At 70.6% G+C, this 44,659-nt stretch carries 47 protein-coding genes and 2 pseudogenes; 22 read left to right on the forward strand and 27 right to left on the reverse strand.

The genetic code is table 11. The annotated features are described in order from the left end of the window. Positions 1–276: 276 nt before the first annotated feature. From ACLML9_RS07780 to ACLML9_RS07805, 6 genes are all read left to right on the forward strand, one after another. Positions 277–1,272, forward strand: a complete 996-nt coding sequence (locus ACLML9_RS07780) for a helix-turn-helix transcriptional regulator (protein ID WP_411944854.1) — start codon at positions 277–279, stop codon at positions 1,270–1,272. Beyond that, positions 1,269–2,252, forward strand: a complete 984-nt coding sequence (locus ACLML9_RS07785; RefSeq protein ID WP_411944855.1) for a helix-turn-helix transcriptional regulator — start codon at positions 1,269–1,271, stop codon at positions 2,250–2,252. Before ACLML9_RS07780 ends, ACLML9_RS07785 begins: the two co-directional genes overlap by 4 nt. A 157-nt stretch (positions 2,253–2,409) precedes the next feature. After that, complete coding sequence (tatA, locus tag ACLML9_RS07790) at positions 2,410–2,664, forward strand: Sec-independent protein translocase subunit TatA (RefSeq protein ID WP_411944856.1); 255 nt, start codon at positions 2,410–2,412, stop codon at positions 2,662–2,664. 166 nt (positions 2,665–2,830) lie between these two features. After that, positions 2,831–3,799 carry a twin-arginine translocase subunit TatC gene (gene tatC, locus ACLML9_RS07795; RefSeq protein WP_411944857.1) on the forward strand — a complete coding sequence of 323 codons (969 nt, stop codon included), beginning with the start codon at positions 2,831–2,833 and terminating at the stop codon, positions 3,797–3,799. Between the two features lie 69 nt (positions 3,800–3,868). After that, positions 3,869–6,568, forward strand: coding sequence for a DEAD/DEAH box helicase (locus ACLML9_RS07800; protein ID WP_411944858.1), 2,700 nt, complete (start codon positions 3,869–3,871; stop codon positions 6,566–6,568). 77 nt (positions 6,569–6,645) lie between these two features. Continuing rightward, the gene (locus tag ACLML9_RS07805; protein WP_411944859.1) at positions 6,646–7,407 is read left to right on the forward strand and encodes a DUF4333 domain-containing protein; all 762 of its coding nucleotides are present in this window, start codon (positions 6,646–6,648) and stop codon (positions 7,405–7,407) included. Between the two features lie 63 nt (positions 7,408–7,470). On the opposite strand, the gene ACLML9_RS07810 is transcribed toward ACLML9_RS07805, so the two are convergent. After that, positions 7,471–8,439, reverse strand: coding sequence for a 5'-3' exonuclease H3TH domain-containing protein (locus ACLML9_RS07810; protein ID WP_411944860.1), 969 nt, complete (start codon positions 8,437–8,439; stop codon positions 7,471–7,473). A 71-nt stretch (positions 8,440–8,510) separates the two neighbouring features. On the opposite strand from ACLML9_RS07810, the gene ACLML9_RS07815 reads away from it, so the two are divergent. Beyond that, the gene (locus tag ACLML9_RS07815) at positions 8,511–9,650 is read left to right on the forward strand and encodes a M24 family metallopeptidase (protein ID WP_411944861.1); all 1,140 of its coding nucleotides are present in this window, start codon (positions 8,511–8,513) and stop codon (positions 9,648–9,650) included. Positions 9,651–9,662: 12 nt separating this feature from the next. Here the strand turns inward: ACLML9_RS07815 and ACLML9_RS07820 are convergent, their stop codons facing one another. After that, positions 9,663–10,067 carry a pyridoxamine 5'-phosphate oxidase family protein gene (locus ACLML9_RS07820; protein ID WP_411944862.1) on the reverse strand — a complete coding sequence of 135 codons (405 nt, stop codon included), beginning with the start codon at positions 10,065–10,067 and terminating at the stop codon, positions 9,663–9,665. A gap of 84 nt (positions 10,068–10,151) precedes the next feature. Here ACLML9_RS07820 and ACLML9_RS07825 point away from each other — a divergent pair, with 84 nt between their 5' ends. The 4 genes from ACLML9_RS07825 (at position 10,152) to ACLML9_RS07840 (ending at position 13,667) form a co-directional block, all read left to right on the forward strand. After that, positions 10,152–10,916 (forward strand): SDR family NAD(P)-dependent oxidoreductase, encoded by a 765-nt coding sequence (locus tag ACLML9_RS07825; protein ID WP_411944863.1) that lies wholly within the window; start codon positions 10,152–10,154, stop codon positions 10,914–10,916. Then, positions 10,913–12,181 carry a precorrin-6y C5,15-methyltransferase (decarboxylating) subunit CbiE gene (gene cbiE / locus ACLML9_RS07830; RefSeq protein ID WP_411944864.1) on the forward strand — a complete coding sequence of 423 codons (1,269 nt, stop codon included), beginning with the start codon at positions 10,913–10,915 and terminating at the stop codon, positions 12,179–12,181. The genes ACLML9_RS07825 and cbiE overlap by 4 nt, the downstream gene beginning before the upstream one ends. A gap of 92 nt (positions 12,182–12,273) precedes the next feature. Further along, positions 12,274–12,897 (forward strand): DUF6861 domain-containing protein, encoded by a 624-nt coding sequence (locus ACLML9_RS07835; RefSeq protein ID WP_411944865.1) that lies wholly within the window; start codon positions 12,274–12,276, stop codon positions 12,895–12,897. Further along, the gene (locus ACLML9_RS07840) at positions 12,894–13,667 is read left to right on the forward strand and encodes a cobalt-precorrin-6A reductase (RefSeq protein WP_411944893.1); all 774 of its coding nucleotides are present in this window, start codon (positions 12,894–12,896) and stop codon (positions 13,665–13,667) included. The genes ACLML9_RS07835 and ACLML9_RS07840 overlap by 4 nt, the downstream gene beginning before the upstream one ends. Before the next feature lie 188 nt (positions 13,668–13,855). On the opposite strand, the gene ACLML9_RS07845 is transcribed toward ACLML9_RS07840, so the two are convergent. From ACLML9_RS07845 to ACLML9_RS07880, 8 genes are all read right to left on the reverse strand, one after another. Continuing rightward, positions 13,856–14,383: a PadR family transcriptional regulator gene (locus ACLML9_RS07845; RefSeq protein WP_356954522.1), complete on the reverse strand. Its 528-nt coding sequence runs from the start codon at positions 14,381–14,383 to the stop codon at positions 13,856–13,858. Positions 14,384–14,439: 56 nt separating this feature from the next. Further along, positions 14,440–16,014: a precorrin-2 C(20)-methyltransferase gene (locus tag ACLML9_RS07850; protein WP_411944866.1), complete on the reverse strand. Its 1,575-nt coding sequence runs from the start codon at positions 16,012–16,014 to the stop codon at positions 14,440–14,442. Continuing rightward, on the reverse strand, positions 16,011–16,646 hold the full coding sequence (locus ACLML9_RS07855) for a precorrin-8X methylmutase (RefSeq protein ID WP_356990867.1): 636 nt from the start codon (positions 16,644–16,646) through the stop codon (positions 16,011–16,013). Before ACLML9_RS07855 ends, ACLML9_RS07850 begins: the two co-directional genes overlap by 4 nt. Before the next feature lie 70 nt (positions 16,647–16,716). Further along, a complete protein-coding gene (locus tag ACLML9_RS07860; protein WP_411944867.1) occupies positions 16,717–16,857 on the reverse strand; it encodes a hypothetical protein in 141 nt (46 codons plus the stop codon). Positions 16,858–17,132: 275 nt separating this feature from the next. After that, a complete protein-coding gene (locus tag ACLML9_RS07865) occupies positions 17,133–18,242 on the reverse strand; it encodes a 4Fe-4S binding protein (protein ID WP_411944868.1) in 1,110 nt (369 codons plus the stop codon). 66 nt (positions 18,243–18,308) lie between these two features. Further along, positions 18,309–19,322, reverse strand: a complete 1,014-nt coding sequence (locus ACLML9_RS07870; RefSeq protein WP_411944869.1) for an SDR family NAD(P)-dependent oxidoreductase — start codon at positions 19,320–19,322, stop codon at positions 18,309–18,311. Positions 19,323–19,710: 388 nt separating this feature from the next. Next, positions 19,711–20,553, reverse strand: coding sequence for a MerR family transcriptional regulator (locus ACLML9_RS07875; protein ID WP_411944870.1), 843 nt, complete (start codon positions 20,551–20,553; stop codon positions 19,711–19,713). A gap of 81 nt (positions 20,554–20,634) precedes the next feature. Next, on the reverse strand, positions 20,635–20,997 hold the full coding sequence (locus tag ACLML9_RS07880) for a hypothetical protein (RefSeq protein ID WP_411944871.1): 363 nt from the start codon (positions 20,995–20,997) through the stop codon (positions 20,635–20,637). Positions 20,998–21,084: 87 nt separating this feature from the next. On the opposite strand from ACLML9_RS07880, the gene ACLML9_RS07885 reads away from it, so the two are divergent. Continuing rightward, entirely contained in the window at positions 21,085–21,699 is a 615-nt protein-coding gene (locus ACLML9_RS07885; RefSeq protein WP_411944872.1) for a lipocalin family protein, read from the forward strand. A gap of 59 nt (positions 21,700–21,758) precedes the next feature. Here ACLML9_RS07885 and ACLML9_RS07890 read toward each other — a convergent pair whose 3' ends face one another. Next, positions 21,759–21,893, reverse strand: a complete 135-nt coding sequence (locus tag ACLML9_RS07890) for a hypothetical protein (protein WP_411944873.1) — start codon at positions 21,891–21,893, stop codon at positions 21,759–21,761. A gap of 362 nt (positions 21,894–22,255) precedes the next feature. Here ACLML9_RS07890 and ACLML9_RS07895 point away from each other — a divergent pair, with 362 nt between their 5' ends. Then, complete coding sequence (locus tag ACLML9_RS07895) at positions 22,256–22,684, forward strand: nitroreductase family deazaflavin-dependent oxidoreductase (protein ID WP_411944874.1); 429 nt, start codon at positions 22,256–22,258, stop codon at positions 22,682–22,684. Between the two features lie 12 nt (positions 22,685–22,696). Here ACLML9_RS07895 and ACLML9_RS07900 read toward each other — a convergent pair. Beyond that, positions 22,697–23,764, reverse strand: a pseudogene (locus ACLML9_RS07900) (dihydrodipicolinate reductase). Between the two features lie 58 nt (positions 23,765–23,822). Further along, positions 23,823–23,957, reverse strand: a pseudogene (locus ACLML9_RS07905) (alcohol dehydrogenase); the annotation flags it as partial. A gap of 268 nt (positions 23,958–24,225) precedes the next feature. On the opposite strand from ACLML9_RS07905, the gene ACLML9_RS07910 reads away from it, so the two are divergent. Beyond that, positions 24,226–24,537, forward strand: a complete 312-nt coding sequence (locus ACLML9_RS07910) for an oxygenase MpaB family protein (RefSeq protein WP_411944875.1) — start codon at positions 24,226–24,228, stop codon at positions 24,535–24,537. Between the two features lie 352 nt (positions 24,538–24,889). Continuing rightward, positions 24,890–25,057 carry a hypothetical protein gene (locus tag ACLML9_RS07915; protein WP_411944876.1) on the forward strand — a complete coding sequence of 56 codons (168 nt, stop codon included), beginning with the start codon at positions 24,890–24,892 and terminating at the stop codon, positions 25,055–25,057. A gap of 34 nt (positions 25,058–25,091) precedes the next feature. Here the strand turns inward: ACLML9_RS07915 and cobG are convergent, their stop codons facing one another. Beyond that, the gene (gene cobG / locus ACLML9_RS07920) at positions 25,092–26,276 is read right to left on the reverse strand and encodes a precorrin-3B synthase (protein WP_411944877.1); all 1,185 of its coding nucleotides are present in this window, start codon (positions 26,274–26,276) and stop codon (positions 25,092–25,094) included. Positions 26,277–26,302: 26 nt separating this feature from the next. Next, entirely contained in the window at positions 26,303–26,704 is a 402-nt protein-coding gene (locus ACLML9_RS07925) for a PaaI family thioesterase (RefSeq protein WP_411944878.1), read from the reverse strand. A 226-nt stretch (positions 26,705–26,930) separates the two neighbouring features. Between ACLML9_RS07925 and cobN the strand changes: the two genes are divergently transcribed. After that, the gene (cobN, locus tag ACLML9_RS07930) at positions 26,931–30,563 is read left to right on the forward strand and encodes a cobaltochelatase subunit CobN (RefSeq protein ID WP_411944879.1); all 3,633 of its coding nucleotides are present in this window, start codon (positions 26,931–26,933) and stop codon (positions 30,561–30,563) included. A gap of 4 nt (positions 30,564–30,567) precedes the next feature. On the opposite strand, the gene ACLML9_RS07935 is transcribed toward cobN, so the two are convergent. The 3 genes from ACLML9_RS07935 to ACLML9_RS07945 form a co-directional block, all read right to left on the reverse strand. Next, entirely contained in the window at positions 30,568–31,059 is a 492-nt protein-coding gene (locus tag ACLML9_RS07935; protein ID WP_411944880.1) for a hypothetical protein, read from the reverse strand. A 366-nt stretch (positions 31,060–31,425) separates the two neighbouring features. Continuing rightward, a complete protein-coding gene (locus ACLML9_RS07940) occupies positions 31,426–32,193 on the reverse strand; it encodes an SDR family oxidoreductase (RefSeq protein ID WP_411944881.1) in 768 nt (255 codons plus the stop codon). A 182-nt stretch (positions 32,194–32,375) separates the two neighbouring features. Further along, positions 32,376–32,540 carry a hypothetical protein gene (locus ACLML9_RS07945; protein WP_411944882.1) on the reverse strand — a complete coding sequence of 55 codons (165 nt, stop codon included), beginning with the start codon at positions 32,538–32,540 and terminating at the stop codon, positions 32,376–32,378. 22 nt (positions 32,541–32,562) lie between these two features. Between ACLML9_RS07945 and ACLML9_RS07950 the strand changes: the two genes are divergently transcribed. Then, positions 32,563–33,312 carry an MFS transporter gene (locus ACLML9_RS07950; RefSeq protein WP_411944883.1) on the forward strand — a complete coding sequence of 250 codons (750 nt, stop codon included), beginning with the start codon at positions 32,563–32,565 and terminating at the stop codon, positions 33,310–33,312. Positions 33,313–33,389: 77 nt separating this feature from the next. Here the strand turns inward: ACLML9_RS07950 and ACLML9_RS07955 are convergent, their stop codons facing one another. Then, positions 33,390–34,628: a cytochrome P450 gene (locus ACLML9_RS07955; RefSeq protein WP_411944884.1), complete on the reverse strand. Its 1,239-nt coding sequence runs from the start codon at positions 34,626–34,628 to the stop codon at positions 33,390–33,392. A 236-nt stretch (positions 34,629–34,864) separates the two neighbouring features. On the opposite strand from ACLML9_RS07955, the gene ACLML9_RS07960 reads away from it, so the two are divergent. The 3 genes from ACLML9_RS07960 (at position 34,865) to ACLML9_RS07970 (ending at position 37,122) form a co-directional block, all read left to right on the forward strand. Continuing rightward, positions 34,865–35,692, forward strand: a complete 828-nt coding sequence (locus ACLML9_RS07960; protein ID WP_265804894.1) for a mycofactocin-coupled SDR family oxidoreductase — start codon at positions 34,865–34,867, stop codon at positions 35,690–35,692. A gap of 193 nt (positions 35,693–35,885) precedes the next feature. Beyond that, a complete protein-coding gene (locus tag ACLML9_RS07965) occupies positions 35,886–36,833 on the forward strand; it encodes an endonuclease/exonuclease/phosphatase family protein (protein ID WP_411944885.1) in 948 nt (315 codons plus the stop codon). 46 nt (positions 36,834–36,879) lie between these two features. Next, positions 36,880–37,122 (forward strand): hypothetical protein, encoded by a 243-nt coding sequence (locus tag ACLML9_RS07970; protein WP_051714527.1) that lies wholly within the window; start codon positions 36,880–36,882, stop codon positions 37,120–37,122. A 63-nt stretch (positions 37,123–37,185) separates the two neighbouring features. Here ACLML9_RS07970 and ACLML9_RS07975 read toward each other — a convergent pair whose 3' ends face one another. Continuing rightward, positions 37,186–37,878 (reverse strand): serine hydrolase, encoded by a 693-nt coding sequence (locus ACLML9_RS07975; protein WP_411944894.1) that lies wholly within the window; start codon positions 37,876–37,878, stop codon positions 37,186–37,188. A 244-nt stretch (positions 37,879–38,122) separates the two neighbouring features. Here ACLML9_RS07975 and ACLML9_RS07980 point away from each other — a divergent pair, with 244 nt between their 5' ends. Both ACLML9_RS07980 and ACLML9_RS07985 read left to right on the forward strand, forming a co-directional pair. Further along, positions 38,123–38,698, forward strand: coding sequence for a hypothetical protein (locus tag ACLML9_RS07980; protein ID WP_411944886.1), 576 nt, complete (start codon positions 38,123–38,125; stop codon positions 38,696–38,698). Then, positions 38,698–39,066 carry an Imm8 family immunity protein gene (locus ACLML9_RS07985; RefSeq protein WP_411944887.1) on the forward strand — a complete coding sequence of 123 codons (369 nt, stop codon included), beginning with the start codon at positions 38,698–38,700 and terminating at the stop codon, positions 39,064–39,066. The genes ACLML9_RS07980 and ACLML9_RS07985 overlap by 1 nt, the downstream gene beginning before the upstream one ends. A 77-nt stretch (positions 39,067–39,143) precedes the next feature. On the opposite strand, the gene ACLML9_RS07990 is transcribed toward ACLML9_RS07985, so the two are convergent. The 7 genes from ACLML9_RS07990 to ACLML9_RS08020 all read right to left on the reverse strand — a co-directional run. Next, positions 39,144–39,353 carry a helix-turn-helix domain-containing protein gene (locus tag ACLML9_RS07990; RefSeq protein ID WP_411944895.1) on the reverse strand — a complete coding sequence of 70 codons (210 nt, stop codon included), beginning with the start codon at positions 39,351–39,353 and terminating at the stop codon, positions 39,144–39,146. 23 nt (positions 39,354–39,376) lie between these two features. Beyond that, a complete protein-coding gene (locus ACLML9_RS07995; RefSeq protein WP_411944888.1) occupies positions 39,377–40,681 on the reverse strand; it encodes a UDP-glucose dehydrogenase family protein in 1,305 nt (434 codons plus the stop codon). Next, positions 40,674–41,624 (reverse strand): glycosyltransferase family 9 protein, encoded by a 951-nt coding sequence (locus ACLML9_RS08000; RefSeq protein ID WP_411944889.1) that lies wholly within the window; start codon positions 41,622–41,624, stop codon positions 40,674–40,676. Before ACLML9_RS08000 ends, ACLML9_RS07995 begins: the two co-directional genes overlap by 8 nt. Next, positions 41,615–42,304 carry an SDR family oxidoreductase gene (locus ACLML9_RS08005; RefSeq protein WP_411944890.1) on the reverse strand — a complete coding sequence of 230 codons (690 nt, stop codon included), beginning with the start codon at positions 42,302–42,304 and terminating at the stop codon, positions 41,615–41,617. Before ACLML9_RS08005 ends, ACLML9_RS08000 begins: the two co-directional genes overlap by 10 nt. Positions 42,305–42,324: 20 nt before the next feature. After that, positions 42,325–43,698, reverse strand: coding sequence for a D-glycero-beta-D-manno-heptose 1-phosphate adenylyltransferase (gene rfaE2 / locus ACLML9_RS08010; protein WP_411944891.1), 1,374 nt, complete (start codon positions 43,696–43,698; stop codon positions 42,325–42,327). Further along, positions 43,695–44,258: an SIS domain-containing protein gene (locus ACLML9_RS08015; RefSeq protein WP_357057069.1), complete on the reverse strand. Its 564-nt coding sequence runs from the start codon at positions 44,256–44,258 to the stop codon at positions 43,695–43,697. The genes rfaE2 and ACLML9_RS08015 overlap by 4 nt, the downstream gene beginning before the upstream one ends. After that, on the reverse strand, positions 44,255–44,659 hold a 405-nt coding region (locus ACLML9_RS08020), incomplete at its 5' end, for a glycosyltransferase family 9 protein (protein WP_411944892.1). The genes ACLML9_RS08020 and ACLML9_RS08015, both read right to left, overlap by 4 nt.

The following is a 44,659-nucleotide window of genomic DNA, read 5'->3' on the forward strand; positions in this document are numbered from 1 at the left end:
CTCGAAGCGCATGCGCCGCAGGCGCGAGTCTCGAGGCCGAAACGGCGAGACACAAGGGGGCCTCAACCCCGCGACGCCGGAGGCGGCGCCAAAAACACAGCACCTTGGCGAGCAAGTCCACTTCTCACCTTGGCGAGCAAGTCCGTGCCTTCGCTGTTGCGAACCGTGCCTCGTCCACCCCGGGCACGCTGGGGATGGCCCGGCACTCGTGGCGTACGAGAGCCCCCTGACGGCGCCGTAGGCACCGCGACCCGAACCTGCACTATCCTGCTTCGCGTGGCGATATCCAAGGTCGAGCGCCTGATGAATCTGGTCATCGCGCTGCTGTCGACTCGGCAGTTCCTGACTGCGGAGCGTATCCGGGAGAGCGTCGCGGGCTATGAGGACTGTGCCAGCGACGAGGCGTTCAGCCGGATGTTCGAGCGGGACAAGAACGAGCTCCGGGATCTGGGCATACCTCTCGAGGTGGGCCCGTCCGGTCGTTTTTCGACGGTGGAGGGTTACCGGATCAACCGGGACGCCTACGAGCTGCCGGATATCGATCTGACCAGCGAGGAGTCGGCGGCGGTGGCGGTGGCTCTGCAGATGTGGGAGTCGCCGGAGCTGGCGGCGGCCGCGGCGGGGGCGCTGCTGAAATTGCGGGCGGGGGGTGTGCACGTGGAGACCGATACCGCGTTTGCGGCCATTCCGGCGGTGCCGGCGCGGACCCGTGGCTCCGAGCCGGTGCTGGGGAAGTTGCTTGCGGCGATCGATGCCGGGCAAGCGGTGCGGTTCGAGCATCGTGGTGCCAGTAACGCGCCGTTTCTGATGCGGGATGTCGAGCCGTGGGGGGTGGTGACGTGGCGGGGGCGCTGGTATCTGGTGGGGCACGACCGTGACCGGGATGCGGTGCGGACTTTCCGCTTGTCCCGGATCGGGGAGGAGATCACCGCGTACGGGCCGCGTAATGCCGTACATCCGCCGGCGGGGACGGATCTGCGGGAGATCGTGACCCGGGTGACCGGTAGTGCGCCGGTCACCGGGTCGGCGACCATCTGGGTGGCGCAGGGCCGGGGCCGGGATCTGCGCCGGATCGGCGATGTGGTGGGTAGCCGGACCATCGGTGACCGGCCGGGCAGTGTGCTCGAGGTGCCGATCCGATCGCAGCATTGGCTGACCCGGTTGATCACCGGGCTGGGCGCCGATGCGCTGGTGCTCGAACCGGCGGAGTTGCGGGCCGATGTGGTGGCGCGGTTGCGTTCGGTGATCGACCGGACGGAGGTGGCGTTGTGAGCACGCGGTTGTCGGCGCGACTGTCGCGGCTGCTGAACATGGTCCCGTATTTCGTGGCCAATCCGGGGATCAGTGCGGCGGAGGCCGCGGCCGATCTGGGGGTCACCACCAAGCAGTTGATGGCCGATCTGAATCAGCTCTGGATGTGCGGGCTGCCCGGCTACGGTCCCGGTGACCTGATCGATCTGTCCTTTTCGGAGGAGAGTGTGCAGGTCACGTTTACCGCGGGGATCGAGCGGCCGTTGCGGCTGACCTCGATCGAGGCGACGGCGGTGCTGGTGGCGCTGCGGTCGATCGTCGATCTGCCGGGCATGGTGGATCCGACCGCCGCGCATTCGGCCATCGCCAAGCTCGAGGCGGCGATCTCCGGCGCGGCGCCGGCCGCGGACGCGGGGGCCGTTCCAGTCGGTGAACTGCCCGCCGAGGCGCCGGCGGTGACCACGGTGCGGTCCGCGGTGGCGGCGCGCCGGGCGCTGCGACTGGAGTACTACTCGGCGAGCCGCGATGTGGTGTCGGACCGGGTGGTCGATCCCATCCGTATCGTCGCCGTCGACGACAACAGCTATCTGCAGGCGTGGTGCCGGGAGGCCGAGGGCGTGCGACTGTTCCGGTTCGACCGCATCGAATCGGCGGCCGAACTCGACGAACCGGCCCGCCCGCCGCGGGAGGCGCGCGATACGGAGGCGGGGCTGGATCTGTTCCAGGACGATCCCGCGGTCCCGTTGGCGCGGCTGTTGATCGCCGCCGACCACGGCTGGGTGCTGGACCAGTATCCGATGCACCGGGTGGCGGTGCGCGCCGCCGGGAGTATCGAGGCGACCATGCGTTTCGCCACACTGGACTGGATGGCGCGGTTGGCGCTCGGGTTCGGATCCGGGGTGACCGTGCTGGGTCCGCCCGATCTGGTGGCGGCGGTCCGGGAGCGCTCCGATGCAGCCCTGGCGGCGTATGCGGCCGCGGGGCTCGACGAGCCCGCCTGACAACCGGCAGACCCGCCGCGCGCCCGCGACCACCGGATGCGGCGGTGAACGGCGGTCTACCGGCGGGTGACGTGCGGGCATCTGCCCCAGCTTGCGTTCGATGCGCCTGTCTGGGCAGGTAGCATCGGAAAGACCACAGTCTTGGGAGGTAACCACAATGGGCAGTCTGAGCATCTGGCACTGGCTGATCGTCGCGGCGCTGTTCGTGGTGTTCTTCGGCGCGAAGCGGATGCCCGACGCGGCCCGCAGTCTCGGCCGGTCGCTGCGCATCTTCAAGAGCGAAGTGAGCGAGATGCACAACGACGGCAAACCCGCCGGCACCTCGACCACGCAGCCCGCGCCGGAACTGCCGGCCGGCCGGGAGGCGGCGCCGCAGGCGACGGAGACGCGGAGCGAGTCGAAAACGCTCTGAGCCCGTATCCGCGGGTCCGGGCACACCCGGACCCCGATACGACGCTGTCGACCCGGCGCTGCCGACCGGGCCCTGACCGAATACCGGGCGGAGTATCGCCGGGGCACCGGGCAGTGCCGCAGGCCGAGCGGAGCGAGGCACGCTGATACGAGGGCATCCACACACCATGCGAATTCCGTTCGACCCCCGGCACAGCAAGCGCCGGACCAATCCCGATGGCACCATGTCTCTGGTCGACCATCTGCGGGAGTTGCGCACCCGGCTGTTGATCTCGCTGGCGGCCGTGCTGGTCACCACGATCGTGGGTTTCCTGTGGTATGCGCATTCGTTCTTCGGGCTGGAGAGCCTCGGCGAGATTCTGCGCGGTCCCTACTGTTCGCTACCCGATTCGGCGCGTGCCTCGCTGACTCCCGGCGGTGAGTGCCGCCTGCTGGCCACCGCACCGTTCGAGCAGTTCATGCTCCGGTTGAAGGTCGGCCTGACCGCCGGTGTGGTGCTGGCCTGCCCGATCTGGCTGTATCAGGCATGGGCGTTCATCACGCCGGGTCTGTATCCGAAGGAACGCAGGTACGCGGTCGGTTTCGTGGTGACCGGCTCGTTCCTGTTCGCCGGTGGCGCGGTGTTGGCCTACTGGGTCATCTCGCACGCGCTGAGTTTCCTGCTCAGTATCGGCGACAATGTGCAGATCACCGCGCTCAGCGGTTCCCAGTACTTCAGCTTCATCATTCAGCTGCTGATCATCTTCGGCGTCAGTTTCGAGACCCCGCTGCTGATCGTCGGTCTCAACCTGATCGGGGTGCTGCCGTACGAGAAGCTGAAGGCCTGGCGGCGCGGCATCATCTTCGGCCTGTTCGTGTTCGCGGCGATCGTCACCCCGCAGGACCCGTTCTCCATGCTGGCGCTGGCACTCGCGCTGACCGTGCTGTTCGAGTTCGCGGTGCAGTTCGCCCGGTTCAACGACCGGCGCCGGACCCGGATCGAGGCGCAGCAACTGGGCGCCCTCGGCGATGAGGATGCCTCGCGTATCGAGGCGCCGACCTCGGTCGATCCGGCCACACCCATTCCGTCGGCCGATACGGTGCCCGCCCCGGAGCGGACCGGTCGCCCGACCACGGACTATTCGGACACACTCTGACCGCTGCGGGTCCGTCCCCGGAAATTATCGGCGCGACCGGTGTCGGATTCCTCGATTAGTCTCGGAGCCGTGACACCGAACGCGTCGCTGACCGCCGAACTGTCCCGGTTCGCCGCCCAGCTGACATTCGAGCTGGACCCCTTCCAGCGCCAGGCCTGTACCGCCCTCGAGGAGGGGCACGGGGTACTCGTCTGTGCGCCCACCGGCGCCGGAAAGACCGTCGTCGGCGAATTTGCGGTGCATCTGGCGTTGGCGTCGGGCGGGAAATGTTTCTACACCACGCCCATCAAGGCGCTGTCGAACCAGAAGTTCGCCGATCTCACCGAGCGGTACGGCCGGGACGGGGTGGGTCTGCTCACCGGCGATCAGTCGATCAATGCCGATGCCCCGGTGGTGGTGATGACCACCGAGGTGCTGCGGAACATGATCTACGCCTCGTCCGACGCCTTGCGCTCCCTGTCCCATGTGGTGATGGACGAGGTGCACTACCTGGCCGACCGGTTCCGCGGCGCGGTCTGGGAGGAGGTGATCCTGCACCTGCCGCCGGAAGTGCGGCTGGTGAGCCTGTCGGCCACGGTGTCCAATGCCGAGGAGTTCGGCGCCTGGATGGAAACCGTGCGCGGTAACACCGCGGTGGTGGTGGACGAGACCCGGCCGGTGCCGCTGTGGCAGCACGTGATGGTCGGGCGCCGCATGTTCGACCTGTTCGACAGCGAATCGTCCGACCAGCGGGTGCTGGTCGATTCGGATCTGGTCCGCTACATCAAGCAGCGGGAGAGCGCCGATCGGATGGAAGGCTGGGGTGGTCCGCGCGGGCGGGGCGGGCCACGGCGGTTCTTCCGGCCGCTGCCCCGGCCCGAGGTCCTGGCCCGGCTCGACGAAGAGGGCCTGCTCCCCGCGATCACCTTCATTTTCAGCCGGGCCGGCTGTGACGGCGCGCTGGCCCAGTGCCTGCGCTCCGGGCTGGATCTGGGCGGCGCGGCCGATCCGGAGGTCGTCGACGCGATCATCGACAAACACACCGGTGAATTGCCGCGCGCCGATCTCGAGGTGCTCGGCTACTGGGAGTGGCGGGAGGCGCTGCACCGCGGCCTGGCCGCGCATCACGCCGGAATGCTGCCCGCGTTCCGGCACACCGTCGAGGAATTGTTCGTCAAAGGCCTGGTCCGGGCGGTGTTCGCCACCGAGACGCTGGCGCTCGGGATCAATATGCCCGCGCGCACGGTGGTGCTCGAGCGTCTGGTCAAGTTCAACGGCGAGACCCACGCCGAACTGACCCCGGGGGAGTACACCCAGCTCACCGGCCGGGCGGGCCGGCGCGGTATCGACGTGGAGGGCCACGCGGTCGTGCTGTGGCAGCCCGAGGTCGATACCAGCGCGGTCGCCGGTCTGGCCTCCACCCGCACTTATCCGCTGCGTAGTTCCTTCAAACCCGGCTACAACATGTCGATCAACCTGATCGACCGGCTCGGCGCCGAGGAAGCGCGGCTGCTGCTCGAGCGTTCCTTCGCCCAGTTCCAGGCCGACCGGTCGGTGGTCGGTCTGGTCCGCGGTATCGAACGCAACGAGAGCCAGTTGCGTAAACTCGCCGCCCAGCTCGGCGGCGAGGACGGGGACTTCCTGGAGTACTTCGGCCTGCGGGAACGGATCAAACAGCGCGAACGACAGCTCAACCACCAGACCCGTACCGACCGGCGCACTGCCGGTGTCGCCGCCCTGACCGAACTACGCCGCGGCGATGTGGTCGCCATCGGCGCCGGGCGCCGGGCGGGCCTGGCCGTGATCCTGGAACCCGACGCCACCCCCGGTGATCCGCGCCCGCTGGTGCTCACCGAGGACAAATGGGCGGGCCGGGTCTCGGTCGCCGACTTCCCGGCGCCGCCCCAGCCGCTGGGCCGGATGCGGCTGCCGCGCCGGGTGGACCATCGCACCGCGCGGACCCGCCGCGATCTCGCCTCGGCGCTGCGCAGCACCGGGATCATCGCGCCGCACCGCCCCCGCCGGGACAAACGGGCCGCGGGTGCCGACGATCCCGAACTGGGCGCCCTGCGCCGGGCGCTGCGGGCCCATCCCGCCCACACCCGGCCTGATCGGGAGCAGCTGGCCCGGTTCGGGGAGCGCTACAACCGGGTGGCGCGAGAGACCGAGTCGATGCGGCAGAAGGTCGCGACGACCACCAATTCACTGGCCCGCACCTTCGACCGGATCGTCGGGCTGCTCGAGGAACGCGGTTTCGTGCACCAGGGGGAGGTCACCGCGGACGGGCGGCGGCTGGCCCGCATCTACGCGGAAAGCGATCTGCTCGTGGCCGAATGTCTGCGGCAGGGGCTGTGGCGCGGACTGGGCCCGGCCGAACTGGCGGCCGTGGTGTCGATTCTGGTGTACGAATCGCGTTCGGAGGGTGGGTATCTCGGCGCTACCGGACCGACCGCGCCGATCCGCCGCGCGGTCGCCGACACCATCGCCGAGTGGTCACGGTTGCGCAACGACGAGTCCGAGCACCGGCTGGCCCCCAGCCGCGAACCGGATCTCGGGTTCGTGGGTGGTATCTACAAATGGGCCCGCGGAGACGCATTGGCGGATTCGCTGCTGGCCAGCGGCGATCAGGGCACACCGCTGTCGGCGGGGGATTTCGTGCGCTGGTGCCGGCAGGTGATCGATCTGCTCGACCAGATCCACACCACCGCAGACGATACCGAGGTCGCGGCCACCGCGGCCAAGGCCGTCCGGGCGATCCGGCGTGGTGTCGTCGCGGTGGACGCAGCGTGAGACCATCGATTGTGATTTGATTTCAACCGCACGCGGGGGGCTACCGTGTGTTGGACAATGCGAGTGGAGGCAACCAGATGAGCGGGCCGTACGGACCGAACGACGCCCCGGGCACCGGGGAGGGACGTAACGATCCCACCCAGGTCTGGGGTGGGCAGCAGCCGCCCGGCGCGGCGCCGCAGTGGGGGAACCAGCCGCCCGCGCAGCCCCCGGTGCCCGACCCGCAGCAGGCGCAGCCCACCCAGCAGTGGGGCAGCGATCAGGGGGGTCAGCAGTGGCAGCCCGCCCCGCCGCCGCAGCAGCAGTGGAGCCAGCCGCAGCCCCAACCGCAGCAGCCCCAGCCGCAGCAGTGGAACGACCCCAATCAGCAGCAGTGGGGGCAGCAACCCCAGCAGCCCTGGGGCGATCCGAATCAGCAGCCGCAGTGGAGTGACCCGAATCAGCAGCAGTGGGGGCAGCAGCCGCAGCAGCAGTGGGGTCAGCCGAATCAGCAGCAGTGGGCCGGTCGGCCGCAGCCGTCGGGCGGTGGTAAGAAAACCGGCGTCATCATCGGCGTGGCCGTGCTGGTGGTGGTACTCGTGGTCGGCGCGGTCGTGGGCATTCTGACCCTCACGGCCAAGGACCAGCTGGACCAGGCCGCCGTGCAGACGGGCGTGGCGCAGGTCCTCGCGGATTCCTACGGTATCGACGACGTCAAGGATGTTCAGTGCCCCGCGGGCCAGGAGGTCGCGGTGGATGCCACATTCACCTGTGATCTGAAGGTCGGTGGCGAGGCCAAGAAGGTCAACATCAAGATCACCAAGGACGACGGCACCTACGAAGTCGGCCGCCCGAGCTGATCTTCTCGCCGGACGAACCCGCCGGACGCTGCCCTCCGGCGGGTTTTCGCTGTCCCGGGCCGGTCAGGAGCAGTTCGCCAGCGCGGTGATCAGCCGCTCGACCGGGCTCTCCGCGTTGTAGGCGCGGGCGAGCTCCCGCAGCGCGTCGGTATCGGCCGGGATCGGGTGCAGAGTGTCGGGCCGGGACAGGATCACATCGGCGTCGCGCACCACCCGCACCACCGGCGCCGCCGCGTCGAGATAGTCGGCGGCCGTGCGCAATTTCGTCCGGATGCCCTGGGCCAGGTCGGCCGCGGGATCGTCGACCGCCGCCCGCAGCGCCTCGAGCGAACCGAACCTGCTGATCAGGGTGGCTGCGGTCTTCTCGCCGATCCCCGCGGCGCCCGGGAGCCCGTCCGACGAATCCCCGCGCAGCGTCGCCATATCCGCGTAGGCCGGGCCCGCGTTCTGCTCCGGAACGCCGTATTTCGCCGCGACCTCCACCGGCCCGAACAACTCGGCCTTGGCCAGCCCGCGGCCCGCGTACAGCACCCGCACCGGCGGTTCGGGGGTATCGCGGACCAGCTGCAGCAGATCCCGGTCGCCGCTGACGACGATCACCGGGTCGGTGAGTTCGGTGGAGGCCAGGGTGCCCAGTACATCGTCGGCTTCCAGGCCCTCCGCGCCGGCCGTGGCGATACCGGCGGCGGCCAGCACCTCGAGGATCATGTCGACCTGCGGAGTCAGCCGGTCCGGTACTTCCTCGGCGCCCGGTGCGGCCGTGGCGGAGGTGTCGAGACGATGGGCCTTGTAGGTGGGCACCAGATCCACTCTGAACTTCGGCCGCCAGTCCAGGTCCAGGCACACCACGAGCCGGGCGGGGCGATGCCTGGTGACGAGGGAGGCGACCATATCGGTGAACCCGCGCAGGGCGTTCACCGACCGGCCGTCGGACGCGGTGAGCTTGTCCGGGATCGCGTAGAAGGCCCGGAACCACAGACTCGCGCCGTCCAGCAGCAGCAGGGGACGCGGCGTGGATTCGGTCGTAGTCACCCGGTGAATCTACAAGGACCCACCGACGTATCCGATGTGCCGCCCCCCGGGTGCGAGGTAGGTTCGAGGTCATGAGCGCGCACACGGAGTCACGGTTCGCGGCGGAGGTCTACGGGCAGCGATTGGAGCGGGCGGTCCAGTTGATCCGCGACGCCCATCTCGACGCCCTGCTCATCACCCCCGGCCCGGACCTGCGGTACCTCATCGGATCGGCGGCCCAGTCATTCGAACGGCTGACCTGTCTGGTGATCACCTCCGACAAGGCCACCCCCTCGGTGGTGATCCCGAAACTGGAGGTGTCGGCACTGCAGGAGTCCGCGGTCGACGAACTCGGCCTGCGGGTCCTGGACTGGGTGGACGGGGTGGATCCGTATCAGCTGGTCCGGTCGGCGCTGCACATCGGCTCCCGCGTCGCGGTGGCCGATTCCATGCCCGCGCTGCATCTACTGCCGCTGGCGCACAGTTTCAGCGGGCTCCCGGTCTCGGCGACCCCGGTACTGCGCGAATTGCGCATGATCAAGGACGACGCCGAGATCGCGGCGCTGCGCCGGGCGGGCGCGGCCATCGACCGGGTGCACGCCCGGATGGGGGAGTTCCTGCGGGTCGGGCGGACCGAAGCCGAGGTCGGTAGGGACATCACCGACGCCATCGTGGCCGAAGGCCATACCGAGGCCGCGTTCGTGATCGTGGGCAGTGGGCCCAACGGCGCCAACCCGCACCATGAGGTATCGGAGCGCCGAATCGAGGCCGGTGACGTGGTGGTGATCGATATCGGCGGCCCGGTGGAGCCCGGTTACTACTCCGATTCCACCCGGACCTATGTGCTGGGCGACGCCGATCCGGAGATCGCCGCGCGCTGCGCCGAACTGGAACGCGCCCAGGCCGCCGCCGTGGCCGCCGTGCGGCCCGGTGTCCGCGCCGAAACCGTGGACGCGGCCGCCCGCGAACCGCTGGAAGCCGCCGGATTCGGACCCGCGTTCGTCCACCGGACCGGGCACGGGATCGGCCTGTCGGTGCACGAGGAGCCCTATATCGTCGCGGGCAACGACCTGGAACTGCGGCCGGGTATGGCGTTCAGTATCGAACCCGGGATCTACTTCCCGGGCGAATGGGGCGCCCGGATCGAGGACATCGTGGTCGTCACCGAGGACGGCTGTGTGGCGATGAACGAGCGCCCGCACGGGCTGACCGTCCTGCCGGCCGGCGGCTAGCCGGCCCGGCGTTCAGGCCTCGCGCAACCGGACCCCGCACAGCACCCGCCGGACCTCGATGGCCAGCACCACCCGGGTCGGGTTCTCCCGTGGCACCCGGTAGCGCTCGGCATAGCGCCGTTCGGCTTCCCGGACGGCGGCCGGATCGTCGAGGACGACCGCCGGACCCTCCAGGGTCAGCCAGCGCGCACCGTCCACCTGGCCGACGGCGGCGTAACCCGAACGCCGCACATTACGGGCCTTCACCGAAGCACCGTCGGTGATGACCCGGGCCAGCCCGGCGTCGGGGTCCCAGGTGAACCCCACCGGCACCATGTGCGGGGTGCCGTCGGCCCGCAGAGTCGTGAGCGTCGCCAGATGCCGTTCGGTGAGGAACTCGACGGCCGCCGGGGACAATTCGGCAGTACGCAGCGTCATGGATCGACCGTAGCGGGTCGCCGCGCGCGCCCGGCACGTCTCCCGGTTCCGCACCTCGCCGTGTGCGGATGACAGACTGAGCGCATGGTTGTGCGTCGAACACGAGGGATCGACCCGGGCACGGTGCTGGTGCTGGGTGGACGCAGTGAGATCGGTCTGCAGGTGGCGCTGCGGCTCGCGCCCGGGCGGGCGGTGGTGCTGGCCGCGCGGCGCTGCGAGGATCTGGACGCCGAGACCGCGGCGCTCACCGCCGCCGGCGCGACCGCGGTGCATCCGGTGGAGTTCGACGCCGACGACACCGCGGGCCATCCCGCCCTGCTCGGCAAGATCGCCGCCGACTACGGGCCGATCGGGGTCGCGGTGCTGGCCTTCGGGGTGCTGGGCGACCAGTCCCGCGCCGAGGCCGACCCCGCCCACGCGCTGGCGGTGGTACACACCGACTACACCGCCCAGATCAGCGTGCTGACCGTCCTGGCCAACGAGATGCGGTCCCGGGGCAGCGGTCAGCTGGTCGTGTTCAGTTCGGTGGCCGGGGTTCGAGTGCGGCGCGCGAACTACGTCTACGGCTCCGCCAAGGCCGGATTGGACGGGTTCGCCTCCGGGCTGGCCGATGCGCTGCACGGGAGCGGGGTCCAGCTGCTGCTGGCGCGGCCGGGCTTCGTGGTGGGCAAGATGACCGAGGGGATGACCCCGGCGCCGTTCTCCAGCACGCCGGACCAGGTGGCCGCCGCGGTGGTGACCGCGCTGGGCCGCCGCTCGGCACGGGTGTGGATCCCGGGGATTTTGCGGCCGGTGTTCTTCGGCATGCGCCTGCTGCCGCAGGCCGTCTGGCGGCGGCTGCCCCGGTGACCGCCGACCCCGCGCTCTCCTGGGCGGGGCACCCGATTCCGGTGGTGGGTATCGGCGCCGACGGCTGGGCGGGGCTACCCGACCGGTCCCGGCAGGTCCTGCGCGACTGCGCGGTGCTGTTCGGTTCGACGCGCCAGCTGGCGTTGCTCCCCGGCGAGGTGACCGCGCGGCGGGAACCGTGGCCGTCACCGCTGGTTCCCGCGCTGCCCGGGCTGCTGGCCGAGTATCGGGAAACCCGCCTCGGGGTAGTCGCCAGCGGCGATCCCATGTTCTACGGGATCGGTGTCACCCTCGCCCGGCTGCTCGGGCCCGGCGCGCTGCGGGTGTTCCCGCAACCGTCGGCGGCCTCGCTGGCGTGTGCCCGGCTGGGCTGGCCGGTGGCCGAGGTGGGGATCGTCAGCGTGGTCGGCCGGCCGCTGGAGCGGTTGCTGCCCGAACTGGCCGACGGGCGGCGGCTCCTCGTGCTCAGTGCCGACGCGAGTACGCCGGGACGAATCGCGGAGTTGCTGCGCCGCAACGCGTTCGGTCCCTCCGCGCTGACCGTGCTGGAACAACTGGGCGGACCCACCGAACGCATGGTCTCCGGAACCGCCGCCACCTGGCGGGAGCCCGCGGGCGACCCCCTCAATATCGTGGCCGTCACCGCGGCGGGCGAACCCGGGCGCACCCGCCTCACCCGGTTGCCCGGCCTGCCGGACGACGCCTACGGCGGGGACGGGCAGCTCACCAAGACCGAGATCCGGGCGCTCACCCTGGCGGCCCTCGCTCCCGGGCCCGGGGAAACACTGTGGGATATCGGTGGCGGTTCGGGCAGTATCGCCATCGAATGGTGCCGCACCGATCCCGCCTGCCGGGCGGTCACGTTCGAGATCCTGGCGCGGCGCCGGGCGCAGATCGCCGCCAATGCCGTCGCGCTCGGCGTACCCGGTATCGAGGTGCGCGGCGAGGCGGTGGCCGAACTCGCCGGGGACGCGGTGGCCGGCGATCCCGACGCGATCTTCCTCGGTGGCGGACTCACCACACCCGCGCTGTTCGAGCACTGCTGGTCCCGATTGCCCGCCGGCGGCCGGCTGGTGGCGAACGCGGTCACCGCGGAATCGGAGGCGCTGCTGCTGGACTGGTCCGCGGCGCACGGCGGCGGTCTGCGCCGCTTCCAGGTGTACCGCGGGGAACCGCTGGGGCGCTTCACCACATGGCGGCCCCAGCTACCGGTGGCCCAATGGTCGGTGGTGAAGGGCCGGGCCGGCGGGACTTCCCGTATGTGACAACACGAATGGACGAATCGGGCATTGGGAGTAAGGTCACGGGGGTCCTAGCGCGGGTCACGCGGATTCGCGCGCGACGGGGAGATGTGATAGTGAAATACAAGAAGTTCGCCGCGACCGCGATCATGGCGGCGGCGGCCACCGGTATCGCCGCGGGCACGGGCTACGCGGCGCCCGCTCCGACGGCGCCCGCTGTCGAGCAGCAGCAGAACGCGGTTCCGGAGGTCACCGGGCACGATCGGGGCGTGGACTACACCCTGGCACTGGCCGAGGCCGGAAAGTCGCTGGTCACCACGGTTTCCGGCGGTGCGTTCAGCCTCGACGCCGCCAACGACGCGGTGGTGCTGAGCAATGCCGCCGGGGAGCGGCTGACCAGTATCCCGCTCACCCAGGCCACCAATGGCCAGGTGGTCGCGGTCGCCGCCACCATCGACGAGGGCAACAGCCGGCTGACGCTGACCCCGCGGGCCACTCCGGTCGCGGGCGCGCCGTCGCAGGCGCAGTTCATCGGGGCCCAGCAGTGGTTCATGAGCGAACTGCAGGCGGCCTCGCTGGGTGCGGCCGTGGGTGCCGCCATCGGTGCGGCGATCGGATTCCTGTTCCTGGGTGTCGGTGTGATCCCGGGCGCCATCATCGGCGCGGGTATCGGCCTCGCGGTCGCGGGCGGGCCGCCGCTGCTGGATTCGGCCATCGCCTACTTCAGCGGCCAGCCCTGAGAATTCTGCTGCTGGGCGGCACCGGGGAAGCCCGGGAACTGGCCCGGCTGCTCACCGGCGAGCGAGAACACGAGATCGTGTCCTCGCTCGCCGGTCGGGTTTCCGAGCCGATCCGGCCCGCGGGCGAGGTACGGATCGGCGGATTCGGCGGTGCCGAGGGGCTGCGCGAATGGCTGGCGGACAACCGGACGGAACTCGTCGTCGACGCCACCCATCCCTTCGCCGAGAAGATCACCGCCAATGCCGCGCAGGCCACCGCGCGACTCGGACTGCCCATGATCCGGTTGAGCCGTCCGGGCTGGACCGCCGGCCCCGGCGACCGCTGGTACCGGGTCCCCGATCTGGCCGCCGCCGCGGACACCGCCGCCGGACTGGGGGACCGGATACTGCTCACCATCGGCCGTCAGGGGGTGGCGGCCTTCGCCGGCCATGCCCGGCCCTGGTTTCTGATCCGTGCCATCGACCCGCCCGCGGACGAACTTCCCCCGAGGCACGAAATCATCTTGGCCCGAGGGCCTTTCACGGTCGCCGAAGAATCCGAACTGCTGACCCGGCACCGGATCGATGTCCTGGTCACCAAAGACAGCGGGGGTACGGCGACCGCCGCGAAGCTCACCGCCGCGCGCACCGCGGGCATTCCGGTGGTGGTCGTGGACCGTCCACCCGTGCCGTCCGGTGTCAGGGTGGTGGCCACGGTCGGGGAAGCGCGAGAAATACTGTCCGGGTGGGCCGCCGGGGGCCGTGGTGGGCGGCCGGGCGGAACGCGCTGATCGATCTCGGGCCCGCTTCCGGACGGTACCCGGTCCGGCCGGATTGCTCGGCGCGGTCGGCCGTTCCACCCCGCGGTCGGCGGAATCCGCCGGTCGGCGCCGTTCAGCGGGTCCGCGCCGTCACCGTTCGGGTTCGGCTTCCGATCACGGGTCGCTGCGAAGGCCGGCGCGAGAGCGGTAGCGCGCCTTCAGGAGCCGAGCAGTTCGGGTAGCCGGTCGAACCAGTCCAGGACCGCGCGCTCGTATCCGATACCGAATTCCAGCGTCGCCCGGGTGTGCGGGGACAGATCCGGGCCCGCTTCCTCGGCGCGGTAGCGGTCCAGCCGTTCCTGGTGCACCTTGCGGGCGTTGTCGATGATCGAGGCCAGATGCGCCGGTTCGAGGTGACCGCCGAAATGCAGGGTGAGCAGCAGCGGGAACCGGATGGTCTCCGGGCTCGGGTCGCGTGCGATCCACTCGGCGAATGCGGCGCGGCCTGCCTCGGTGATGCGGTACGGAGTGCGTTCGCGGGCACCGGTTTCGCCCTTGACGACCAGGCCCGCCGAATCCATGGCGGCGAGTTCCCGGTAGACCTGGCTTTGTGTGATGGTCCAGAAATCGCCGATGCGGTCCTGGGCCAGTGTCACCAGGTCCCAGCCCGACATCGGCCCCTCATGCAGAAAACCCAGAAGTGAGGCGGCCGTGGAGTTCAGCGGCCGCTTCTGTTTGCCGTTCACCACGTGTCCTTCCACCGTCGCTATTCCATAGTGGAATGCTATCGGATGGGTTCGGCTCAGGCGTGGTAGCGCCGTGCGGTGTAGACCCGCGGTGCGCCGGCGCCGGCGACGACCGCGGTGGTGGAGGCGCCGATTATCAGCAGGGTCCGCATATCGACCTCGGCGGGTTCCAGTTCGCCCAGCGTCACCACCCGCACCGATTCGCCCGGGCCTCCCACATCGCGGCCGAGGACCACCGGGGTGTCCGGTGCGCGGTGGGCCAGCAGGATGTCCTTCATCGCGCCCACCTGCCAGGTGCGTTTACTCGAGGCCGGGTTGTAGACGGCGATGGCCATATCGGCCGCGGCCACCGCCGCCAGGCGCCGGGCCACCACGTCCCACGGTTTGAGGCGGTCGGACAGGGAGATCGTGGCGTAGTCGTGTCCGAGCGGGGCGCCGACGCGGCTGGCCACCGCGTTCGCCGCCGTCATCCCGGGTAGTACCCGCACCGGCACCCCCGCCCACTGCGGGTCCGCGGATTCCTCCAGGACGGCCGCGGCCATCGCGAACACCCCCGGATCGCCCGAGGAGACCACGGCGACCCGCCCGCCGCGGCGGGCGAGGTCCAGCGCCATGGCGGCGCGTTCGGATTCGACCCGGTTGTCGCTGCTGTGCCGCCGCTGACCGGGGCGGGCCGGGACGCGGTCGATATAGGTGGTGTAGCCGACGAGGTCGGTGGCGGCGGCGAGCGCGGCGGAGACCTCCGGGGTGGTCCAGCGCGTATCGCCCGGGCCCAGGCCGACGACCACCACCTCTCCGGCGCCCGTGGCGCCGCTCGGCGCGGCGCTCTCGGCCGCCGGGGTGCTCGCCGCGCGGGTCACCGGTTCGGTGGCTGCCGGGCCCCGGCGGGCGGGGACCGGGGTGGTCGGTTCGGGGCCCGGGACGAGGGCGATCGCGAAATACGGGACCTGGGCGTCGTCCACTTCGCCGGCGGGGAGCACCCGCTCGCGCCCGGTGCTGGCCCGTTCGACGTAGTAGGCGCGGTCGAGGCGGCCGGAGTCGGCGAGCGCTGTGCGGACGGCCGGGTAGGTGCGGCCGAGTTTCATGATCGCGGCGGCCTCGCTGTCGGCGAGGCGGCGGGTGAGTTCGTCGGCGGGCAGGGTCGCGGGTAATACCGTCAGTACCTGCTCACCCTCCACCAGCGGAGTGGCCAGGGCCGCCGACGCGGCGCTCACCGAGGTGATCCCGGGGACGATCTCCGCCTCGAACCGGTCGGCCAGCCGCCGGTGCATATGCATATAGGAGCTGTAGAAAAGCGGGTCCCCGGCGGCCAGCAGCGCCACCGACCGTCCCGCCGCCAGATGCGCGGCCAGCCGTTCGGCCGCCGCGGCGTAGAACTCGTCGATCGCGCCCTGGTAACCGCCGGGATGATCGGTGGTCTCGGTGGTGACCGGGTAGATCAGGTGTTCCTCGAGCTGGCCCGGCCGCAGGTACGGTTCGGCGATACCGCGCGAGATACTGCGGCCGTGCCGGGCACTGTGGAACGCGATCACATCGGCCGCGGCGATCACCCGGGCCGCCTTCACCGTCACCAGTTCCGGATCGCCCGGGCCCAGCCCGACCCCCCAGAGCTTTCCCGTAGCCACCGTCATTCCACTTCGCTCGCAATCGCATTCAGGGCGGACGCGGTGATGGCGCTGCCGCCGCGCCGGCCGCGCACCGTCAGATACTCCACGCCCGTGCTCGCGGCGAGCGCGTCCTTCGATTCGGCCGCGCCGACGAAGCCCACCGGGATACCGAGCACGGCGGCCGGTTTCGGGGCGCCTGCGGCGATCATGTCCAGCAGGTGGAACAGCGCGGTCGGCGCATTGCCGATGGCCACCACCGCGCCGTCGAGCCGCTCCCGCCACAACTCCAGTGCCGCCGCCGACCGGGTGGTCCCGAGTTCGGCCGCCAGCTCCGGCACCCGGGGGTCCCGCAGCAGGCACAGCACCTCGTTGTCCGCGGGCAGCCGGGTCCGGGTGACTCCCGACGCGACCATGTTCGCATCGCACAGAATCGGCGCGCCGGCGCGCAGTGCGGCCCGCGCCGCGGCCACCACGCCCGGGGTGAACAGCACGTCCCCGGCCAGGTCGACCTGGCCGCAGCCGTGGATCATCCGCACGACGACCTGCGCGATATCGGCCGGGAACCGGTCCAGCTCGGCCTCGGCTCGGATGATCGCGAACGACCGGCGGTAGATCTCGGCCGCGTCGGTGACGTAGCTGGTGCGCGTGTCGGGCATGCGGACACCCTATGCCGGGCCGAGCGCACCGGGCCGGTGCGGGTGGGCCTCGGTCACCGGGGTACCCGGGTCACAGCGGGGCCGCCGCCCACCAGTGATCGACGATCTCCTGCCCGGTGTGGTGCGGCCACGAGATATCGAGGACGACCCGGGCCGGGTCGTCGAAGGACACCGTGAGCAGACCGGTACCGAGGTAGTCGCTCCAGCGCATTCCGCCCGGCCCCGGAGGGACGTGTGTCCACGCGTGTTCCCGGGTGGTGTCGTTGTCGATATCGGTGGCGAAGGTGGCGTCGCGGCGCGGATCGCCGCGCCGGAAGGACCGGACGTAGTAGGTGAGGCCGTCGTCCTGGGTGCATTCCAGGGCGGGCGCGCCGCTGTTGTTCAGGACATCGAGATCGACGCAGCGTACGCCCCGGTAGCCGGTATCGGCCGGGGTGGCCCAATGCTACCGGAGCGGCACCCGTCTCCCCGGCGGAGCGACCGGGATTACGCGGTCCCGCCGGCACCGCCCCGCGGGCGCGGACCGATCTGGTCGAGCAGATCGTTGACCTCGTCCGGGAAACCATTGGTGACCTGCCGCGGTGTCTTGTTCGGGAAGCGGCGCGCGACATGCTCTTCGGCCGCCGAACCGGGTAGCACGTACACCGGCTCGGTCTTGCTCTGCAGTGGCCGGACCACCTCGTCGAGGTGGGCTCGGCGATCGTCGAGGTAGGCGCCGATCACGTCCTCGCCGGCCGGGCACACGGCCATGCAGTAGCCGGCCTTGTAGTTCGGTTTGAACGACAGGCTCTGCCACATCGAGAACGATTCCCCGGTCGTGACCCGCTGCCGGTATTCGTCGCGGTCGGCGCTGTCGGCGACGGTCTCCGCCCAATCGGTGAAGCCGCCCATGAATTCCCGGTAGTTGTGCGTGTAGCACGCCTGGAAATCGAAACCTCCGTCCGGGGTGATCGCTCCCACCGGGCAGGCGGAGACACACAGTTTGCATTCGAGGCAGGGATTGAAATCCAGCGGTGCGCTCGGGGTGTCGATCACCGCGTCGGTGACCACGGTGCCGAGCAGGACGAAATTGCCGAACCGGGGGTGGATCACATTGCGATGGATGCCCATGACGCCCAGCCCGGCGGCCTCGGCCACCACCTTGTGCGCGATCACCCAGATACGCCCGGGAAACTGCTGCACTTCCATCGGATACCCCGGCGCGGGATAGACCGCGCGATAGCCGGCGTCCTGGAGCGCGCGGGTGATCCGGCGGGACACCGCGTTGGTCTCGTCGTCGGCGTGATTGAACTCGGTATTGGCGAGACTGCGCTGCGGACTGCGCAGATTGTCCCGGTTCATCCGCACACAGAACGAGACGAATGTGCGTGCGGCGGGCAGGATCGCCCGTGCGTGCTCGAGTTCGTCGGCCACCCGCGGATCCTCGACGGCGACGAACCCCACATCATCGGCGCCGGCCGCGAGGCAGATCTCGCGGAGCCGATCGGCGGCGAGGACGGGGTCGGGTTTTTCGCGCTCACGGCCGGCCATCCGCTGGACGGTCGGATGCTGCGCCCGCCGCCGCGGGGCGGCGGGGTCGTGATCGGTATCCGGCATCGGGGCTCCTTCTCGCAACGAGATCCACGCGGGCTCACTGTGAACGACGGCGTGGGCGTGCGGAATTCATCGGTTGCCGGATCCGCCGGGCCCGGGGCGGCCGCAACGCGGGCGTCGGTGCGGATGCAACGGCACATCCGCCGCGTCGAGGCAGTACTCCCACAGCGACAGCAGGTTGCCCTCCGTATAGCGGGTGTTTCGCAGATAGTGCTCGTCACGGATACGCCGGTCGTGCCAGAAATGACCGGACAGCGGCGCCGGGGTGGTGGTGGCCAGCCAGACCGCGGTATCGGCGCCCTCGGCGGCGGTGCGCATCGCCGGGCGCAGCGCCGAGCCGAAACGGGGGAGTGCGGCGGTGATCCCGGGTGTGGCAACCCAGCCCGGAGGCATACTGTGCACGCTGACCCCGTGGTCGGCCAGGCGTCCGTCCAGCAGCGGTCCGAACGCCACCTGTATCCGCTTGGTGCGGGCGTAGGCGGTGGCGCCCCGGTATTCGCCGCGGCGATACTGCGGATCCCGGAACGGCAGCGGTTGCGTGTACATCCCGCCGGAGGCCACGAAGATGATGCGGGCGTCGCCGGAGGCGGCGAGCAGCGGGGCGAGCCGGTCGGTGAGGCGTAGCGGGCCGAGGACATGGGTGGCCAGGCTCAATTCGTGTCCGGCGGAGTTCTCGGTGCGGTCGCCGGGAAGTATTCCCGCATTGTGGACGAGTACGTCCAGCGCGTCATGGCGTTCGTGCAGGGCCCGGGCGCATGCGTCGACACTGCCGGGTTCAGCGGGATCGCATATCGCGAGTTCCACCTGGGCCTCGGGGACCGCGCCGAGGATCTGCCGGCGTGCGCGCTCGCCGCGGGCCGGGTCCCGGACCGCGAGCACAGTGCGGGCGCCCAAGGCCGCGAAGCCGGTGGCCATCGATGTGCCGATTCCCGAGGTCGCGCCGGTGACCAGGGCGGTTTTACCGAGCAAAGCGTCGGTGGGCGGATCGTCACGGGTCCAGGAGACCTTGCGCAAGTGGTAGCCGAGGCGGGTGTAGCCGGGCACTATGGCCCGGTCGAGTAGGGCGTCGACTGTACGGATCATCGGATCACACCTCGCCTCGTCTCGTCGGCACGAACTGACCGACCTCCGGAAAGCCGCTGCGGCGGCCCGTGCCGGCACACGCCGGAGGCAACCACCACATGCGCTGGACGCGGGGTCGAAACCGAGCGCGCTCGTCTCGTCGATATACCCATCGGATCGCGCGTGCCACAGGCATGACCCAGGGCCGGGACCGGTCCGGTTCGCACTTCTCGGTCATGACGCTCCTCTGCTGGGCGACCACCGGCTGCGTATGCATCGAGTATGCATCGTTTTGTGGTGGATGGCCAACCGGGTGCCACTCCGCGGTCGATCGGTCGCGCAGTCGCGAAGCGGTTCGCCGTATCCGGGATGCCGGAGGAGCGGGGTGAACGAGCGGGTGGGACCGGACTCAGCCGAGTCGCCGGACCGCCTCGGAAAGGCTCGCCAGGCGTTCGACCGCCGCCGGGAGGATGACCGCGTCCCAGCCCGGGCCGCCCACGAAGACCTGCGCGCCGGCGTCGGTCCCGGCCCGCACGCTGGAGGTCAATGCCGTCGACTCGTGCTGCGACCACAGCACCAGTTCGGCCGGCCGGTCCAGTCGCGCCAGAGTGTCGGCGAGGGCGGTGGTGGGCACATCCGCCCCGAGCATCTGCGCCCCGATTTCGAGCTCCGCCAGGGCGGCCCGCAGCACCTCGAGGGGGAGCGCGTGGGATTCGCCGCCGGTGCAGGCGAGCACGATCGGCCGCGGGCGCAGCCGGTCCGGCGGGTTGTTTCGGTGCAGCGCCGAGGTGATGCACCACGAGAGCAGATGCTCCACATCGATGCAGCCCTCGCCGCCCAGCTGGCGGGCGACGATCTCGGCGAAAGCCGGGCGGCACAGTCGTTCCCAGGTATCGATTACGCCGTAGGTCCGCAGCGCGCCGGCCAATTGCGCTGTCACCGACCGGTAGTCGAGGGCGAAGGCGGCGGTCAGCAGCGAGGACAGGTCGCCAGGGGCGACGGCCGGGGTGCGCACCGCGGCCGCGGCACCGGCGGGGGTGGCGCCGCCGCGGATGAGTCCGAGCATCCGATCGAGCTGGGTGATATCGGCTTCGGTGTACAGCCGGTGCGTGCCCGGCCGGTGGCCGGTGGGGCCGATCTCGTAGCGACGGTTCCAGCTGCGCAGGGTGGCGGTCGGGATACCGAGCCGCTCGGCGACCGCGCGGACGGTGTAGCCGGCCGCGTCGGAGGCGGAGGTGGAACCGTCGGGCATCGTCTTATTCTGCCTGTCCCGATTCGCCGGCCGGGGCGGACCCGGGACTTCGGCGTGGGCGCCGACGGCGTACGGCCGTGTTCACCGTGTCCACGTCGCGGTCAGGCCCGCCGCGCCGCACAGCAGGTCCCGGCCGGCGGCCACCGCGACGGCCTCGGTGCGCTGTGGCCGGTCGCGCGGCGTGGTGGCGCGGACCCCGGCGTCGGACAGGTCGGAGAGCACGCGGCAGCCCGTGGCCACCGGTAGGGCGACCGGGGTCGGGGCGAAGGCCGTCCCGAGCCCCGAGGCCATATCCCGGCAGGCGGTCTGCGTCGGCGCGCGGCGGGCGGAATCGTCGTCGTCCCGGCCGCACGGCCGCAGGAGCGCCGCCGGGCGGATCGCCACGGTCGGTCCGCAACACGCCGTGGCCGCTCCCATGAATCGGGCGGAACCCATGGCTACCATCGATCCTCCTGCACCGAATGGGTATGCATCGATTATGCATCTATATGGGTTAAGGTGGTCACACACCGCCGAACGCGAGGAGTTTTGGTGACAGCACATCGCGCAGTTCGCCGCACCACCGGCCTCGTGGCCGCCCTGTTGACCTTCGGTGCCCTGGCCGCCGGTGGCGCGGTCGCCCAGCCGCCGCTGCCGCCCGGCCCCGCCCCGGTCCCCGCGCTGGACCTGAACCGGTACCTCGGTGACTGGAACCAGCTCGCCGCGGTACCCCAGCCGTTCAACCTCGACTGTGCGCGCGACACCCGCGCGCAGTACACGCTCGATCCGCAGGGCACTGTCGCCGTACACAATTCCTGTACCACCTGGGCGGGCGGCCGGAACGAGATCCGCGGCACCGCGAAGGTGAACGACCCGGTGACCGGCGCGCAGTTGCACGTCAGCTTCTCCGGGGTGCCGAATCAGGACTCGCTCGACGGCCCGACGAACTACATCGTCACCGCGCTGGCCCCCGATTACTCCTGGGCGCTGGTGACCGACCCGAGCCGCCTGTCGGGTTTCGTACTGGCCCGCTCGGCCGCGCTCGACGCGCCGACCTGGGACCGGGTGAAGTCCGCCATCACCGCGGCGGGACAGACGCCCTGCATGTACCTGAGCTCGCCCACCACCGGTGGCCGCTCCGATATCACGCCGTTGTGCCTGCGCTGACCGTCGCGCCGCGGTGATCGCCGCAGGCACCCGGCTTCCGAGGGCCCGTGCGCCGCTGTTCAGCGCCGGAGTAGGGGCAGATCGCCCGCCACCTCGATTTCCAGGCCGACAGCGCGTCCGCCGTGGCGACGGAAACGGCCGAGCAGCGTGACACGCGCGAAGATCCGGAACGCCACACCGTAATTGGCGTTCATGGCACGTTTCGCGACGCGTGATCGGTGGGCGGGTAGGACATGCGGTGCCGGGCTGCCGGCCGCCGGTCGGGGTGCCGTCGAAGGTGGACCGCGCTACCTCGATCCGGGGATCGCGCTCGATCCGGCGGTCCTTCCAGGAACGGGCGGGAGTGTATCCGTACCAGCGGCCGTCGGCGGGAGCCGGCCAGCTCGCGGTGGTGACCGGTGCACCGTCGGTGCGGAAGTGCGCAGCGCGAAGAACCGGTCGCCGTCGGGGTCGTCGGTGAACGCCATGGCCCGTAGTGTGACAGCCGGTCCGGTGATGACCCGCCGCGCGGCCGGGACTACGGGACCAGCCGCTGGTCCGCTGGATAATGCCGGGTATGGCAGACGACTGGAACGACCGGATCATCACGGAATTCCGGGCCAACGAGGGCCGGGTCGGCGGGTTTTTCAAGGATGCACCGTTGGCATTGGTGCACCATCGCGGCCGGCGCACCGGCCGCGAATCGGTGACTCCGATGATGTACCTGGCCGATGAACAGGATCCCGACGACCTGGTCTACGTATTCGCCAGTAAAGCGGGTGCGCCGACGAATCCCGACTGGTACCGCAACCTGACCGCGGCCGGGGAGGCCACGGTGGAGCGGGGGACCGAGACCTACCCCGTCACGGTCACGGAGGTGACCGGCGCGGAGCGCGACCGCATCTACGGCGAACAGTCGCGCCGCTATCCCGGCTTCGCCGAGTACGAGCAGAAAGCGGCCGGCTTCCGCACCATCCCGGTCCTGGCGTTGCGGCGCACCCGGTAGTCCGCTGCTCGCCTACCGCGACCCGGTCGTGAACCGCGGATGGGCCCGGCCTGCCACCATCGGCAGTTCGACCGAGGTGCGGATACCGGGTTCGGCCGCGCAGACGTAGGGGACGGAGTTGACGCAGTGCGCGGCCGTCGCGGCGATCCCGGGATTCTCGGCCTCCGGCGGGTCTCCGGGTTCGGATTGCCACCCGCGGATGGTGACGAATATGCCCGGGTCGCCGTCGATCTCGATCTCGAACCGTTCGCCTTCGGCGCCGAGTGTCCACGGCGGGTCGAGTTGCTGCTGGCCCATCAGCCAGTTGACCCCGATGCGCACGACGGTTTCGCCGCCGGCCACCGCCTCCCAGTGGAAGCGCTGGCCGGCCACCTGCCCGGGTTCGATGGTGCCGATGGGTGATTCGATCGGTGCGGTCGCGACCGCGGTCTCGTGGACCGTACGGATCTCCGGGTTCCCGCCGAAGCCCAGCGTGTCCAGGATCATCCGGACCGATTGGCGGAAGCCGCCGTCGAGCAGTTGCCGCATCGGGCCCGCGGCGGCCTCGGCGGGAGTGGCACCGAACCGCATGATGTGGCGCACCACATCGGGCGCGCCGTAGGTCCGGATATCGGAGAACTCCTCGCCGCGTACGAAGGTGACCGCCGCGGACATGGCCGACAGCATCAGCGGGAACACCTCGGTGACCCCGCCGGGATCGATTCCGGTGCCGTGCAGTGTGGTCCCGCCCGCCAGACATGCCTGCCGGACCGGTTCGGCCTGCTCGTCGTCGGGATAGAACCAGCCGACCGGCGTCACCACGTTCTTCCCCGACCGCAGCAGTGCCGCCACCTCCTTCGCGCGCGGGAGCAGCGGCGCCTAGATCACGGCGTCGGCGGGCAGTGCGAGGATCTCGTCGAGACTGTCGGTCGCCCGCACCCCGACGGGCGCCCGGCCGAGGATCTCACCCACGTCACGGCCGCGTTTGTCCGGCGAATGCACCCAGCACCCCACCAGTTCGAGTTCGGGGTGATCGATGACGGCTCGCAGCGCGGCCCGGCCGACCGATCCGGTGGCCCACTGCACGACCCGGTAGCTCACATGTCCTCCTCGTCACTGTCCGGTCGCGCGGCGGGCCGGCGCCGGTGGTCCGGGCGGTTCAGCGGTCCGCGTCGGTGTAGCGGATGATGCCGCGGATATTGCGGCCGGCCAGCATGTCCTGATAGCCGTCGTTGATGTCCTCGAGCCGGTACTGCCGGGTGACCATATCGTCGAGATTCAACTTGCCCACCCTCGGTCGGCGAGAAACTGAGATGATGACATACTATTCGTATCAGAGTTTCGCGCTGTTCGACAAGGAGGTCGGATCGTGGGTGCTCCGGATACCGCCGCCACAGCCTGTCTCGTGGGGGCGCCGATCGGACCTGCGTCACTGACCTGGGAGTACGCCGGAGATCTGCGGAACATGCTGTTCCTCGGGCGCGCCGGCATCCTGCAGAACATGGCATCCGGCGGTCGGTGCGGCCCTGCAGGACCAGTACTGGCACCGCACCATCGACGAGGTGCTGGAGGCCAACGCCACCACCGATTTCGCGTTCCGGCTCGGCGGCACGCGGATCCCGGCGCTGCCCGGTATCCCGGAACCGGTGTGGTCGGTGATCTGGCGACCGGTGATGGCCTTCCATGTCTGGCCGGCCAACGCGCTCATGCCCGAACGCGCCCGCGAAATCCTGAATCTGCGCTGGACGGCGGTGGATCAGAAGCTGTTCGGGGTGTTCGCGGCGGCGGTGCGTACGGTCTGGCCGCTGCTGCCCGATCGCCTGCGGTACGCCCCGCGCGCCTATGCGGGTGTCCGGCGCGTCCGGGCCGGTTGAGCTATGGTTTGCGACACAAAACCGGAGGCGGCCGGACAGCGTACCGCACGTCACAGCGGGCCGATTTACGTTGTGGGCCTGCTGTTCCCGGCTCCGAGCCGCTGACCGGCGCATACGTGACCTGGGACACCCCCGCGTTATTGCGAGGTAAATTTCCCATTGCCGGGAAGTTTCCGAAAATCTGCCGGTCGCACGTCGATACGATTTCCGCATGCTCACAGTTCAGGAGCCGCAAGGCAGGTCGTCGTTCGTCACCGGGAATACGATTCGGTCGAATGGGTGTGCGGCAGCCGCGGTGCGTCCCGAGCGCCGTGCCGCTGAACCCGTTGTGCTGTTGCCGGAGGAGATGTCGGTGCGTGAGGAAACCGAGCAGTTGCGCAAACCGTCGGCCGCGCTGGCCGTCGCGGCGGTGATGGGGCTGTTGATCGTGGTGCTCCTGGTGGCCAGCCACGGCAAAGAGGACGACGGGGACCGTCGCTCGCGGCCGATCGAAAAGTCCTCGACCTCACAGGAGCCGTAGGGCGGTCCGCCGCGGGCGACCACGGTGCGGCGGCTCAGGTGCGCGGCGGTATCACCCGGTAGCCTTCGGGACCGGCGGTCACCTCGGTGACCGCCGCGGCGGGCCGGCCGCAGCGGCGCTCGCACCCCGACCAGTGTTGCCGACCGGCCGTGGTGATCTCGGCGGCCGGGATCGGCGTATCCGAGCCGCCGGCGTCGGAGGTATCCGTCCGGCCCGATTCGACAGCGGCCGCGGCGTCGGCCCGGACATCGGTATGCGATTTCGCGCACCCGGGGGCTCCGGCGCAGGCGGTGATCCGCAGCCAGGGTGAGTCCGCGTCGAAGACGAGGCCCATCGGCGCCAGCACCCGGACCGCCTGCTCGGCGGGCCACTCCTCCAGATCGGTGACGATCAGGCTGCGCCACGGAGTGAGCAGGATCGGCGCTTCGACCGCGGCGAGGAATTCGGCGGTGCGGGCGGGTAGGGAGCCCAGTCGGACACCCGCGCCCAGCGCGACGAGACCGTCGCGCTGGGGCAGCCAGCCGATCGGCGGGTCCCCGGGCCCGGGGAACTCCAGCCGGTCGAGCCGGGGTTCGAGCCCCAGCAGCGCGGCCAGTCGCGTGGCGCCGTCGGCGACCTCGTGCAGGCGCCACTGCCCGTCGGCGAGTGCCAGGAATCCGTGCGCGGCCGCCAGCATCAGCTCGGGCGCTTCGGCGGTGGTTACGCGGATACCGCTGTCCCGCCCGGCGAGCACGAGGGCGGCTCGGTCGCCGTCGAGGACGTGCAGGCCGATATCCGGGCCGAGCGGGGTCACATCGCCCCGGCCGTCGTCGAGGGTGAACAGGACCCGGCCCGGGAGTTCGGCCAGCCGGGGCGAGCCGAGCAGCCCCGTGTCGAGGGCGGCCACCAGCGGCCGGATGTCGGGGTGGTCGCCGACCCGGCCGGACAGGGGCGAAGCGATGATGTTGCGGACCCGCTCGTGGTTCCGGCTCGGCAGCAGCCCGGCACCGGCCAGTCGTTCGGTGAGCGCGTCGGCGTCGCGGATCCGGCGCAACTGCACATTGCCGCGCGAGGTCAGCTCGATATTCCCGTCCCCGAGCTCGCCGGCGGCCGCGGCTAGGGCCTGCACCTGCTCCGGCGTGAGCAGCCCGCCCGGCACCCGGACCCGGGCCAGCGGGCCGTCGGCGGCCTTGTGCAGGCGCAGGACGCCGGGGCAGGAATCGGGATCGGTACGTACCATGGTCCGACCAGTTTACGGACGCCGGACTACCGCACCGCCTGGGTCTGCGTCACCTTCGCCACCAGCTTGCCCGCGTCGTCGCGGATCTCGGTCTCGACGACGATGAACGACCGCCCGGTGTGCAGCGGCCGGGACGACGCCTCGGCATGACCGGACCGCACGGCGCGCAGGAAGTTCGTCTTCGATTCGACGGTGGTGGTCGCCTGGGCGCCTTCGGGCAGATTGAGGAACGCGCAGACCGCCGCGGTCGAATCCGCCAGCGCCATCAGCACGCCGCCGTGCAGCGCGCCGCCCACTGTGCACAGTGTCTCGTCCCAGGCGATGCGGCTGCGTACCAAACCGGGACCGTGTTCGAGCACCTCCACGCCGAGGCGTTCGGTGAAGGGCATGGACTGGTGGAACAGTTGCGTCCCTGCGTCGTCGGTCATGGGAGGAAGCCAACCCGGAACGAGAAGCGTCGGCAAGTACGGGCGCGCGGGTGCCGCTCACCGGTGTGGTGACGGACGGCCTCGGTGGTCGCGGTAGCATCCGGGGGCTCGACGGGTGACGAGGAAACCGGTGGAACTCCGGTGCGGTCGCGCCACTGACACAGCCAGACCCTCTCCGGCGAGCACACAACCCCCACGGGCGCGTCACCCCAGGAAGGTCATCGCTGTGATTCTGCTGCTGTCCACCTCCGATACCGATCTGCTGAGCGCGCGCGCCAGTGGCGCCGAGTATCGGTGGGCCAATCCGGCCCGATTGCTGGTGGAGGATCTCCCCGGCCTGCTCGCGGACGCCGATCTGGTGATCGTGCGGATCCTCGGCGGCAAACGGGCCTGGGAGGACGGCCTGGCCGCGGTGCGGGCGAGCGGGGTGCCGGTGGTGGCGGTCGGCGGCGAGATGGCCCCCGATGCCGAACTGATGGAGTGCTCGACCGTGCCGGTCGGCGTGGCCTCCGACGCGCACAACTACCTGGCGGCCGGCGGACCGCAGAATCTGCGCCAGTTGCACAACTTCCTCTCCGATACGGTCCTGCTCACCGGGCACGGGTTCGAACCGCCGGTGCAGCTGCCCGCCTGGGGCCGGCTCGACCGCGCCGCACGGTATCCCGAACCGGTGGCCGGGAAACCGACGGTCGGCGTCGTCTACTACCGGGCCCAGCATCTGGCCGGGAACACCGGCTATATCGACGCGCTGTGCGGTGCGATCGAGGACGCCGGCGCGGTCCCGCTGCCCGTCTACTGCGCCTCCCTGCGTACCGCCGAACCCGACCTGCTCGCCACTCTCCGGCAGGCCGACGCGCTGGTGGTCACCGTGCTGGCGGCCGGCGGCAGCAAACCGGCGCTGGCCGCGGCGGGCGGTGACGACGAGGCGTGGGATATCGGCGCGCTCGCCGAACTGGATGTCCCGATCCTGCAGGGCCTGTGCCTGACCAGTGGCCGCGCGCAGTGGGAGGCCAACGACGACGGGCTGTCCCCGCTGGACGTGGCGACTCAGGTCGCGGTGCCGGAGTTCGACGGCCGGATCATCACGGTGCCGTTCTCCTTCAAGGAGTTCGACGCGGACGGGCTGTCCACCTATGTGCCCGACGCCGAACGCGCCGCCCGGGTCGCCGGGATCGCGGTGCGGCACGCACGGCTGCGGTATATCCCCGCCGGCCGCAAACGCCTGGCGCTCATGCTGTCGGCCTACCCGACCAAACACGCCCGCATCGGTAACGCCGTCGGACTGGATACGCCCGCCAGCGCTATTGCGCTGCTCACCGAATTGCGTGCCGCCGGATACGATCTCGGTGCCCCGGGTGAGGTCCCGGGCCTGGAAGAACGTGACGGCGACGCGCTGATGCACGCGCTGATCGCCGCCGGTGGCCAGGATCCGGACTGGCTCACCGCCGAACAGCTCGAGGGCAACCCGGTACGGATCGGCGCCGAGGTCTACACCGCCTGGTTCGACACGCTGCCCGAGGAGCTGCGCACCGCTGTCGTCGAGGCGTGGGGGCCGCCCCCGGGTGAGCTCTATGTAGACCGTTCCGCCGACCCGCGCGGCGAAATCGTCATCGCCGCTCTGCGATTCGGCAATGTGGTGCTCATGGTGCAGCCGCCGCGCGGTTTCGGCGAGAACCCGGTCGCCATCTACCACGACCCCGATCTCCCGCCGAGCCACCACTACCTCGCCGCCTACCGGTGGCTGTCCACCGACCCCGCGGCCGGGGGTTTCGGCGCGGACGCGATGGTGCATCTGGGCAAGCACGGCAACCTGGAGTGGCTGCCCGGCAAGACCCTGGGCATGTCCGCGGCGTGCGGTACCGATGCCGCCCTGGGGGACCTGCCGCTGATCTACCCGTTCCTGGTGAACGATCCAGGGGAGGGCACCCAGGCCAAACGCCGCGCCCACGCCACCCTGGTGGATCATCTGATCCCGCCGATGGCGCGCGCCGAGAGTTATGGCGATATCTCCCGTCTCGAACAGCTGCTCGACGAGCACGCGAACATCTCCGCGCTGGACCCGGCCAAACTGCCCGCCATCCGGCAGCAGATCTGGACGCTCATGCGTGCCGCGAAGATGGACCACGATCTGGGGCTGGCCGAACGCCCGGACGAGGAATCCTTCGACGATATGCTGCTGCACGTCGACGGCTGGCTGTGCGAGATCAAGGATGTGCAGATCCGCGACGGCCTGCACATCCTCGGCCGCGCCCCGGCCGGTGACGGCGAGGTCGACCTGGTCCTGGCCATGCTGCGGGCCCGGCAGTTGTGGGGCGGGGAGATGTCGGTGCCGGGGCTGCGGGAAGCGCTGGGGCTCAGCGAATCCGGCGGCGAGGCGCGGGAACGGGTCGATACGGTGGAGGCCCGCGCCCGGGAACTGATCGTCGCGCTGCAGGCCGCCGGGTGGGCGCCCGAGGCCGTGGACGGGCTCGTCGACGAGCACGCGGACGAACTGTTCGAAACGGCCGGCGGCGATCGTTCGGCGGTCGCCGCGGTGCTGCGTTTCGCCGCGACCGAGGTGGTGCCGCGGCTGCGGGGGACGGGGGTCGAGATCGACCGGGTACTGCATGCGCTGAACGGCGGTTTCATCCCGGCCGGCCCGAGTGGTTCGCCGCTGCGCGGCCTGATCAATGTGCTGCCGACCGGCCGTAACTTCTACTCCGTCGACCCGAAGGCCGTACCGTCGCGGCTGGCCTGGGAAACCGGGCAGGCCATGGCCGAATCACTGCTCGAACGCTATCTGGCCGACCACGGCGAGTATCCGCGCTCGGTGGGTCTGTCGGTCTGGGGCACCTCGGCCATGCGCACCTCCGGCGACGATATCGCCGAGGTACTCGCCCTGCTCGGGGTGCGCCCGGTCTGGGACGAGGCCAGCCGCCGGGTCACCACTCTCGAGGTGATCGATCCCGCGGAACTGGGCCGGCCGCGCGTGGACGTGACGGTACGGATCAGTGGGTTCTTCCGCGACGCCTTCCCGCACGTGCTGGCACTGCTCGACGACGCGGTGCGGCTCGTGGCCGAACTCGACGAGCCCGCGGAGACCAACTACGTCCGCGCCCACACCCGCGCCGACCTCGCCGAGCACGGTGACGAGCGCCGGGCCACCACCCGTATCTTCGGCTCGAAACCGGGCACCTACGGTGCGGGGCTGCTCCAGCTGATCGATTCCAAGAGCTGGCGCACCGACGACGATCTCGCGCAGGTCTACACCACCTGGGGCGGTTACGCCTACGGGCGCGACCTCGACGGCGCACCGGCGGCCGACGATATGCGTACCGCGTACCGCCGGATCGCGGTGGCCGCGAAGAACACCGATACCCGCGAGCACGATATCGCCGACTCCGACGACTACTTCCAGTACCACGGCGGGATGGTCGCCACGGTGCGCGCCCTGACGGGCAAGAACCCGGAGGCCTATATCGGCGACAGCACCCGCCCGGACGCGGTCCGCACCCGCACGCTGTCGGAGGAGACCACGCGTGTGTTCCGGGCCCGGGTGGTCAATCCGCGCTGGCTCGAGGCCATGCGCCGGCACGGGTACAAGGGCGCTTTCGAGATGGCGGCCACCGTGGACTACCTGTTCGGCTACGACGCCACCACCGATGTGATCGCCGACTGGATGTACGAGAAGCTCTCCGAGAGCTATGTGTTCGACGAGACGAACCGCAAGTTCATGGAGCAGTCCAATCCGTGGGCGTTGCACGGTATCGCCGAACGTCTGCTCGAGGCGGCCGAACGCGGGATGTGGGCGAGCCCCGAACGGGAGACGCTGGACCGGCTGCGCCAGGTGTACCTGGAGACCGAGGGCGAACTCGAATAGCCGGTCAGAGGGTCCAGCTGCTCTGCACGAAATAGTCGCTGGTGGCGAAGATGATCTGCGCCGGTGTCTGCTGCTGGTCGATGCCGAAGGCCACCAGCCCGTGGCGGGGCCGTCCCGGCTCCAGGAACCCGGCCGGGAATTCGCCGGGGACATCGGTGAGCGGATACACCGTCGTCCCGTCGGCGGTCACCATGCGCAGGTCGAGTGTGGGCAGGAAGTAGGGGTTGCCCGCGGTCTGTTCCGCGGTCACGTCGTAGACCAGCACCCGCCGGCCGTCGGCGCGCGGCTCGACCACCGCGTCGGCGGGGTCGATCGTGACGGCCATATCGCCGCCGGTGCGGACCGGGAACGTGGTGCCGAGCGGTCCGGAAGGCACCGGATCCTGCGCGGCGGCCACCGGCGGTTCGGGGATCACCGGGACCGGTTCGGCGCCGGCGGCGGTGGCGGTGAGGAGCGGGAGAACGACGGCAGCGGCGGCCAGGACGGTCTTTTTCACGGTGGGTCCTTCGGGGTCGTCGGCGCGCGGGGCGCGCTATCGGTGCCGGCACGCCGTTGGCCGGTCGATGCGGTCGGTGTCGCCGGACGCCGGGGTCCGGGCAGGCGCACCGTGGTCGCGGGGGAGCGGCGGCGGCCCTTCGCGAGCCTAGAAGCCCCGCGGCCGCCGCCGCATCCCGGGAAACCGATCTTGCCGAACATGTGATGTTCGATCTTGCCGAGACCGCATCGTGACCCGAGACGAACGGTGCCCTGGCGACAACCGGTCACCCGGGCCGGAATGTTCTCGGCCGCAAGCCCCGGGAGATCACCGAAATAGTATCGAGAGCCCGCACAGTGCGGGCCCTCGATCTCCGCCGATCCCGCTTCACCAGGGCACGGGGCCGTCCTCGCCGAACATTCCCGCCGTCGGCCCGTCGGCGCCGAGGGTGGCCAAGCGCACCAGCACCGCGGCGCCCTGTGCGACCGTGAGGAACCCGGTGTGGTTGTTGCTGTCCGTATCGACGTAGCCCGGGCAGGCGGCATTGACGAGAAAGCCGTCCTTGCGCAGTTCGTTGGCGTAGTTCACGGTCAGCGCCGCCAGCGCGGACTTGGAGGGGTTGTAGGCGGCCGAGGGCAACAGTCCCGCGAAAGGCCCATCAGGGTCGCTGAGCAGAGTCAGCGAGGCGGCATGGCTGCTCACATTCACGATGCGCGGCGCCGGCGACCGGCGCAACAGCGGCAACATGGCGTTGGTCACCGTGATCACCCCGAACACATTGGTCTCGAACACCGCCCGGACCCGCTGCAGATCGACGGTGCTGGGCACCTGATCGTAGGCGTCCTGCGGCGAGATCTGTCCGGAGCCGGTGATTCCGGCATTGTTGATCAGCACGTCGAGACGGCCGAAACGCTCCTCGATCTGTTTCGCCGCCCCCGCGACTCCGGCCGGGTCCGTGACATCCAGGACAACAGCATGTACGTCGCCACCCGCCGCGCGCAGCGCCGCGGCGGCCTCCTCTCCCCGCTGCGGATCTCTGGCGCCGAGCACCACAGTCGTACCCAGCGCGGCGAGTTGTTCGGCGGCCCCGCGCCCGATCCCCTTGTTCGCCCCGGTGATCAGCGCGACTTTCCTGCCGGTGGTCTGCTCGCTCATGGTCGGCTCCTTGCCTCGTCGTGTATCGAACGAACACAAGACGCCGGCCGGCCGAACTCCATAACAGAGTGGCTGTATGTCGTAGGTCACCGAGCGTGGATCCGGTCCATCCCCGACCGCGGGCACCTCGGCCCTGGGTGAGGTGTGCTCGGGCCGACGCGCTGATTGCGGCTCGTCGGCCGTCAGCGATGGTGGTGGGATCGGTCCACATCCATGGGTGGCGCGGGTTGCTGGGCGCGTAGCCGGGCCTCCAACCCGTCCAGCAGGCACAGCAGGCCGAAATCGAAGCCGAGCGCATTGCCGACCGCGGAATCCTCGGGCATGAGCGTCCGGTAATCGGCGCGCATCTGGGGGTAGTCGGCGTCCTATGTGCTGGTCTTCGCCGGTCTGCTGCTCACCGCGGGCAGCCTGTCGGACCGGTTCGGCCGCCGGCTGATGCTGATCCTCGGCCTGATCGTGCTGGGGGTGGGTTCACTGGCCGCGGTCCTGGCCCTCGAACCCTGGCAGGTGGTCGCGGCCCGGGGAACCGGACAACTCGGCCCCGGCCTCGACCGCGAACAGCCCGCCGTCGCCGGTGTTCACACCGCAGCCCAACGCCTTGGACTGGAAAGCGCAACCGCCGGTCGCCAGGACCACCGCACCGGCCCGGACCCGACGTGTGCCGGCCTCGTCGGGCTCGGCGCGGTGCTGGGCGATCTCCCGGCGGGCCGGATCGTCGCCCGGTTCGGCGAGCGGCGCTCGATCATCGCCGGTTCGCTGATCGGCACCACCGGGGTGCTGCTGTCGCTGCTGGCCTGGACGCCGGCGGTGCTGGCGGTCGGCGCCCTGCTCACCGGGGTGTCCAACGTGGTGTGGGGGCTGGCCCGGCAGAGCTATCTCGCCGAGGTGGTCCCGGCCGCCACCCGCGCGGAATTCCTGGCGGCCTGGCGGCTCACCCATGATTTCGGCATGTTCCTCGGGCCGTTGGCCGCCGGGGCCGCGGCCACCGTGGTCGCGCTCGGCGTGGCGGTGGCGGCTCCGGGAGTGGTCTCGGTGATCGGTGCGGGGGTGATGTTCCGGTACATCTCGCGATTCGTTCCGGTCCCCGGTCGTTCTGCACCCGATCTGGTCGCGCGATAGCTCGTGCTCCCGACCGGGGTGCGGGCACGGGGTGCGCGGCAGTCGAGACCGGTCGGCGCCCGGCGCGCGGCCGTGCCTCAGCCCGAGGGTAGTGGCGGTGTGGGCGGGAAAGTCACCGGTAGCGCGGCCAGGGTGCGGTGCAGCACGCCCGGTCGCCAGACCAGTTCCGCCACCGGGACCGCGAGCCGCACCTCGGGCAGCGCGTCGAGCAGCTGATCTATGGCCTCCTGCGCGATCAGATACGCGGTCGGCCGGGCCGGGCAGGCGTGCGGGCCGGCGCCCCAGGCCAGATGCGACCGGTTGCCGCTGTGGTGACCGGCCCCGATCTCCGGATCCTTGTTGCATCCGGCGAGACCGATCACCACCGGCTGGTGGGCCGGCAACCAGACGCCGTCCACCATGGTGGGCTGACGCGGATAGGTGACGCTGGCGTTGGGCAGCGGCGGATCGTCGAACAGCACGTCGTCGAGCGCGTCACGGGTCGCCAGCGCGCCGCCGAGCATCTCGTCGGCGAGCCTGTCGTCGGTGAGGATCAGGCACAGGGTATTGATGATCAGGCTCTGCATCGGCCCCATACCGACGCCGTAGAGGGCGACCACCTGGTGGGTCATCTCGGCCGCGTCGAGGGACGCTGAGTGGTGCAGGAGCCGCGTGGTGACATCGTCGCCCGGCTCGGCGCGTTTGGCCTCCACCAGTTCCTGCACCGCCTCGCCGAACATCAGATTGCCCTTCTCCGAGTCGATGCCGTCGAAGATCGCGGCGGTCGCGGCGGCGGCCCGGTCGCTGATCTCGGGCGGGCAGCCGAGCATCGCGTTGATGACCTCGAAGGTCAGCGGGAACGCGTACTGGGCGACCAGATCGGCCGAACCGGACTCGCAGAACGTATTGATCAGCGGTGCCGCGAAGCGTTCGACGGTGGCGCGCAGCCGGTGCAGATCCACCCCGGCCAGCGCCGCGGTGACCGCACCCCGGTAGCGCGTGTGCTCGGCGCCGGCACTGCGCGGCGCGTTCGGCCGCCACTGCAGTACCGGCAGTACCGGGCAGTCGGCGGGGACGGTTGTCTCCCAGTGACGGGGATCGGCGGGGAAACGCGCCGGATCGTGGAGGATCCGCAGCGCGGCGCGGTATCCGATGACCAAGGTGGCGGGGACGCCGGGTGCCAGCTCCACCGGCACCAGCGAGCCGTGACGTTTCCGCATCTCCTGGTAGGCGCGGTGCGGGTCGGCGGTGAATTCCGCCGAGTACAGGGGGAATCGCTCTTCGTCGCCTCGACCGGGCCCCGGGGGCGATGGCGCTGGGTCGGGCGGCGTGATCATGGCGTGCTCCAAGTATATCGGCAGCCAACGGCATGACGAGGCAGAGACGTTGGCCCGGGAACTGTTTCGGCCGGTCCGCTGCGCTGCGGGCATCAAGATCATAGGTCACTTCGCGCCGGGAAGGTTGCGTCCGGGTTGCCGTGAGTGGGCACAGTGGCCATCGTCTTTCGGCAGTCGGTGTCATATTGTCGGTCTACGGCAAAGCTGCAGATACGGCGCGCGATACGGAGTGACTTATGGGCAAACTGGACGGCAGGATCGCATTCGTCACCGGCGCCGGGCGGGGCCAGGGCCGCTCCCACGCAGTACGTTTTGCGCAGGAGGGCGCCGATATCATCGCCGTCGACACCACGGCCGAGGTCGCCAGTGTTCCCTACCCGCTGGCGGATGCCGCCGACCTCGCGGAGACGGTGCGCCTGGTGGAGGCCACCGGCCGCCGTATCGTCGCCCGTGACGCCGATGTCCGTGATCTCGCCGCCCTGACCGCCGCGGTCGCCGCGGGGGTGGCGGAATTCGGGCGGCTCGATATCGTCGTCGCCAATGCCGGGATCTCCAGTCCGGCCCCGACCCTCGAGATGAGCGAGGATGTCTGGCAGGACATGATCGACATCAACCTCACCGGGGTATGGAAATCGCTCAAGGCTGCCGTACCGCACATCATCGCGGGAGGCCGCGGCGGCGCCGTGGTGATCACCAGTTCACTGGCCGCGTACCACGCCAACGAGAACACCGCGCACTATGCGGCGTCCAAGGCCGGCCTGGTGATGCTGATGAAGGTGCTCGCCAAAGAATTGGCCCCGCACGATATCCGGGTGAATACCGTGCACCCCACGACCGTCGCCACCCCCATGATCCTCAACGACGCCACCTACCGCCTGTTCCGGCCGGACCTGCCGAACCCGGACCGCGCCGATTTCGAAGAGGCGGCCCGCACCCTGAACCGGCTACCGGTGGTCGCCCTGGAGCCGGAGGACATCACCGCCACGGTGCTGCACCTGGTCTCCGACGACGGTCGCTACATCACCGGGACCACCCAGCAGATCGATGCCGGTGGGGCGCTCTGACCGCCGACCATAGGTAGCCGTCCCGCTCGTCTCCGGTGCCCCCGCGTACCGGCTGCACGAGTACGGCCTTCGCGCGCCGGCGTATCGCGGGTGCGATCCGGCTTGCGCGCAACGAACTGCGGTAGCGCGGTGGCGGGCGTCGTCGTAAGGACTCCGCAAGGTTTTCTCGAGCGCGCCCGATAGGTTTGCGGGTATGACGCACGGAGTTGTCCGCCGGGTGCTGCTCGGCGCGGGGTGGTGTGCGCTGCTGTCCGGGACCTTCGGCCTGGCCCTTCATCTCGGGGGCTGGCAGCGGCGGGAACTGATCCTGCTGGCCGCGGGCGCGACGTATCTGATGCTGGGCGCCGTGGCCGCCCTCCTGCTGTTCCTGGCCGCGCGCGGATGGCGCAGCGCCGCGGCGGCGGTGATCGTGCTCGCCGGTGTGCTGTGGACCCAGCTGCCACTGTTCGTTCCGGACAGCCGTGCCGCGACCGGCGCCGAAATGACCGTCCTGCAATCGAATCTGCTGTTCGGCGGCGCGGATACGGCCGCGCTCGTGACCGCGGTCCGGGAACGCGGCGTCGACGTGCTCACCGTGGACGAACTCACGCCCGAGGCGGTCGACGCCCTGACCGCGGACGGTCTCGGCGCTCTGCTCCCGTACCACTATCTGGACCCGGGGCCCGGCGGCGGAGGTACCGGTATCTACAGTCGGTTCCCGCTGTCGGATCCGGTGCGCCACCAGGAATTCGTGCTCGGCAACCTGTCCGCGACGCTCACCCATCCCGCCCTCGGACCTGTCGCGATCCACGCCTTCCACCCGCTCCCGCCGACCGCGGACGCCGCCGTCTGGGCGAAGGAGATGAGCGCCGTCGACACCATCCTGCGCGCCTCGCCGGGACCGGCGGTGGTCGGCGCCGACTTCAACGCGACCAGTGACCACGCGGCCTTCCGCCGTCTGGTGAGCGGCGATTTCGCCGCCGCCGCCGAACAGGCCGGTGCGGGCAGGCTGCTCACCTATCCGGCCGACCGAACCTGGGGCCCGCTGATCGGTATCGATCATATTCTGGTATCCGGCGGCACCACCGAGCACATCAGTACATTCACCCTCGCGGGTACGGACCACCGCGCCGTCGTGGCCCGCCTCCGGCTCGTCCCCTGATCCGCCACCGCGCGGTCGCCCTTCCCACGGAAAACCAGGAGAGAATATGTATTCCGGCACCCGTCTGCGCACCGTCACCGGCACCGTGGTGATCGCCCTCGCGGCCGGCTTCGGTTCGGTCGCCTGCAGCAGCGACCGCTGGTGCGAATTCGACGCCACCGACACCAAGGTCGCCGATTCATACTGCGAGAACGGAACTCCCGGCTACGAGTGGGAGCCCGACAGCGACGGTAAGAACAACAGCAAGAAGAAGCCCAGCAAACCCACCACCTCCAAACGCAATCACTGAAGCGGCGCCGTCACGGGTAAGTCGGTGCCTCATCGTCCGCTGCGCACCCGCCGCAGGTCGTCGCTACGGGGAGTCGAGGGCTTCGATCACCCGGTGGGTGGCGGCGACCCGGGCGGGTATCGGGATGGTCCGGTTCATCAGGACGACGACAGCGAGGGAACGGCTCGGTACGTAAGCGACGTAGGCGCCGAATCCGCCGGTCGACCCGGTCTTGTCGAACAACGCCGGACCGGGTGGGGCCCCGGCCGGTTCGACCGGCTGGGGCCGGTTGACGATATCGGCCGAGTAACCGGCCTGGAGCGCCTCGAGGGAGACGGGATACTCGAAACGTTCCCAGCCCAGGGCCTGGGTCATCGAGCCGACACGGTAGTAGCCGTGCCGGGTCGCATCCAGCGGTCCGCGCAGGGCCGACGGAGCGCGCTGGTTGTCCATGTTCGCCGCGACGAACGCCGGCAGGTCGGCCGCGGTCGTCTTCAACCCGTAGGCCTCGGTATCCCCCGGACCGGGAGAAACTCGTACCGCAGCGCCCGATGGTCTTGTCCCCCAGGCATAGTCGTCCTGCACCGGTGCCGGTACCTCGAAGTAGGTGTGTCGGAGGCCGAGCGGCTCGAGTATCTCCGCACGCATCGCGTCCTCGAACGGGCGGCCGAGCGCCGCGGCGGTCGCCTGCCCCAGCAGCGCCATACCCGGATTGCCGTAGAGGCGGGTCGTTCCCACCGGGTATGTCGGGCGCCACTGCTGGAAGTAGCGCCACAGCCGATCTCGAAGATCGTGTGCTCGGTGACCGGGTGATCACCGCCGGGCGCGGTGCTCCGGCCTCGGCTCGCCTCGTTCGCGCACGGCATCAGTATCTCGAAACCCCATAGGTGGCACGGTAGGCGGTCCGCCACTGTCGCCGACGGTTCGACCCATGGCCTCTCACGGCATCGGTAGCCGGTGAACATCGATTTGACACCGTAAAATAGACTCAACGGCGTTTCGGATTTCTGAGAGGCTGCCGGTGTCGCGGGTCCCGCACGAGTACGTCGCATTCGCGAACCGTCTGTCCGGCTATGTCCAGACATACGTCCAGAAGGTCCGGGCCGAAGTCGACGGTCTGATCGGCCTCGGCGCCGGTGCCGGGCCGGGGAGGCTGGTGGCCGAGGACGCGGCGGGAGCGGGGCGCATCTCCGGGAGTGGGCCGCCCGCGGCCGGGGAGCGGGCCGGTGCGGACGCTGCGGCCCGGGACGCCGCCGCGAACCCACGGGCGGACGCGGAAAAACCGACACCGGCTCGGCCGGATCGGCGGCGAGTGGTCGAGATCGTGCATCGGGCGGGGACGGGCGCCGGCAATTTCGGTATCGGCCGGGCCGGGTGGGCCGAGGCGGACGCCGCCGGTCTGGCGTGGGTCGGGGCCGAGGCCAGGCGGTTGCCCTACGGCAACACCCATCGCTGGGTCAGCGAAGACGGATTGCGGCAGTACCGTCCGCCCCAGCAGAAACCGTCCGGGCGGGGTGTGGAGGCCAATTACGAGTCACGGTCGGAGACCGGCCGACACTGGGAGAGCAACGCGCATCTGGAGATCGGGGAGTGGTGATGAGAGCGGAACTGAAGGGTATGCACAGTCCGGATGTCGACCTCGCGGACCGGGACGCTGTGTGTGCGGCAGACGAGGTGCTGGTGCAGTTGATGATCGGCCCGGCGGATGGGGTGGGGGAAGAGGCATTCGATCTCGTCGTCCGGGCATTGGGGAACAGTGTGGAGGACGCGAGCGGGCGCGGGTTCCGCCCGGCCGATCACGCGCTCGAGCTCGGCCGTATCGATACGGCCGAGGTTCGCCGCTACGTCCAGGATTTTCTGCGTGATCTGGAACGCCCCACCTGGGATGCGCTGGCCCGTGCGATCGGCCGGATCGCGCGGTCGGAGTTCGCGGGCTACCGTCCTGTCCGCGACGACGGCGCGTAGTCCCGGCGGTGGTCGGGTGTGCCCGGGCCCGATCTCCGCGGCCGCGAAGGAGCGGGTGACCGGCCGTTCCTGATCGTTCAGGCGGATTCGGCGAGGTTGTCCGCGGTCCAGATCTCGGCGAGCTCTTCGAGGGGCAGTTCGAGTACGCGGCTCAGGGATACGACCGTGCCGAAGCCGGGTGAGGGGAGACGGCCGGTTTCGATTTTACGGAGGGTCTCCGGGGAGATACCGGCCGCGGGGGGGGGGCCGCCGCGGGGGGGGCGGCCCCGGCCCGGTCGTCCGCGCAGGTCGGATACCAGTGGGCCGGCGGTCAGCGGTCACCGGTACCGATACCCACCACCTCGAAACCGGTTCCGTGGAGAGCGGCGCGGTCCAACAGGTTGCGGCTGTCCACGATGATCGCCCTCTCGGCGCGGGCCTTCAACCGCGACCAGTCGAGAGCGCGGAATTCGGGCCATTCGGTGAGGATCACCAGCGCGGCCGCGCCCTCCGCGACCAGGTACGGGTCGTCCACGACCTGTACCGGACCGAGGCCGGGGGTGCTGCCGGGAACGCACGGGTCGTAGGCCGTCACGGTGGCGCCGTGCCGGCAGAGCTGGTGTGCCACCGCGACCGCGGGGGAATCGCGTAGATCTCCCGTACCGGCCTTGAACGCGAGCCCCAGTACGCCGACGCGGGCGCCGGCCAGCGAACCGTCGACCGAGCCGGTGACCGCACGCCGCACCTTGCGCAGCACCATGGCGTGCTGCCGGTCGTTGGCGCGCACGGCATCGCGCAGGATGGCGAAGTCCACGCCCGCCGATTCCGCGGCGCGCAGTAGTGCGTGGGTGTCCTTGGGCAGGCAGGAGCCGCCCCAGCCGGGGCCGGGCGCGAGAAAATCCGGTCCGATCCGGTCGTCCATCCCCATTGCGCCGGTGACCTCGGTGATATCGGCGCCCACGCGTTCGCACAATTCGGCCAGCGTGTTCACGAACGACAGTTTCACCGCCAGAAAAGCGTTGCTGGCGTATTTGGCGAGTTCCGCGCCGGCCGTATCGCAGCGCAATACCGCGGCACCCGTTCCGGCGTAGAGCTCTTCGACCCGGTCGGCGGATTCCGCGTCCTGCTCCGCGGCGCCGATGACCACGCGGTCGGGCCGCAGGAAATCCTGTACCGCACGGCCTTCCCGGAGAAATTCGGGATTGCTCACCACCGCCGCTCCGGCGCGGCCGGGGCGGGCGGCGAGCCGGGCCGCCGTCCCTACCGGCACAGTGGATTTGGTGACGAGAGTGCAATCCGGCCGCAGGACGGCCGACAGCGTGGCGAGAGCGGTGTCGAGCACACCCAGATCGGCCGCCCCGCCGTCACCCTTGGGGGTGGGCAGGCACAGCAGCACCACTTCGGCCTCGGCCAGCGACTCCGGGTCGGTGGTGAAGACGAGCCGGTCTTCGTCGAGTCCCGCCCGGACCAGTTCGGGAAGCCCCGGCTCCACGATCGACACCCGGCCCGCGCGCAGTTGTTCGATCTTGTTCTCGTCGTTGTCGAGACAGATCACATGGTGACCCAGGTGGGCCAGGCAGGCGGCACTGGTGAGTCCCACATATCCGGCACCGACCACACCGACACGGCTACCCATGATGTGCCCCCTTTCCGATGACCTCGGCCGCGGCGCCGAGCACGCGTTCGGGTCGCACCATGAGCAACCCGGTATCCGGGCGGTTGCCGTGCGGATCGCCGAGACGCCCCGCCCACAGCGCGATATGACGCTCGGCGGTGGGCGGCGGCCCCCAGGTACCCGGCGAGGTGGGGCCGAACAGCAGTACCGAGGGTGTACCGAACGCGGTCGCGAGATGCCCGACCCCGGTATCGCCGCAGACGACCAGTGCCGCGCCGGCGACCAGTGCGGCCAGCCCGGCCGGATCGGTACGTCCCGCGTACACCGCGGAGTCCGGGAGCCCGGCCCGGCCGGCGACCGCCTGTGCCAGCGGCACCTCTTCTGGGGAACCGGTGACCACCACCGGGCGGCCGTCGGCGGCGAGTTCGCGGGCCACGCACGCGAAACGTCCGGGTGGCCAGCGCCGGGCGGGATAGGCCGCGCCCGGGTGGATCACGACCGCGTCCGGTACGGGGGTGGGTATCGGCGGCGGGCGCAGCCCGAGTGCGGTGGGATCGGCCCGGATGCCCGCGTACTCCAGCAGTCGGCACCAGCGGTCGACCTCGTGCAGGTCGGTACGCCAGGCCGGGCCGGGCCGGTCCGGGAAATCGGGATGACAGTGGGTCAGCAGCGTGCCCGGTCCGGTCGCCGCCAGGTCACGGATGCTCTCCGGGCCGCGGCCGTGCAGGTTGACTGCCAGACGTGGTGGTTCGGGCGGGCGGCGCAGCGCACCCAGCCCGGGCGTCGGCAGCAGTTCGTCCACCGCCTCGATGAGGTCGACCAGTCCGCGCAGTGGTTCCGGCGCGGCCAGCACCAGGCGGTCGTCCGGACAGGCGGCCCGCAGCGCCCGGAGTGCGGGCACCGCGGTCAGCAGATCGCCCAGGCCGAGCGCGCGCAGTACGAGAATCGTGCCGCTCAGGGCCACGACCCCTCTTCCGAGGCGCAGACCACGAGCTCGCGGACTTCACATCCGGGTGGCTGGCCCAGCGCGAACAGCACCGTATTCGCGACATCCGCCGGCCGGTTGAGTTTCGCGTCCGGCGGCGGCTTGTACTTCTCGGCGCGCCCGTCGAAGAACGCCGTGTGCATTCCGCCGGGGACGAGCAGGGTCACCCCGATCTCCCCCGCGGTTTCGGCGGCGAGCGCCCGGGTGAAGCCGATGACCCCGAATTTCGACGCGCAATAGGCGGTCGCGTCGCTCGCGGCGCGGAGGCCGAGGGTGGAGGCACAGGTGACCACCGTGCCCCGGTGCTGCCGCAGCGCGGGCAGCGCCGCGCGGACCACGGCCACCGTACCCAGCAGGTTCACCTGGACCACCCGTTCCCAATCCTTGGCGGGCACCTGATCGAGCGGCCCGCACGCGTCGGTTCCGGCGGCGGTGAAGACACCGTCGATCCGGCCGGCGGCGGTGTCGAGGAGTTCGCGCACGGCGTTGTCGGCGGCGGCGGTATCGGCGAGGTCGGCCCGGACGAAATCGACCGTGGTCCCGGGCTGGTCCCGGTCGATCACCAGGGGGCGGCCCCCGTGTTCGAGCACCGCGGCGGTGACCGCGGCGCCGAGACCGGAAGCACCGCCGGTGATCAGGATATTTCCAGGGTTTCGCATCGCACTCCTTCGTTCTCGGGTCAGCCGCGGAACCGGGTGACCAGCTGAGTTGTCGAGTAGCCGCGGACCGTGGGTATCAGCGCTATCTCACCGCCGTGCCGGCGGACGACGCCCGCCTCCGGCAGATCGGCTTCCGCGTAGTCGCCGCCCTTGACCCAGACATCGGGGCGCAGTCGCTCCAGCAGGGCGGCCGGGGAGGATTCGTCGAAGATGGTGACGGCGTCGACCGAGGCCAGCTCGCCGAGCAGCCGGGCGCGGTCGCGTTCGGCGACGATCGGGCGGCTCGGCCCCTTCAACCGCCGTACCGAGTCGTCGGAGTTGAGGCAGACGATCAGCGCGTCGCCCATGGCGCGCGCCTGGCGCAGCAGGCTGATATGGCCGGGATGCAGCAGATCGAAACAGCCGCCGGTCGCGACGAGCCGGCCGCCGCGCGCCCGGACACCCGCCGCCACCTCGAACGCCGATCCGGAGTTCTCGGCGCGGGCGGTGCTCGCGGATTCGGGTGCGTCGCTACGGGACAGCGCGGCCGCGCCACCACCGGCGACGAACCCGGCCGCGATGCCCACGGCCCGGCCCACCGCCTCGGCCACCGTCGATCCGTCCAGCAGGGCCGCCGCCGCGGCCGAGGCGAACCGATCGCCCGCGCCGCAGGTGTCGGGGGCGGCGGTGCCGAGCCGGATCTCGCCGGGCACCGGCACCGTGGCCAGCCGCTTCCCGTTGGCCAGGACGGCCCCGGCGGAGCCGAGGGTGACGGCCACGGAATCCGCGGTCCATTCGTCTCGCAGTACCTTCGCGAGTTCGTCGGGCTCGGCGTACCCGGGCGCGAACTGTCGCGCCTCGCTCATATTCGGCGAGACGAGTGCGGCACCCGGGATCGGTGCCGGGCCGCGCGGATGCGGATCCCACACCACAGGCACCGACGGGGCGAGTTCGGTCAGCAGCCGCCGGATCCGGGGGTGTGCGGCCACGCCGCGCCCGTAGTCGGCGACCAGGATCGCCCCCGCCGCGCGCAGGACGCGCACGATCGCCGGGCCGAGCGGACCGGCCTCCGCGGTACCGTCGCCGGTATCCAGCCGGACCAGCGACTGGCCGCCCGCGCGGACCCGGGTCTTACGTACCGTTTCGCCGCGCAGCGCCATCGGCACCACCTCGACCTCCGGGTCGAGCAGCCGCCGCAGGCTGCGACCGCCGTCGTCGTCGGCGGTCGCGGTGACGAGCACGACCTCGGCCACCGACCGGGCCGCCAGGATCGCGGCCAGCCCGGCCCCGCCCGGGCGCAGCCGCCTGCTCCGGACATCGACCACGGGGACCGGCGCCTCGGGGCACAGCCGGGTCGCGTCGCCTTCGATATCGACGTCGAGCAGACTGTCACCCAGGACGATCAGCGGTTTCACGCCGGAATTCCCAGCGCCTCGTCGAGCGCCGCGCACAGTGTGTGCACCAGGGCGAGATGCACTTCCTGCACGGTGGCGGTGCTCGGTGCCTCCACGGCGACGGCGCGATCGCACAGCGCCGCCAGCGGATTCGGCGCCGGCCCGGTCATGGCCCAGGTGGTGACACCGATATCGTGCGCCGCTTTCGCGGCGGCCACCACATTCTGACTGGTGCCGCTGGTGGACAGCAGGACGAGGATATCGCCGGGCCGGCCGTGGGCGCGGACCTGCCGGGCGAACAGTTCGTGGCCTCCGTAGTCGTTCACGATGGCGGTCCCCGCGGAGGTGTCGGCGTGCAGCGCTATCGCCGACAGCGGCCGTCGCTCGTTGCGGAAACGGCCGACCAGTTCCCCGGTCAGATGTTGGGCCTCGGCCGCGCTGCCACCGTTACCGCAGGCGAGCAACCGGCCGCCGTTGCGGAACACCGTGGCCAGTTCGCGCCCCCACCCGTGGATCTCCGGCGCGTGCGAACTGGTGCGCTGCAGCGCCTTGCACAGCGCCGCGAAATGCTCCTCCATCACGACACACCTCCTGTCTGCAGACCGGCGCACCCGCCTGCGCTGAGTTCTTTCGCCGCCAGGACCACGTCGTCCGGGGAAATCGACTCGAGGCACGGATGTCCGGCGATCGGGCATTCGCGGGCTCTGCTGTCCCGGCACGATGCGTCCTGGTCGCCCAATATCGCCACCGGCACCCCGTAGGGCGCCCACCGGGCGGCGGGGACCACCGGCGCGAACAGGGAGACGACCGGCGTGCCGACGGCCGCGGCCAGATGCGCCGGCCCGGTATTGGGTGCCACCACGACATTCGCGTCCCGCAATACCGCGGCGAGTTCGGGCAGGGTGGTCGCGCCGCCGAGGTCGACGGCGCGACCACCCGCCACGAGACCGGTGATCGGCCGGTCGCCCGCGGCGCCCGTGAC

The organism is Nocardia sp. NPDC002869 (assembly GCF_046764065.1).
GTDB classification, from domain to species: Bacteria; Actinomycetota; Actinomycetes; order Mycobacteriales; family Mycobacteriaceae; genus Nocardia; species Nocardia rhamnosiphila.

Excerpts from the sequence above, each read along its gene's own strand:
- tatA (WP_411944856.1), top strand. The coding sequence starts at position 2,410 with ATGGGCAGTCTGAGCATCTGGCACTGGCTGATCGTCGCGGCGCTGTTC.
- tatC (WP_411944857.1), top strand. The coding sequence starts at position 2,831 with ATGCGAATTCCGTTCGACCCCCGGCACAGCAAGCGCCGGACCAATCCC.
- ACLML9_RS07805 (WP_411944859.1), top strand. The coding sequence starts at position 6,646 with ATGAGCGGGCCGTACGGACCGAACGACGCCCCGGGCACCGGGGAGGGA.
- ACLML9_RS07815 (WP_411944861.1), top strand. The coding sequence starts at position 8,511 with ATGAGCGCGCACACGGAGTCACGGTTCGCGGCGGAGGTCTACGGGCAG.
- ACLML9_RS07820 (WP_411944862.1), bottom strand. The coding sequence starts at position 10,067 with ATGACGCTGCGTACTGCCGAATTGTCCCCGGCGGCCGTCGAGTTCCTC.
- ACLML9_RS07825 (WP_411944863.1), top strand. The coding sequence starts at position 10,152 with ATGGTTGTGCGTCGAACACGAGGGATCGACCCGGGCACGGTGCTGGTG.
- ACLML9_RS07850 (WP_411944866.1), bottom strand. The coding sequence starts at position 16,014 with ATGACGGTGGCTACGGGAAAGCTCTGGGGGGTCGGGCTGGGCCCGGGC.
- ACLML9_RS07855 (WP_356990867.1), bottom strand. The coding sequence starts at position 16,646 with ATGCCCGACACGCGCACCAGCTACGTCACCGACGCGGCCGAGATCTAC.
- ACLML9_RS07860 (WP_411944867.1), bottom strand. The coding sequence starts at position 16,857 with ATGCGCTGGAGCGACTACCTCGGTACCGGTCTGCTCACGGTGTCCTTC.
- ACLML9_RS07865 (WP_411944868.1), bottom strand. The coding sequence starts at position 18,242 with ATGCCGGATACCGATCACGACCCCGCCGCCCCGCGGCGGCGGGCGCAG.
- ACLML9_RS07870 (WP_411944869.1), bottom strand. The coding sequence starts at position 19,322 with ATGATCCGTACAGTCGACGCCCTACTCGACCGGGCCATAGTGCCCGGC.
- ACLML9_RS07875 (WP_411944870.1), bottom strand. The coding sequence starts at position 20,553 with ATGCCCGACGGTTCCACCTCCGCCTCCGACGCGGCCGGCTACACCGTC.
- ACLML9_RS07880 (WP_411944871.1), bottom strand. The coding sequence starts at position 20,997 with ATGGTAGCCATGGGTTCCGCCCGATTCATGGGAGCGGCCACGGCGTGT.
- ACLML9_RS07890 (WP_411944873.1), bottom strand. The coding sequence starts at position 21,893 with ATGAACGCCAATTACGGTGTGGCGTTCCGGATCTTCGCGCGTGTCACG.
- ACLML9_RS07895 (WP_411944874.1), top strand. The coding sequence starts at position 22,256 with ATGGCAGACGACTGGAACGACCGGATCATCACGGAATTCCGGGCCAAC.
- cobG (WP_411944877.1), bottom strand. The coding sequence starts at position 26,276 with ATGGTACGTACCGATCCCGATTCCTGCCCCGGCGTCCTGCGCCTGCAC.
- ACLML9_RS07925 (WP_411944878.1), bottom strand. The coding sequence starts at position 26,704 with ATGACCGACGACGCAGGGACGCAACTGTTCCACCAGTCCATGCCCTTC.
- ACLML9_RS07940 (WP_411944881.1), bottom strand. The coding sequence starts at position 32,193 with ATGAGCGAGCAGACCACCGGCAGGAAAGTCGCGCTGATCACCGGGGCG.
- ACLML9_RS07945 (WP_411944882.1), bottom strand. The coding sequence starts at position 32,540 with ATGCGCGCCGATTACCGGACGCTCATGCCCGAGGATTCCGCGGTCGGC.
- ACLML9_RS07955 (WP_411944884.1), bottom strand. The coding sequence starts at position 34,628 with ATGATCACGCCGCCCGACCCAGCGCCATCGCCCCCGGGGCCCGGTCGA.
- ACLML9_RS07960 (WP_265804894.1), top strand. The coding sequence starts at position 34,865 with ATGGGCAAACTGGACGGCAGGATCGCATTCGTCACCGGCGCCGGGCGG.
- ACLML9_RS07965 (WP_411944885.1), top strand. The coding sequence starts at position 35,886 with ATGACGCACGGAGTTGTCCGCCGGGTGCTGCTCGGCGCGGGGTGGTGT.
- ACLML9_RS07970 (WP_051714527.1), top strand. The coding sequence starts at position 36,880 with ATGTATTCCGGCACCCGTCTGCGCACCGTCACCGGCACCGTGGTGATC.
- ACLML9_RS07985 (WP_411944887.1), top strand. The coding sequence starts at position 38,698 with ATGAGAGCGGAACTGAAGGGTATGCACAGTCCGGATGTCGACCTCGCG.
- ACLML9_RS07995 (WP_411944888.1), bottom strand. The coding sequence starts at position 40,681 with ATGGGTAGCCGTGTCGGTGTGGTCGGTGCCGGATATGTGGGACTCACC.
- ACLML9_RS08005 (WP_411944890.1), bottom strand. The coding sequence starts at position 42,304 with ATGCGAAACCCTGGAAATATCCTGATCACCGGCGGTGCTTCCGGTCTC.